Raw genomic sequence first — 57,671 nt, forward strand, 5'->3', positions numbered from 1 at the left:
GTGTCACTTTCGCTTTGGCAGCAGTGTCTTGCCCGATTGCAGGATGAGTTACCTGCCACAGAATTTAGTATGTGGATACGCCCCCTACAGGCGGAACTGAGTGACAATACTCTGGCGCTTTACGCCCCTAATCGTTTTGTACTGGACTGGGTCCGTGATAAGTACTTAAACAATATCAATGGCTTACTTAATGACTTTTGTGGTTCCGAGGTTCCTTTACTGCGTTTTGAAGTAGGGAGTAAACCGGCGGTAAGAACACACAGCCATCCAGTAACCGCCAGTGTTAGTGCACCTGTCGCTCCGGTTACCCGCAGCGCCCCTGTACGCCCGAGTTGGGACAGTTCGCCCGCTCAACCTGAACATTCTTACCGTTCGAATGTGAACCCGAAGCACACATTTGATAACTTCGTTGAAGGTAAATCCAACCAACTGGCTCGTGCTGCGGCACGTCAGGTTGCTGATAATCCGGGTGGCGCATATAACCCGTTATTCCTCTATGGCGGTACAGGTTTGGGTAAGACTCACCTGTTACATGCAGTAGGGAATGGCATCATGGCGCGTAAAGCCAATGCCAAAGTGGTTTACATGCATTCGGAGCGTTTTGTGCAGGACATGGTTAAGGCCTTGCAGAACAACGCAATAGAAGAATTTAAACGCTATTATCGTTCCGTTGATGCATTATTAATCGATGATATTCAGTTCTTTGCCAATAAAGAGCGTTCCCAGGAAGAGTTTTTCCACACCTTTAATGCCTTGTTGGAAGGTAATCAGCAGATCATTTTGACCTCAGATCGCTATCCAAAAGAGATCAATGGCGTCGAAGATCGTTTGAAATCGCGTTTTGGCTGGGGTTTAACGGTTGCCATTGAGCCGCCGGAACTAGAAACCCGAGTCGCGATCCTGATGAAGAAAGCGGATGAAAATGATATTCGCTTGCCCGGTGAGGTTGCGTTCTTTATTGCCAAGCGTCTGCGTTCCAATGTGCGTGAGCTGGAAGGGGCATTGAACCGTGTGATAGCTAATGCCAACTTTACCGGTCGGGCAATCACCATTGATTTCGTGCGCGAAGCTCTGCGTGACTTGCTGGCATTGCAGGAAAAGCTGGTTACCATCGATAATATTCAAAAGACTGTCGCAGAATATTATAAAATTAAGGTCGCTGACCTGCTCTCCAAACGGCGTTCTCGTTCGGTGGCCCGCCCGCGCCAAATGGCGATGGCGCTGGCAAAAGAGTTAACCAACCACAGCCTGCCTGAAATCGGCGATGCGTTTGGTGGCCGCGACCATACCACGGTGTTGCATGCTTGCCGCAAGATTGAGCAATTGCGTGAAGAAAGCCACGACATCAAAGAAGATTTCTCTAACTTAATCAGAACATTATCCTCCTAGCGCTATGAAATTTATCATTGAACGTGAGCATCTGCTAAAACCGCTGCAACAGGTCAGTAGCCCGCTGGGTGGACGTCCTACGTTGCCAATTTTAGGTAACTTGTTGTTGCAAGTGACCGAAGGCTCTTTGTTGCTGACGGGGACCGATCTGGAAATGGAGATGGTCGCGCGCGTGGCGCTGTCTAATCCCCATACCCAGGGAGCAACCACCGTACCGGCCCGGAAGTTTTTTGATATCTGGCGCGGTTTGCCAGAAGGGGCAGAAATCACGGTGGCGCTGGATGGTGATCGTCTACTGGTGCGCTCTGGCCGTAGCCGCTTCTCGCTGTCTACCCTGCCCGCGGCGGACTTCCCTAATCTGGATGATTGGCAGAGTGAGGTGGAGTTCACCTTACCGCAAGCCACACTGAAACGTCTGATTGAGTCCACTCAGTTCTCGATGGCTCATCAGGATGTGCGCTATTACTTGAACGGTATGCTGTTTGAGACTGAAGGTGAAGAGCTGCGCACTGTGGCGACCGATGGCCACCGTTTGGCGGTATGTTCCATGCCAATCGGGCAGACATTACCTTCACATTCGGTGATCGTGCCGCGTAAAGGTGTGATGGAGCTGGTCAGGTTATTGGATGGGGGTGATACACCACTGCGCCTGCAAATCGGCAGCAACAACATCCGCGCGCATGTGGGGGATTTTATTTTCACCTCTAAGCTGGTTGATGGCCGTTTCCCTGATTATCGCCGGGTATTGCCGAAGAACCCTGACAAAACGCTAGAAGCGGGTTGTGACTTGCTGAAACAGGCTTTTGCCCGTGCAGCAATTTTGTCAAATGAGAAGTTCCGCGGCGTTCGGCTCTATGTCAGTCACAATCAGCTCAAAATCACCGCCAATAACCCTGAACAGGAAGAGGCGGAAGAAATCCTCGATGTTAGCTACGAGGGAACGGAAATGGAGATCGGTTTCAACGTCAGCTATGTACTTGATGTGCTGAATGCACTGAAATGCGAAGATGTGCGCCTGTTATTGACCGATTCGGTCTCCAGTGTGCAGATTGAAGACGGTGCTAGTCAGGCTGCGGCCTATGTTGTCATGCCAATGCGTCTTTGAACTATAGCGGGCTATCTTACTTGCCAGCTTGGGATTGGGCAGTGCTCACCATCCTCACGTACATTAAGTACGCTCCGGTGGTTGTGCGCTGTCCGCACCCAATCTGTCTGCGACAATTACGCCCTCTTTCAGAGGTAATGCGATAACGCCCTTGATGGTTTGATGTTCAATAATGAAGACATTTGCAGCATGGCTCTGACACGGTTGTTAATTAAAGATTTTCGTAATATCGAATCGGCAGACTTGGCGCTGGCAGCGGGGTTTAATTTTTTAGTTGGCCCCAACGGTAGCGGTAAAACCAGTGTGTTAGAAGCGATTTATACCCTTGGCCATGGTAGGGCTTTTCGTAGTTTACAAGCAGGCAGAGTGATCCGTCACGACTGTGCCGAGTTTGTGTTACATGGCCGGGTTGATGTGAATGAACGTGAATCATCTATTGGGCTAAGTAAAAGCCGGCAGGGTGATAGCAAGGTGCGGATCGATGGCACTGACGGCCACAAAGTGGCCGAATTGGCGCAAATGCTGCCCATGCAATTGATCACCCCCGAGGGGTTCACTTTATTGAATGGCGGGCCAAAATTCCGGCGCGCTTTTTTAGACTGGGGTTGCTTTCATAATGAACCCGGTTTTTTTACGGCCTGGAGCAATCTAAAAAGATTACTTAAGCAGCGCAACGCCGCGCTGCGCCAGGTTAGTCGCTATGCGCAAATCCGGCCTTGGGATCAGGAAATTATCCCACTGGCTGAACGCATTAGTGAGTGGCGGGCGGCATACAGTGATGCAATTGCGGCAGATATTTCAGCCACATGCGCCCTGTTCCTGCCAGAGTTTGCCTTGAGTTTCTCTTTCCAGCGCGGCTGGGATAAAGAGAGTGACTATGGTGAGTTGCTGGAACGCCAGTTTGAGCGTGACCGCGCGCTAACTTATACCGCCATCGGGCCACATAAAGCGGATTTCCGCATTCGGGCCGAGGGTACGCCGGTAGAAGATTTGCTATCGCGTGGTCAGTTGAAGTTGCTGATGTGCGCACTGCGGTTAGCGCAGGGTGAGTTTCTCACCCGACAGAGCGGGCGGCGTTGCCTGTATCTGCTTGACGATTTTGCTTCCGAATTGGACACCGGCCGTCGTCGATTATTGGCCGAGCGTCTCAAGGCTACCCAGGCACAGGTTTTTGTCAGCGCAGTGAGTGCTGAGCAAGTTGCCGACATGGTAGGCGAAAAGGGCAAGATGTTCCGCGTGGAACATGGCAAAATAGAGGTTCAACCACAGGATTAAAAATGAGCGAGAAACGTTGATGTCGAATACTTATGACTCCTCAAGTATCAAGGTATTAAAAGGGCTGGATGCGGTTCGTAAGCGTCCGGGCATGTATATCGGTGATACTGATGACGGTACCGGTCTGCACCACATGGTATTCGAGGTTGTGGACAACGCTATCGACGAAGCCCTCGCTGGCCACTGTAAAGAAATTATAGTCACCATCCATTCGGATAACTCTGTTTCTGTGCAGGATGATGGCCGTGGTATCCCAACCGGTATGCACGAAGAGGAAGGGGTATCAGCCGCAGAGGTCATCATGACCGTGTTGCATGCTGGCGGTAAATTTGACGATAACTCTTACAAAGTTTCCGGCGGTTTGCACGGCGTGGGCGTGTCCGTTGTTAACGCCCTGTCTGAAAAGCTGGAACTGGTCATTCGCCGTGATGGCAAAGTTCACGAGCAAACCTACAAAATGGGCGTGCCTCAGGCACCGCTGAAAATGGTGGGTGAAACCGATCTGACCGGGACGACCGTGCGTTTCTGGCCAAGTTTCCAGACCTTCACCAATAACATCGAATTCCAGTATGAAATTCTGGCTAAACGCCTGCGCGAGCTGTCGTTCCTGAACTCCGGTGTATCAATCAAACTGAAAGACAAACGTAACGACAGAGAAGACCACTTCCATTATGAAGGGGGTATTCGGGCGTTTGTTGAGTATCTGAGCAAAAACAAAAACCCGATCCACCCGAAAGTGTTCTATTTCTCCACCATGAAAGATGATATCGGTGTGGAAGTGGCATTGCAGTGGAACGATGGTTTCCAAGAAAATATCTACTGCTTCACCAATAACATTCCGCAGCGCGATGGTGGTACTCACTTGGTGGGCTTCCGCACGGCGATGACCCGTACGCTGAACAGCTATATGGACAAAGAAGGCTACAGCAAGAAAGCGAAAATCAGCGCCACTGGTGATGATGCCCGTGAAGGCCTGATTGCTGTTGTTTCTGTTAAAGTGCCGGACCCTAAATTCTCCTCACAGACTAAAGATAAATTGGTTTCTTCTGAAGTGAAAACGGCGGTCGAAACGCTGATGAACGAGAAGTTGGTTGAGTATTTGCTGGAAAACCCAACCGACGCCAAAATCGTGGTTGGCAAAATTATTGACGCAGCCCGCGCACGCGAAGCCGCGCGTAAAGCGCGTGAAATGACACGCCGTAAAGGCGCGCTGGACCTGGCAGGTTTGCCAGGCAAACTGGCAGATTGTCAGGAACGAGATCCGGCGTTGTCCGAACTCTACTTAGTGGAAGGGGACTCTGCGGGCGGCTCTGCGAAACAAGGCCGTAACCGTAAGAACCAGGCCATTTTGCCGTTGAAAGGTAAAATCCTGAACGTTGAGAAAGCGCGCTTTGACAAAATGCTTTCTTCGCAGGAAGTCGCAACGCTGATTACTGCATTGGGTTGTGGTATTGGCCGGGATGAATATAACCCTGACAAACTGCGCTACCACAATATCATTATCATGACCGATGCCGACGTGGATGGTTCTCACATCCGCACGTTGCTATTGACCTTCTTCTACCGTCAGATGCCGGAAATTATTGAGCGTGGCCATGTGTTTATCGCTCAGCCGCCACTGTATAAAGTGAAAAAAGGCAAACAAGAGCAATACATCAAAGATGATGATGCGATGGAACAGTATCAGATGACACTGGCACTGGATGGCGCTGCATTGCACGTCAATCCTGAGGCACCACCGCTAGTGGGCGAGCATTTTGAGAAACTGGTTGCTGAGCATTATAGCGTTCAGAAGACCATTGCTCGTATGGAGCGCCGTTATCCGCGTGCTTTGCTGAATAACCTGATTTATCAGCCAACCTTGAAAGAAGAGGATTTGAGCGATAAAGCAGTGGTGACACAGTGGATTGATTCACTGGTGGTGTTACTGAATGAAAAAGAGCAGCACGGCAGCAGCTACAGTTCTGTGGTGCGCGAAAACCGTGAGCGTCAATTGTTCGAGCCAATATTGCGTATCCGTACCCACGGTGTAGATACCGATTATGATCTGGACTTTGATTTTGTCCACGGCGGTGAGTATCGCAAGATCTGCCTACTGGGCGAAAAACTGCGTGGCTTAATTGAAGAAGGCGCATTTGTTGAACGTGGCGAACGCCGAGTTCCGGTTTCAAGCTTTGAAGATGCGCTGGACTGGTTAGTGAAAGAGTCTCGCCGTGGCTTGGCAATTCAGCGCTATAAAGGCTTGGGTGAAATGAACCCAGAGCAGTTGTGGGAAACCACCATGGACCCAACCAGCCGCCGTATGCTGCGAGTGATGGTGAAAGATGCCGTTGCAGCGGATCAGTTATTCACCACCCTGATGGGTGATGCGGTTGAGCCTCGTCGTGCCTTTATCGAAGAGAATGCGTTACGCGCAGCCAATATCGATATTTAATCCGATAAGCGATTGATCGGATAGAAAAGCCCAGGGCAGTAAGCTGCCTCTGGGCTTTTTTTTGCCTATTTGCACCCCATTGAGAATTCATCGGGTTATGACATTCAAAATCAACTCAAGAGCAGCAAACCAGGTTTACGCTATGTCGGATGTGCCAATGGGGCGATGTCAGTTTTGCGTGAAGCTAGCGTGCTGTTTGCCGTGGTGATAGGTTGTGTATTTCTTGGCAAATCGCTGTCCATCAGAAAAGTGGTGGCGTGCACCGTAATTGCTATCGGTTCGATCCTCATTAGGTAACGGTTGGGGGGCATGGAATATCCCAATCAGGTTGCCGCAGGACAGCATAGGATAATCAGGAGAATGAAAGATGTCTTTGAATCCAACCATTGCGCTTATTGGTCCGGGCGCTATTGGCACCACCATCGCAGCAGTACTGCATGAGGTGGGACGTACACCGGTACTTTGCGGTCGAACTGCGCATTCGCAGCTAGAGCTACGCTATGACGGCGGCCAGATTATTGTACCCGGACCAGTGCAGATCCATCCCGCAGCGATTACCCGGCCGGTCGATCTGGTTTTTGTTGCTGTAAAATCGACTCAGGTTGACGCGGCAGCGCCATGGCTGGCGACTTTATGCAATGAGAATACCGTGGTGTGCGCACTGCAAAATGGTGTTGAGCAGATGAGCCAACTTGCGCCTTACGTATGTGGCGCCACCGTTCTGCCTTCAGTAGTGTGGTTCCCCGCACAGCGTGAACCGGATGCTTCTGTATGGCTGCGTGCTAAACCACGTCTTACCTTGCCGGATTCTCCGCCGGCGAATTTGGTGCTCACCGCGCTAAGTGGCACCCGTTGCTTAGTCGAGCTGGCGGCTGATTTCACCTCTATCGCCTGGCGCAAGCTGCTCCAGAACGCGGTGGCGGGGTTGATGGTACTGGCGAATCGCCGTGCTGGCATGTACACACGTCCCGACATCACCGAGTTGGCACTCGCTTATCTGCGGGAATGCCTCACCATCGCGCGAGCTGAAGGCGCAAAACTAAGTGATGACGTGCCGCAGGAGATTGTGGATGGCTTTCATCGCGCCCCGGCTGATTTAGGTACTTCGATCCTTGCCGACCGTCAGGCGAATCGTCCGCTGGAATGGGATATTCGTAACGGCGTGGTGCAGCGGTGCGGGCGTGCGCATAATATTCCAACACCGTTCAGTGATGTCATCGTTCCACTTCTTGCGGCAGGCAGCGACGGGCCTGGGTGATCATGCTAATTGAGGATAAAAAACGCATCATTCGTACATCCGGTTTACGCAAAGAAATCTGTCACCCCAATACAAGATATATGGCGGGAAATTGTGCTGATGCCAGTTGCAGTGCCAGTCCAAGTCGGGACTGTATATGCGTCGTTACCTGATTGATTTCTCGCGCGTACGCTTTTATTCCATTGGCTCTCATACCCCATTCACTAGCATTTGAGCGCTGAATCGCGTTAGCATGAGGCATTAGTTAAATAAATGTGAGGACCTATGGCTATTGAACTGATCGCTATCGATATGGACGGCACGTTACTGAATCCGCAGCACGAAATCACTCCACGGGTAAAGCAGGCTATTGATGCTGCCCGGGCTAAAGGGGTCTGTGTGGTATTGGCCACGGGTCGGCCCTATATTGGGGTCCAACGTTATTTACGTGAATTAAATATGCAAAACAGTGGTGATTATTGCATCAGCAATAACGGTGCATTAGTGCAAAAAGCCGCCACGGGTGAGTGTATTTTGCAGGAAACTATCAGTTTTGAGGATTACCTCTATTTCGAGGCTTTATCGCGCAAAATGGATGTTAGCTTCCAGGCTTTTGATTTTGATACCTTATATACCGCGAACAAAGACATCAGCAAATACACCCTACATGAAGTGTTATTGACCGGTATTCCATTGAAATATCGTGCAATCGAAGAGATGGATCCAACATTACGCTTTCCTAAAGTGATGATGATTGACGAGCCAGAAAAACTGGATCGTGCCTTAGCGATGATGCCAGCCGAAGCTTTTGAGCGTTTCACTATCATGAAGAGTGCACCGTTTTATCTGGAAATCCTGAGTAAGCGAGTGGATAAAGGGACTGGGGTGAAAATGCTGGCAGATCACTTAGGCATTGCGCAGGAAAATGTGATGGCTTTGGGTGATCAGGGTAATGATATTGCGATGGTTAACTATGCTGGTGTCGGTGTTGCAATGGGGAATGCTATCCCTGAATTGAAAGAGATAGCGCAGTTTGTCACGTGCACCAACAGTGAAGACGGTGTGGCGGTAGCGATAGAGAAATTTGTACTTTGATATTTAACTGATGCAGTAGCTCATTAATTTGCTGCTCGGATCAGGTTTCGGTTGATATTCAATTTGTTGCTATTGCCGACCGTTATGCCTCAACCGAGCAAGAGGGCTGGCCGGCCCTCCTGCACCTGCGGCTTGCGCGAAATATTGTGGCTTCGCCATACCCTCCGGCAGCTTACCGGCTAATCGAACCGGTGCTGACTCGCTCCCAGCTCGACAGCACCTTTCGCCGCGTCCATGCGGCTCATTCGGCCTGTAAACTTTGTCGGCAATATTCCTGATTGCGCTCAAGGTCAACAGAGAAAATCTAAAAGCCTACCCTCTCTTTTATCACCCTAGAATCCCTTTCACTATTTGCACATCCTGAATCCCTAATCCGGTTAAATCCGCCAGAGTGATCTGTTGGTCATTATCTCTAAAAGAGATACCTTGCGCTAAAACTGAACCCACCTCAGTTAAGGTGTGAGTTGCTAATAGCCCTTGCTGGAATGCCTGCGAAATCTCACCAAATTCTGAGCATTGCGCCCATGAGTCCAGCAATATTTTATCGGCTTTAGCTACCAGTTCAGGGGATAGCTCATGTTTACCTGCACTATCTGCACCGACCGCCGTAATATGGGTTCCTGGCTGAATATCCGCCGCTTGCAAGATAGGTTCTCTGCTCGGTGTGGTGGTGATAATCAACTGGCATTGACGGGCTAACTTTGCGGCATTCAGTGTAGTATTAACCTCGAAACCTTCATCTTCAGCATACTGCCGATACTCCTCTAATGCCGTTTCACTGCGACCCCAAACCCATAGCTGACGGCATGCCACCACACTTTTTAGGTACATCAGATGTAGCCGTGCCTGCATACCGGTACCGATGATACCAATAGCACTGATATGTTTTGGTGCGCAAAGCTCGGCGGCAATTCGCCCGGCCAGCGCAGTACGCAGCGCAGTTAGCCACCCCTCATCGAGCAAGATAGCTTGTGGCTCGCCAGTAAGGGCGGAAAAGGCCATCATCAGCCCTTGATTACTGGCCAATCCTTGCGCGGGATTATCATAGAAACCGCCGGAAACCTTTACCACAAACTGACTGTCACCTTGCAAATACCCACTTTTAATACAGCAATCACCGTTGGCTTGCCCAAACAGCAAATGTTGCACTGGGGGCATTTGCACTTGCTGCTGGCTATATGCAATAAAGCCCTCTTTGAGCAGCAAGGTGATGGCATCTGCATCGAACTTGTCAAGAATTTGTTGCTTACTCAAAATTAGCATTCGGCGATGGCTCCCAGATATTTTTCCAGTACGATATTTTTACCGCACAGTACCACTGCCACTTTCTTACCTTGCCAACGTGGTGCCAGTTTCAACGCTGCCGCTAATGCCACACCAGCAGCACCTTCAATCATCCAACGGTCTGTGTGGGCAATCAAGCGCATGGCATCTTTGATTTCCTGCTCACTCACCAGGACTTTCTGATCGATCAACTGTTGGCAAAGTGCGAAGGTGATGGCTCCGGGTTCAACACCTCCGGCGGTACCGTCAGACAGGGTTTCCTGCTCTGCCACTTCCTGAATTTGGCCATTTTGCAGGCAGGTATACATGCTGGTGGCATTCGCCGGCCAGCAACCAATCACCTGTGTTTTATCCGATAATTTCTTTAAAACTGTCGCAATACCAGAAATCAGGCCACCACCGCCAACGGCAATAAACACAGCATCAAGGTCTGGTTGCTGTTCCACCATCTCCATGCCACAGGTACCTTGCCCGGCAATCACTTGCGGGTCGTTATAAGGAGAGATATAGACTTTGCCCTGCTGCTCTGCGGCGATACTCGCAGCCAGTTCGGCATTCAAAGCATCTCCTGCTACCAGTTCAATATGGCCGCCCAGTGCGCGAATAACTTCCAGCTTGATAGCTGCCGCTTGCTCTGGCGCATATATGGTGGCTTTCACTCCTGCCAGTTTCCCCGCTAGCGCCATAGCTTGCCCGTGGTTACCGGTCGAGGCAGTAATAACGCCGTTCTGGCGCTGTTCATCGGTCAACAAACGCAACTTGTTACTGGCTCCACGAAATTTAAAAGAACCGGTATGTTGCAGATGCTCGCACTTAAGATAGATTTCGCAGCCACTGTGCTGCGATAGCAATGGGCTATATTCCAGCGGCGTCACTCTCACTTGTGGGCGTAATAGCTGATGAGCTTCTTTAATGGCATCGAATAATGTATTCATGACGGTTCCTTAAAATCCTTTAGCTGGTTTTTATATTTTTCAAATGGTTATAAACAGTCGCCCGACCAATGCCGAGGATTTTTGCCACGTAACCGGCTGCATTCTTACCGTTGAATGCGCCCTGTTGATAGAGGGTCTCAATGAGCATCCGGCGGCTAGCATTATTCAAAGCTGCTAGCGTGAGCTGCTGCTGCTGTAACCAATGATGGATATAAGTGTTGATGCGTTCCTGCCAATCATCCTGAAACAGCACATCCGGTTGTGGCTGTAGTTGTTGCCCTGACAGGAATAGCTCCAGTGCTGCTTTGGCACTTTCAAATACGGTGATATCCAGATTGATACATAACAATCCAATTGGCTGCCTATTGTCATCACGTAATACCGTGCTGATGGAACGCAGTTGACGGCCATCCCAATTACGCTTTTGGTAAGGCCCGATCACCTGTGAGTGCTGATCAAATCGCAACTCACTGAGATTGGAGTCTTCCCCTAATTCCCGCTGTGAATAGTTGTTGGCGATATAAACCAATTTTTGGCTGGTTAAGTCATGAATGACGACTTCTGCATAGGGAGAGAAAAGGGTGGCGATTGCATCGGCAATGGGCTGGTATCGATTAAGCATAGGTCATTTTATTTGGAATTAAAAATCCATATTAGACTTTTATTTCTAAATGCACAGGGGTTATGCCGTTTTTTTCATTCATTTTGTGATGGATTGCTTATTTTGCGATCCAAATTGTAGTACAAAAATAAAGTATAGCTCTACAATCTGTTTGTGTTGAATGACAAAGTTTGAAAATTGTGCGGCGTTGTGGGGACGGTTAATCAAGAGATGCGTAAAGTAAGGGAATCATTATTGGTTAACCTGAAATAACCGGAGCGAACATGACAAAAGAACAACTCAGTAAAACAGACCGCATTATTTTGGTTATTGGTCAGCAGATTGTTGAAGGCAAATATCCACCGGGCTCACCGTTGCCTGCCGAAGCGGAAATTTGTGAGGAATTTCAAACCTCTCGTAACATGATTCGTGAGGTTTTTCGGGCGCTGATGGCAAAGCGATTGATTGAAGTGAAACGCTTTCGTGGGGCGTTTGTCCGGCCACGTAATCAGTGGAATTATCTCGATACCGATGTACTGCAATGGGCGCTGGCCAGTGATTATGACCCACGGTTAATCAGTGCGATGAGCGAAGTGCGTAATCTGGTCGAGCCAACTATCGCCCGCTGGGCTGCCGAAAGGGCAACCTCGAAAGAGCTGGCGGTGATTGAAACGGCACTCAATGAAATGATCGCCAATCATCAAGATAGAGACGAATTTAACGAAGCGGATATCCGCTATCACGAGGCGGTATTGGCTTCGGTACACAATCCGGTATTACAGCAACTCAGTGTGGCAATCAGCTCTCTGCAACGGGCGGTGTTTGAACGAACCTACATGCCTGATGAAGAAAACATGCCGCGCACATTACAAGAGCATCAGGATCTTTATGACGCTATTCGCCATCAAGATGCTGATGCGGCAGAACGGGCTGCGTTAACCATGATAGCCAGCTCCGCTAAACGGCTAAAGGATATTACATGAGTGAGCAGAGTTATGGATAAAAGCTATATCGCCATTGATTGGGGATCGACCAATCTGCGTGCTTGGCTTTATTTACGTGGTGAATGTGTAGATATGTTGCGCTCAGAAGCTGGGGTCACTCGCTTTAATGGGCAAAGTGCGCAGCAGATATTTCAGCAGGTTATCGCGCCGTGGCGCGAGCAGCAGCAACAGTATGACTTGCCAGTGCTGATGGCGGGCATGATTGGCAGCAATGCGGGTTGGATTTCAGTGCCTTATCTTGCTTGCCCAACCCGTCTTACGCAGGTATCGCGTCAATTAACTTGTGTGGCGGAGGCTGAGCCAATTCGGGCATGGATTATCCCCGGTTTATGTGTTGATAAGCCAGATAACCGCAACGTGATGCGTGGTGAAGAAACCCAACTGATCGGTGCGTATAGCGAACGGCCTTCATCAGTCTATTTAATGCCGGGAACTCACAGTAAATGGGTGCAAATGCAGGGTGATCAGGTCATGGATTTCCGCACTCTGATGACAGGTGAATTGCACTATTTGCTGCTGAATAATTCATTGGTGGGGGCAGGGCTGGAGGCTCAATTACCGGACAATACTGCGTTTATCGATGGCCTGACGCAAAGCTTTAATGACAGCAATATCATGCGTTGTCTGTTTGAGACGCGTGCTGCCCATGTGTTGGGTCGATTGAAGCGAACATCGGTCGGCGACTGGCTTTCTGGCCTGCTGATTGGCAATGAAATCGTGCAGATGCAGCAGCAATATCCGCTCGCTGCTGGAGAGTGTATTACGGTGATTGGCAATCCTAAACTGGTTGAGCGCTATACCCAAGGGTTAGAGATGGCTGGGATGCTTTATCAGGTGTTGGATGGCGATCAGGCTTTTCAAGCGGGAATCAGGAGTATTGTAAATGAAATGGAATACTAACATGCCATTGATTGGCATTTTGCGCGGCATCACACCGGCGGAAGTTCATGACCATGTGGCCGCTCTGCTTGATGCAGGCTTTGATGCGGTTGAAATTCCGCTGAATTCCCCACAATGGGAAGTGAGTATCGCGCAAACGGTCGCGGAATTTGGTCATCGTGCATTAATTGGTGCGGGCACGGTACTGAAACCCGAGCAACTGGATGTGTTGCATAGCATGGGCAGCAAGCTGGTGGTCACGCCGAACACCCAACCGGCGGTGATCCGTCGGGCTGTTGAGTTAGGCATGACGGTTTGCGCTGGGTGTGCCACCGCATCTGAAGCTTTCACGGCGCTGGATGCAGGCGCGCAAGCCCTGAAAATTTTCCCCTCGGTCTCTTTTGGTCCCGACTATATCAAAGCATTAAAAGCCGTATTGCCCCCTGAGGTGCCGGTGTTTGCCGTTGGTGGGATTACACCTGAGAATTTGTCTATTTATTTGGCTGCGGGTTGTGCTGGTGCTGGTTTGGGCGGTGACCTTTACCGCGCAGGCCAATCGGTATCTCAGACCGCACAACAAGCGGCTGCGTTTATTAAAGCCTTTAAGGATGCTACAAAATGAAAATTACCAAGCTAACCACTTACCGTTTACCCCCACGCTGGATGTTTCTGAAAATCGAAACCGATGAAGGCATTATTGGTTGGGGTGAACCGGTAATTGAAGGGCGTGCTCGTAGCGTTGAAGCTGCGGTACATGAGTTATCGGAATATGTTATCGGGCAAGACCCGGCGCGTATCAACGATATTTGGCAGACATTATATCGCGGCAGTTTCTATCGCGGTGGTCCTATTCTGATGAGTGCTATTGCCGGCATCGATCAGGCGCTATGGGATATTAAAGGTAAAGCGTTGGGAGTTCCGGTTTACCAATTATTGGGTGGATTGGTTCGCGATAAAATTAAAGCTTACAGTTGGGTTGGCGGTGATCGTCCGTCTGATGTGATTAGCGGTATTAATAAACTTACTGAGATTGGTTTTGATACGTTTAAACTCAATGGATGTGAGGAAATGGGCCTGATTGATAATGCCCGTAAAGTTGATGCCGCAGTAGCGGTCGTAGCACAAATTCGTGAAGCCTTTGGTAACCGTATTGAATTTGGTTTAGATTTTCATGGTCGGGTTAATGCGCCAATGGCAAAAATCCTGATTAAAGAATTGGAACCTTATCGCCCATTGTTTATTGAAGAACCCGTATTAGCTGAACAGGCAGAATATTATCCCCGTCTGGCGGCACAAACCCATATTCCTATCGCAGCAGGCGAGCGGATGTTCTCCCGTTTTGAATTTAAACGGGTATTGGCCGATGGCGGGCTGGCAATTATTCAACCTGACTTATCTCATGCTGGTGGCCTGACTGAGTGCTTTAAAATTGCCGCTATGGCAGAGTCTTATGATGTGGCATTAGCACCACATTGCCCACTTGGGCCAATTGCATTGGCGTCTTGTTTGCACCTTGATTTTGTCGCCCGCAATGCAGTCTTGCAGGAGCAAAGCATGGGGATTCATTACAACCAAGGTGCTGAGTTGCTGGATTATGTGATTAATAAAGACGATTTCAAAATGACCGATGGTCATTTCTATCCACTGACAAAACCCGGCTTAGGGGTAGAAATCAATGAGGAATTAGTGATTGAACGCAGCAAGAATGCCCCTGATTGGAGAAATCCGGTTTGGCGCTATCCTGATGGTGCCGTCGCCGAATGGTAAGTTGCCCTCGTTCGATTAATTAATAAATTATCTAATACAATTATCAGGGAAATAATCCTAACAAAGATAAAGCGTATATCAGCCGTTAAAAAACTATTTTCTTCCGGTTAATAATTCGGGTGGAAAAATAGAAATTATATTAAATAACAATTTATTGCGACCCTACACGCAGGAGTTCCCTTGCGCCCAAAATACGGTAATGCGACAGTGTTATCAGCAATTTGGGCAGGGAGCTTCGGCGTATATTAATCCGATTATAATTGGGATCATTACCATGGAAATGACCTTAGCTACTGCCCCAAGCAAAAGGCGCTATCTGACACTATTTATGATATTTGTCACGGTTGTCATTTGTTATGTTGATAGAGCCAACCTTGCCGTTGCTTCAGCCCATATTCAGGAAGAATTTGGTATCACCAAAACCCAGATGGGTTATATTTTCTCCGCTTTTGCCTGGACCTATACCTTATGCCAGATCCCCGGAGGCTGGTTCCTCGATCGCGTTGGCTCCAAAATGACGTATTTCATTGCTATTTTGGGGTGGTCAGTCGCGACCTTATTACAGGGGTTTGCGAACGGGCTGGGCACCTTAATTGGTTTACGTGCGATTACCGGTTTATTTGAAGCGCCTGCTTTCCCAACCAATAACCGCATTGTCACCAGTTGGTTCCCAGAGCAGGAGCGAGCCTCGGCAGTTGGTTTTTATACCTCAGGTCAGTTTGTCGGCCTGGCATTTCTGACTCCATTACTTATTTGGGTACAGGAAGTCCTCAGTTGGCACTGGGTATTTATTATCACTGGGGGGATCGGCGTTATATGGGCATTGATATGGCACTTTGTTTATCAGCCACCACGTAAATCCAAAGGTATTAATCAGGCCGAACTGGATTACATTCAATCGGGTGGCGGTATTGTTGATGGTGATGCGGCGAGCGAGAAAAAAGCCCGAACCCCCATCACCGCTGCTGAGTGGAAACTGGTATTTAACCGCAAACTGGTTGGCGTCTATATTGGGCAGTTTGCCATAACCTCGACGCTGTGGTTCTTCCTGACTTGGTTCCCTAACTATCTGACCCAAGAGAAACATATCAGTGCGTTGACTGCCGGTTTTATGACCACCGTACCGTTTTTGGCGGCTTTCTTTGGTGTATTGCTCTCTGGGCTAGTGGCCGATCGCATGGTGCGCAAAGGCAAGTCCATTGGCTTTGCCCGTAAAACACCAATTATCTGCGGTTTATTGCTTTCTACCTGCATTATGGGGGCTAACTATACCAACGATCCGTTCTGGATTATGGTGTTAATGGGGTTGGCTTTCTTCGGTAACGGCTTCGCTTCTATTACCTGGTCACTGGTTTCATCATTGGCACCAGTGCGGTTGATTGGCCTGACGGGTGGCGTCTTTAACTTTGTCGGTGGGCTGGGGGGGATCACGGTTCCACTGGTGGTCGGTTATCTGGCACAGGATTATGGTTTTGCTCCTTCCCTGATTTATATCGCAGCAGTGGCATTTATGGGCGCACTCTCTTATATCTTCCTGGTCGGAGATGTAGAACGGGTGGGATAAACCCTGACTCTGCATGTCGCTGATAGTGGTGATATGCAGAGCATTTGACCAGAGACAGAGCACCGGGTGGTGATATAATTCGTATAAATGATTTAGCCTTCCGTATCACCGGAGCCAAGATGACCTGTCAGCAAGATGCCCCTTCACAAGAACAGCAACTCACCTTTGATCCTCGCGGTCATCAACTCACTAATATCAATGTCTGGACCCCTGATAGCCAATGGTTGGCCTATGATGTGCGGCCCAATGGTAGCACTTTTAGTGGCTTAACGATTGAGCGGGTTAATTGTATTACTGGTGATATTGAGGTGATTTATCGCGCTCAGCAGGGGGCGCATGTTGGTGTGGTGACGGTCAGCCCAGACTCACCCGCGCGTTATGTGTTTATCCACGGGCCAGAGCACCCGGATAGCCACTGGCACTATGATTTTCATCATCGGCGCGGTGTGATTGTGTCCGAACCGGATAGAGAGCTGGCGGTAACACTGGATGCGATGGATATCACCCCGCCCTATACCCGTGGGGCATTGCGTGGTGGTAGCCATGTCCATGTTTTCAGCCCAGACGGCAGCCGCCTTAGCTTCACCTATAACGACCATGTATTACATGAATTAGACCCGTTATTGGATTGTCGCAACGTGGGTATTGCACTGCCGCTGCATGGCGTGAATCCACCTAAACAGCATCCTCGTGAATATGATGGCAGCCATTTCTGTGTTTTGGTCAGTCACACCACGCCCATACCACAAGCGGGCAGCGACCAGATAAATCGGGCATACGAGGAGGGGTGGATTGGTACGCAGGGGTATCTTAAAACGGACGGTACCCGTCAGCGTTGGGCATTGGCCTTTATCGGCGACACCCTTTCAGCACAGGGCGAAAAAATCCCAGAAATCTTTATTGCTGATTTGCCCGAACATGACCGAGAGTATGCCCATGCCGGAACGATGCCACTTGAGGGGACGCAAAGCACGCTACCTGCGCCACCCGCAGGGGTGATTCAGCGGCGGCTAACTTACACCAGCGAGCGGCCTTTCCCTGGTCTTGCTACCAGCCCGCGTCATTGGTTGCGTTCATCGCCGGATGGCAGTGCCATTGCTTGTTTGATGAAAGATGATAGCGGTATCGTACAATTATGGCTGGTTTCCCCCAATGGTGACTCACTACGGCAACTGACATTCAGCGAGGGAGGGATTCAATCAGCATTTAGCTGGCATCCACAGGGCGGTAGTTTGGCTTTTGTCTGTGATAACAGTGTGATGCTCTGTGATAGCACCACCGGTCAACTGCGCCGTTTGACGGCTCGCAGTACGGTTGCGCCACTGGCGGATGCGGTGGTTTTTGCACCAGACGGTAATAAGGTGGCATTTATGCGGGAAATAGATGGGTGGGTGCAAATCTTTACTGTGAATGTAAGCTAGGCCCCTTAGCTAATACGGTCAGGGGCTGGAGAGGCCACGAGCTGTGATTACTGTATCGGTGCACTGACAGTTTGTGTCGGTTGCTGATTTTGTGTTTCCGATTGGCGGATACGCTCGCGCGGTGAGCTGGCCATTTTGTCTTCATTGTCTGAGCGCAGATAATCGTAGGGTAGGAGCAGGGTATCCATCACCGCAGAGAAGGGCAGATCTACTGCCAACAGGGGCCGTAGCGCCCAGCCGGTATTGTCATCTTTAAGCATCGCCACATTGGCTTCAGTGCCGGAGTAGTAGCCCTGACTGCTGCTGGTATGGGTCATAATGCTTGAGCAGCCACTAACGAACAGCAGAGAACAACCGGTAACAAAAGGGATAACTGTATTTCTCATTGTTGTACTCAGCTCTCATGATACCGTGATTAACTGACACGACACTATGTCAGGTTTTGTCGTAAATTGTTACACCCATTTACAGACACTTCCGATGGTCAAAGATTCAATCTTGTGGACTGATTTAACTTAAGTGTAAGTTATAACAGCTGATTTATCGAATATTAGTTTAATAAACATCCTATTGAGATTTTTCGTGTAAATTTTTTTTGATTTTACTCTTGAAAAAAACAAGACCGATACCATCTTATTATCAGGTCAGAGAGAATACGCCGATAGGGTATTCAGACCATTAGTCTGTCCATAGTGGAAGGCTTAATTAAAAATAGGATAACACCCTTGCTAATATATTTAGGAGGCAGTTTTTATGCGTAATTCCGAGCTTGCTCCATTGTACCGTTCAGCTATCGGTTTCGACCGGTTATTTAATCTATTAGAATCCGGCCAGAACCAAAGTAATGGCGGTTACCCTCCCTATAACGTCGAGTTGGTAGATGAAAACAACTACCGCATTGCTATTGCTGTGGCAGGCTTTGCAGAGCAGGAGTTGGAAATTGTTACTCAGGATAACATATTGATTATTCGAGGGTCTCATGCTGGTGAGCCTGTGGCTCGCACCTATTTATATCAAGGTATCGCTGAGCGTAACTTCGAGCGGAAATTCCAGTTGGCTGAGCACATTAAAATTAAAGGTGCCAACTTAGTGAATGGCTTACTGTATATCGATCTTGAGCGATTGGTACCAGAAAGTTTAAAACCGCGCCGTATTGAAATTAAGCAATCAGCTTAATATGTTTTTTCAATAATATGGCTAAGTCACATTATTAATAACTGAGCCAAGTCTGCCGTAATCGGGGACTGACCGGCTTTCTATTATCTCGCTTCTTAGAAGGAGTTATATTTATGCGTAATTATGATTTGTCACCTTTACTTCGTCAGTGGATTGGTTTTGATAAACTGGCCAGCTCAATGCAAGGCAGTCAGGATGCCCAAGGGTTCCCGCCATATAACATTGAGAAAACTGATGATAACCACTATCGCATCTCACTGGCATTAGCCGGATTTAAGCAGAGCGAACTGGATATCGAAGTAGAAGGCCCACGCCTGACGGTACGCGGTAAGCCCGCGCCAGTAGAAAAACAGGTTGAATACCTGCATCAAGGCTTGATACGTAAAGAGTTCTCATTGACCTTTACTCTGGCTGAGCATCTGAATGTAGATAATGCTCAGTTTGAAAATGGCCTGCTGCATATTGATCTGCTGCGCCAAGTGCCAGAAGCGCTGCAACCACAGCGTATTACCATCGGCAATGCTGCACCTGCGGAGCGTCAAGTATTAGATAGCCCGGCGGCAACCGAGCAAACTGAACAGCAGTAATTATGATGACCGGTACCTCTGTGTGAGGTGCCGGTATACCCTTCTTACTTAACGCCGCCGCTTTGTTAGCGGCGTTTTCTAACCGAGAGTTTCCCCGCTCTCCGGTGCATTTTGTGGTGTATCACACATTCAACCGTTCCCCCTTCTGACAGAATCCCTACTAATTATATGTCCGTCATTCTTCAAGCTGCATGTACGTTGGCTGCGTTCAATCACCCGAATCACTTACTCATGTAAGCTCATCGGGGTTCTCTCGCTTGCCGCCTTCCTGCAACTCGAATTATTTAGGATATAAGAATTTAAGGCTATGTATGACATTGGTGATATTTCACATGGCCGACCGGTTTTTAAACTTAGGCAAGGAAGTGATTTATGAGTGCTATCGCCCTTACCGTCAGTATGTTGGCGCTGGTCGCTGTATTGGGGTTATGGATCGGTAATTGGAAGGTCTATGGTGTTGGATTAGGTATTGGCGGGGTGCTGTTTGGCGGCATTATTGTGGGCCATTTTGCACAAACCTATGACGTTGTTCTTAATGGGGACATGCTGCACTTCATTCAGGAGTTTGGTCTGATTCTGTTTGTCTACACTATTGGTATTCAAGTCGGACCGGGGTTCTTCTCTTCACTGCGAGTATCGGGGTTACGACTTAACTGCTTTGCCATTCTGATGGTGATTGTCGGTGGGTTAGTGACTGCCATTATTCACAAACTGTTTGCCGTGCCGCTGCCGATTATTTTGGGGATATTTTCGGGGGCGGTGACTAATACACCGGCACTCGGGGCGGCACAGCAGATCCTTACTGATTTGGGGTCACCACCTCAATTGGTTAGCCAAATGGGGATGGGTTATGCCATGGCATACCCATTTGGGATTTGTGGCATTTTGCTGGTGATGTGGCTGATTCGTTTATTCTTTAAAATCAACGTCGATCGTGAGGCCAAAGAGTTTGATAGTAGCCACGGGCAGAATCGTGAATTGTTGCAAACCATGAACGTTGCGGTGCGCAACCCTAATCTGAATGGTTTGTCAGTACAGGATGTGCCGTTGCTCAATAGTGATGAGGTGGTCTGTTCCCGATTGAAACGTGGTGATTTGCTGATGGTACCGTTGCCCGCCACGGTGATTGAACTGGGGGACTATTTGCATTTGGTTGGTCAGCGTGAAGCTTTAGAAAAAGTGCGGCTGGTGGTGGGGGAAGAGGTGGACGTTACGCTTTCCACTGCGGGGACGGCGTTGCAAACCGCCAGGGTGGTAGTCACCAACGAAGCGGTGTTAGGTAAGAAAATCCGTGACCTCAATCTGAAGCAGAAGTATGACGTGGCTATTACGCGCCTTAATCGTGCGGGTATCGAACTGGTGGCCAGTAACAGTGCCAGTCTGCAATTCGGTGACATTCTTAATTTAGTGGGTCGCCCAGAAGCGATTGAGGCGGTATCCGCTGTCGTGGGTAACGCGCAACAGAAGTTGCAACAAGTGCAGATGTTACCGGTATTTATCGGTGTCGGTCTGGGGGTATTGCTGGGGTCGATACCGCTGTTCATTCCTGGGTTCCCGGCAGCATTACGGCTCGGGCTGGCGGGTGGGCCACTGGTGGTGGCGTTGATTCTTGGGCGTATTGGTAGCATCGGTAAGTTGTATTGGTTTATGCCACCGAGTGCCAACCTGGCTTTGCGTGAACTGGGGATTGTGCTGTTCTTGTCAGTGGTCGGGCTGAAGTCCGGCGGTGATTTTATTAATACGCTGGTTAATGGTGATGGGCTGGCATGGATTGGTTATGGCGCGATGATTACCGGCATCCCGTTGCTGACTGTGGGGATTCTGGCACGCATGTTAGCTAAGATGAACTATCTGACGCTGTGCGGCATGTTAGCCGGGTCAATGACCGATCCTCCGGCGTTGGCATTTGCTAATGGCCTGCACCCAACCAGCGGTGCGGCAGCGCTCTCTTATGCCACGGTTTACCCACTGGCGATGTTCTTACGAATAATGTCGCCGCAGATATTGGCCGTGCTGTTTTGGACATTGTAATGGATAGCCGATTATCCTGCGTATAGGGTGTTAATACAGTGAGAACAGGCAGATCGTAAAGACGCCGTCAATCCATCCCGGGAGGCTCGAGCCGCGCCATCCCTGGCGCGGACGCTTTACTCTTCTGCCTATCCTCACCGTATAAAGACTAAGGTGATATTTTCCAAAGGAATAGCAAGTTACGCAATTTGCTGCTTAATAATCACTTCGCTTCTTGAAATGCCAGCTCAATCTCTTCGGCCAGAATTGCGACACCCTTTTCGATCTGCTCAGGCGCGGGCACATAGTTCATCCGCATGCATTGATGGGTGTGCGGCCAGTCATGTTCCAGACCTGGGAAGAAATAGTGGCCCGGTACCATTAGCACGCCACGTTTTTTCAGGCGCTGATAAAGTAGTTCGGTGCTGATCGGCAGCTCTTTAAACCATAACCAGAGGAAAATGGCACCTTCGGGTTTGTGGATCAGGCAGCGTTCGGGCGGCAGGTATTTACGCAGGATAGCGATAGTTTGCTGCACCCGTTCAAAGTAAAATGGCCGGATCACCTCATTGGATAAGCGCAACAAATCACCACGCTCAATCATTTCGGCAGCGATCGCAGGCCCCATACTGCCGGGCGATAAGCTGATAATGCCATTCATATTGGTGATGGCCGAAATCACTTTCTCATCGGCAATCACAATACCGCAGCGGGAACCTGGTAAGCCCAGCTTCGACAGGCTCATGCACAGGATGATATTCGGATTCCACAATGGCGTAGCATCAGTAAAGATGATACCGGGGAAGGGCACACCATAGGCGTTATCAATCAATAGCGGAATATCACGTTGCTGAGCTATTGCATCAAGGCGAATCAGCTCTTCATCGGTAATCACATTACCGGTAGGATTGGTTGGCCGCGATACACATATCAGGCCAATATCATCGGTAATATTGAGGTGATCGAAATCGACGTGATATTTGAATTGGCCTTCTGGCAGCAGCTCAATATTCGGCTTGGCAGACACGAACAGGTCTTCATCCAAACCTGCATCGGCATAGCCTAGATACTCCGGTGCCAGTGGGAACAGCACTCGACGGCGGCTGCCATCAGCATAGCGACCAGCGAATAAATTAAATAAGTAGAAAAATGCGCTCTGACTGCCATTTGTCAGTGCAATATTCTGTGGCTCAATTTGCCAGCCCAACTCCTCGCGCAGCATTTTTGCCAGCGCTTTCAGCAGCAAGTCTTTGCCTTGTGGCCCGTCGTAATTACACAGCGCCTCAGTCAATTGCCCGCGCTCCAGCATCTCCTGACACAGTTGTTGGAAGTAGGCATCCATCTCTGGAATATGTGCCGGATTACCGCCGCCAAGCATGATAGAACCTGGGGTTCTAAGGCCGTCGTTGAGGTCATCCATCAGTCTGGTAATACCCGCGTAGCGGGTAAATTTATCGCCGAAAAGTGAAAACTTCATAAATGAAAATTTATTGTTATCCGTAAGTGAACAAGTACCATACGCGTAGATAAAAGTGGGTGCAATGCGGAAAGATTTCTTCCTGCCGATGGAAAGTGTCGGCAGGGAGTGTTTTTGCGGGATAATATTCTTATTTACTCTTTCTTGTCTCCGACCCAAACCACCAGCACATTATCCCCCTGATACTGGCGACTAAAAGCATAATAATCATCAGTTTGTTGGGATTGTTGTACTCCGGCACCAATCGCCGGATGGCGAGCGCGGAACTGACTGACTTTTTGCCAGTGTGTCAGCAGCGCACCTTTGGCACCGGTGAGTTCATTCCAGTTCATATCTGATCGGGTGCCCTGCAACGGATCTGAACCCGTTGGGCCGAATTGCCGCCCACTTTCATCGCCATAGAAGATTTGCACCGCACCTGGAGCCAGCAGCAGCAGTGAGCCCGCCCGTTGCTGTTTCAGTAATGACTGCTGGGCATCATCTTTGAAGAATAATCGGGTATCGTGTGATGACAGGTAACTCAATACATTGAAAGCTTGCAGTTTTTCAGCCATTTGCTGATAGGTGCTATCAATAGAAGAGAAGCACGCTAGCGCTTGTTTTGCTTGATCCTGAAAATCAAAGTTAATCATCGCATCGAAGCCGTTTTGGTAGTAATCGCTCTTCATCACACCGTGGCCCCATGCCTCTCCGGCCATCCAGAACGGTAAGTTATCCAGTGCTTGAGAGGGATGGGCCGCTTTCCATTCAGCCAATGCGGCAGTGGTTTGTTGTTTAAGCTGTTGCCATGCCGGCTTCTCCACATGCTTGGCAGTATCAACCCGAAAACCGTCGATACCGTAATCGCGTACCCATTGGCTTAACCAATGAGTTAGGTAATCACGCGGCGTGGCTCCAGCAATTTCCCGCGCTGCGGTATCACGTTTATGCCGATAAAACACCGGTAAGCCGCTGGGGTGAGTCGATTCTGTTTTGATGTCCGGTAAGAAAGCTAATGACATGGTTAGGTCGTCATAACCCGGTGAGTCGTAATCGCCAATATCGGTGCGGATCCACTGCTTACCCCACCAGTTGTCCCAACTGGCTTTATCACCGAAGTTGATGTAATCATTAAAACTATGCCAAGTTTGCCCTTTGCCGGGCGTCCAGTCGGTCCATTTTTTACCCAGTGTTTTTTCCAGTTGGTCGCCTGGCAAATAGAGTGCCCCGAACTGGTAACTTTGCATATCCGCTAAAGTGGCGTATCCCACATGATTCATCACCACATCAAATAGAACACGAATACCACGTTTATGGGCCTGTTCAACCAGTTTATGTAAATCCTGTTCGGTCCCCATATTGGCATCCAGACGGGTCCAATCCAGCCCGTAATAGCCATGATAGGCATAATGCGGGAAGTCGCCTTTAGTACCGCCCCCGACCCAACCGTGAATTTGCTCCAGTGGAGAACTTATCCACAGGGCATTAACGCCAAGCTGTTGCAGATAATCAAGTTTCTCGGTTAAGCCTGCCAGGTCGCCGCCGTGGAATGTACCAATTTCCTGCATACCATCGCCGTGACGGCCGTAGCTGTGGTCATTGGCGGGATTACCATTTTTAAAACGATCCGTCAGGACAAAATAAACAGTCGCATTTTGCCAGCTAAATGGCGCGGCTTGCAGGGTTTGGGCTGATTCCAATAGCAATAAACCACCACTCTCTGGGGCCGGTTGTAGAGTGATTTTCCCCAGCGAGACTGTTGCCGTTTGGCCGGAATAGAAATCCCGTATCGTTTCGCCTTCAGCAAAGGTTTTGCTCACATCTACAGTGACAGGCAAGCCATTCCAGCGCTGGCAACTGTGGGTCACGACTTTTGCCACTTCCGCCACAGGTTCTGTGAGGCTTAAAGTGAGTGTCGGCGTCCCGCTGCGGATATCAATGCGCGCCTGATACTGGCCATCACGGAACAATCGCCACTGGATATCGGCTTGATTCTGACAGGGTTGCAGCGAAAACGTCTGGTTCAACTTCACCGGCCCGGTGGGCTGCCAGCACTGTTTATTCTGATAAAACTTGAGCGGATATTCCCCTTTAGTCAGAGTGCTATTACTGACAAAAATACCACTGTCCTGCTCGGTGAATACCGGGAAATGCTGGAGTGACCAGTTAGCCATCGCTGCCGGTGAGAGTAGTAGCAGCAAGGATATTTTGAGATGTTTCATGGCACATCTTCCTATTTTGGGCGCGAGGTTTATTCGGATTGAGGCTGGTTTAGTGTGCCGTTTGGTGAGGAAATAGCCTCATCCCTGAGTGGATTTTATGGGGAGGAGACGTGCGGAGGAGTGGGAATTGGCCTGCTAGCAGGCCAATGGGCGTGGTTAGGCTTTCTGCAAAACCTGCGGATTCACGCAGTTTTCCGTCACGGTACCGGTTAGCGCGGCGATCAGGTTATCCACTGCACAGGCAGCCATGTTGTAACGGGTCTCGGTGGTGGCGGAACCAATATGTGGCACGGCAACGACATTGCGCAGTGAGAGTAAGGGCGAATCTATCGGTAGCGGCTCTTGTTCAAACACATCCAACCCAGCGCCATGAATCGTGCCATCTTGTAGCGCGGCAATCAGCGCTGGCTCATCGACAACCGGCCCACGGCCCGCATTAATCAGAATTGCGCTGGATTTCATTTTAGCCAGTTGGTCACGGCCAATCATATGGTAGGTCTGCTCGGTCATCGGCAGCGTAATACAGAGAAAATCAACTTCAGCCAATAAGGTATCGAGAGAACAGCGACGGGCATTAAAGCGTTTTTCGGCTTCTTCATGTGGGCGGCGGCTGGTATACAACACCGGCATACTGAAACCGAAATGTGCCCGCTGGGCCAGTGCCATCCCAATGCGGCCCATACCGAGAATACCGATAGTTTTGTGATGGATATCAACACCATACCAATCATCGCCAATGCTACCTTGCCATTCGCCGGCTTTCACCCGTTCAGCCAATTCAACCACTCGACGGGCGCAAGACAGCACCAAGGCCATCATGGTGTCGGCGACGGTTTCTGTCAGCACCGTTGGTGTGTGCATCAAGGCCACACCACGCTGGCTCAGGGCATCAACATCAAAGTTGTCATAACCGACAGAAATGGTTGAGGCAGCGCGCAAACGCGGTGCTAATTGTAGAAAGTCCTGATCGATTTTACCGCCGGAACCGATAAGCCCCTGTGCCTGTTGCAACGCAGACAATAGCTCTGGCTGATTATCAGGCGCTAAGCCATCAAAACTGTTTACGGTAAAATGTTGGGCTAAACGCTGATGCAGATCGCTGGGAATACTTTTGTACAGCACAATAGAAGGCTTCATCGCAAACTCCAATGACGTTACCCTTCATACTTGAAGTCGTAGGGGGTTAGCTTCATTCACTAATCCGAATCACTTGACTGTGTAAGTTCATCGGGGTTTGCATCACTTGATGCCTGCCCGCAACCTCAATTACTTTGGGTGGGTGAAATTTAAAGCCAGCATACCAGTGATCACTATTGTGGGATCAAGCGCTAATCACCTTCGTCATGTTACAACGCATGAAAACCAACCTGCGTTGGCAGGTCGGTGACGTCGAATTATTGTGCTTCGCTGCGGGCGGTATTTTTAGCCGTCAGGGTATGCGAACTGATGGCAGCGCAACGTAGTGCGGTAATAATCGCCAATGCGGGTGCGATGGCAAACAGAATAAACAGCCAATGGGCGGTATTTTCTGCCCCCGCTACTCCCCCTGGGGAATTAAGGCCAGAGAGGTTGGCTACCATGCCAGCCATCGCCGCACCGAGTGCGGTGGCAAACATCTGAACTGTGGTAATCGAGGCTCCGGCAATGTCTTTATCTTCTTCAGCAGCCACTTGCAGAATACGGGTCAGCAAATGTGGCCAGCCAAAACCGATACCAAAACCGACCAGTGTTAATGCAATAGCGATCGGCACCATATGTTGCCAACCACCGAGTGAACCGGCTGGCATCAAGATAGACAGTGCCACTAACCCCACTAGCACAATAATTGGGCCGCTGATAATCGCCCAGCGGACGCCTGATTTCTTCCAACCCGCGCTCATTACTTCAGAAAGGGTCCAGCCAGCCGCCATGGTGGCTGCAATATAACCTGAAATCAACGGTGACTGACCATGGAGGATTTGCAGGAAGTAAGGGACGAATATCTCACAGGTAATGCCGATCGCTAGCAGAGAAATGGTGATATAGAGTGCTGCCAGCGGTGAGTTAAGGCGCAATGCATCTTTTGGCAGTAGCCGAGAGGTGGCACGTGACTCGATGCGCAGTAACAACAGCAACAGTAAGATGGCAAACACCATACCCACCATGTTTATTAGGCCGCTACTGGCAATACTGCTGGCAGAAATAGTCAAAACAATCGCGGTTAATAACATCAATTGCGTGACGGGTAATGCCGACGCTGTCGTGGTATTGGATCGGCCCGCTGGCAGGATTCGCCAGGTAAAAATGGCATAAATAAGGGTGATGGGGAGTAGCGTCCAAAACGCAAAACGCCAGGCATTCATTTCAGCAAAGATGCCACCAATCGCAGGGCCAACCAGGGTAGCAACACCCCACATACCTGAAATCAGCGCCATTGCCCGCGGCCATAACGATTGTGGAAATACCAGATTAATCATGGCGTAAGAAAGGGCAAACAGGAAACCACCCCCTAAGCCTTGCACAGTGCGGCCCAGCAGCATCAGTGGCATATTCGGTGCCATGGCACATAACGCACTGCCGAGCATAAAGATTAGCGAGGCAAACAGGTATGCGCTACGTGGCCCGTAGCCACTGAGTAAGCGCGCAGAAAGGGCAGAGCCGAGGATCGAGGCGGTAACGAATAGCGTGGTATTCCAGGCGTACAAGCTCAGGCCGTCAATATCCAGCACCACGGACGGTAAAATGGTGGTGGCGATGTAGATATTGATGGCATGTAACACCACACCACCTGACAGGGCTATGGCAAAGGCCGCATTTTTACCGGAGAACAGGTCACTCCAACGGCTTGCATCATTTATTATCACGTTTCTATCCTGCCAGAAATCTGGTTGTTGAGTTGAGTTGATTTGGTGGTTACGATAAAATTAAACAAGTAAATTCTTGGAATAACTTAGGGCAGTTACTAATAATAAGTCAAGCATGCGCTTGGAAAATGTTATGCTGGCATTGATTGATCAAAAATAAAAAACCTAGCAATGATACCGGGGAAGATATGAATATCGACCATACCACCAGTCAGCCACAATCGGTGGCGAAACGCCTACTGATGCTGCTTAAAACTCGTGGTCCGATGCAAGCGAGTGATGCCGGGATGATTTTAGGCACGACAGGTGAAGCGGCCCGGCAGCAATTCGTCAAATTGGCTAAGGAGGGGTTGGTGGTCTCCGAGGCGCAAACGCGCGGTGTGGGTCGGCCGATTCAATTATGGCAGCTAACCGAGGTGGGTAACGCGCAGTTCCCTGATACGCACAGCGAACTGACGGTACAACTCTTAGGTTTAATCCGTTCTCAATTGGGTGACAGCGCCCTTGAGTTGCTGATTGATAGCCGCGAACAGGAAACCCGCACTCAATATTGTCAGGCGATGGTGGGGGCAAATAGTGTGACCGAGCGGGTTGAGCGGCTGGTGGCCATCCGCAGCCGTGAAGGTTATATGGCACAAATGCAGCAGGAGGCTGATGGGTCACTCTTGTTGATCGAAAATCACTGCCCGATCTGTGCCGCAGCGGCCAGTTGCCAGGGTTTTTGTCGGGCGGAGTTAGCCGTGTTCCAGCAGGTGTTAGGGGTACCGGTTGAGCGTGTTGAGCATATTCTATCCGGCTCGCGCCGTTGTACTTATCGCATTAGATTGGCGTCATTATGATGACCGATTGGCTGCTGCTGTAATGAAAATGCGGATAAAGCCTGAGGCACTATCCGCAGAGAAAGTATTAAGAATCACAGCGGGCTTAAGGTGATTTCAACCCGGCGGTTTTGTGCTTTACCGGCGGCGGTGCTGTTGCTTGCGACCGGATTGTCCGGGCCTGCACCACTGGTGCGAATACGATTAGCGGCCACGCCCTGCACGATGAGTGCGCTACCCACGCTGTCGGCGCGTTGTTGTGAAAGGGTCATGTTATGAGCTCTGGCACCGGAGCTGTCGGTATAACCCGTCACATTGACGGCGGTTTTATCATACTCTTTCAATACCATCGCCACGCCGGTTAAGGTGTTGGCACCCGCGGGTTTCAGATTGCTGCTGTCAGTATCAAATGTGACATTATTTGGCATATTCAACACGATATTATCGCCCTGACGGGTGACACTAACACCGGTACCGTTCATTTTTTCACGCAGTTTGGCTTCCTGCACATCCATGTAATAACCGGCACCACCACCCAACGCGGCACCTGCTGCTGCGCCAATTAACGCCCCTTTGCCCCGATCGTGTTTCGATGATGACAACATACCAATGCCGGCCCCTAATGCCGCACCAATACCGGCACCGTAACCGGATTTTCCGGCTTGAGACTCGCCAGTATAAGGATTGGTAGTACAAGCGGAAAGCGTAAGCGCCACAGCAACGGCGGCCACCGTGGCCAGAATGCGTTTTTTCATTGAATTTCCCTTAAATGGCACTCTATTTTGGCGAAAAGATAGATAACGTCGCCCAATAGCAGATTAAAAAATCAGTAACCAGCATTAAGTCCTGTTGCTGGTTTTTATCTGCCATCGTTATCCGGTAAAAAGGGGGGGAATACCATTGAGAAAACTCTCATAGTGCTGTGGCGTTAGTCTAAATGCTGTGTTTGTCGGCAGAAAAAGCACAGAAAAGCGCTTTACTCGCTGCCGGGTATTTCAGGAAACCGTAAAAGTGTTAACTATCAAAACTCATCATGCTGGAAGCTGAGTTTTGTGGCTACTCGCGCAGCGGGCTGACTCGGGGTGCGAAAACGTAAAACTTTTACCCCATGTTGTTGTAGATAACGTGCCAGCCCGTGCAGTGCGGCGCTACCGGCCCCGCGAACACTTCCTTCATCATCAGGCAGCAGCACATAGTTGGGATCAGTCACAAAAAATTCGATGTAGTAGTTCTCGTGACTATTTTCAAAAGTCTCATCTCTGCGGGCTGCCAGAATGTTGACAATATCTCCTTGCAGCCGTACCGCCACGTACACATAGTTATTTTCGGAAGAGATCAATTCGCTATACAGGACGAAGTTGTTTATCCGCCCGGCTTCGATAGTGCGGTTATGTTCCGACCAGGGTTCGCTAGTTATGTGGTAATAGATGGGCGCCTCGTTATAAATGTCTGACCATGCGCCTACCGCCGCTAAGGCATCATCCATAAAGGCGGCATCGATATCTGGCCGTATCGGAATGGTGGTATCAAAAATATCGACATCAAAATATAAATCGGGGTGGGTGACCCACTGATCATTCTTAAGCACTCGTACGGTAGGCGGATCGGTGGGGTAATGATAAGAGGCTAAAGAGAGTGAATAGGTGCCTAATGGCAAGCGCTGTGCACCAGAGGGAGGGGCAGTAGCGGTAGGGTTATGTAGCAAATAACGTGCGTAATTTAATCTCGTATAATCAAAAGCCTGAGATAGTTGGCGGATGGTTTCATCTATTCCGAATTGACGAACAACTAACTGGACCTCATTCACCAGGCGACTTTCTGCTGCCGGATCACTGGCCGCATAGCCCGTGGTATCATTAGTATGGATTTGCATTAATACCCGGCGTAGAACATCCAGAGTCCAGTCGCGCAGTGAATCACCGAATAACAGCGTGAAATCGGCTAATACTCTTGCTACCCACAGTTGGCAGTTTAAATTTACGTCTCGGGGATAGCGCTCGGCGAGGATATTATCTATCGAGGTTTTACAAAATTGCGCCGCGGCGGGGAGTGTAAGAGCCTGATTATGTAGTTGGGTGTCGAGCTTGGTTAATGTCAGTGTCGCGCTGTCACTATTTTCTGGGCGTTGTGGCTGTGGCTCAAGTAAGGGTGGCTTGGTGGTAATCACAACCGATTTATCTTTGTTATCATCAGAAAACCAATGTTTTACTTTACCCCACAGCGTATCGCCCTGATTGCAGCGGCTGTGAGTGACGTAATTATAAATCGCCAGCGCGGGAATAAAGGCACAGCCTAATGTTCCGGCGGTATCCCGTTCGCTTCTGTGGTGCACAGGCTGAATATCTTCAGTGCTGGCAACCATCACTATTTGGTCGATGATCAGTGGCTGGCTGGCATTGTTATTAATGGTTAACCTTGCATCAAACTGGGAATTATTGAATGGGAAGGTGCCAAGTTCAATGGTGGGCGATAAGGCAATTTGTTCGGTTCCACGACTTTCCATATAATCTATCGCAATCCTGTTACTGTTCAAATGGAATGTCAGGGATAAACGATTGGCATCTGGGTGGAGATGGAAAACCAATGGTTCGTCACCAACCTGGCCAAAAATGGAAAGTTCTCTGTTAGATAACCATATGACTGGGGCTTGTGGTAAACCCACCATAAAGTCACTGGTATTATTAATATCGAAACTTAATAAAACCTGTTTGTTAGGGTGATTTATATTGTTCCAGTATGAGGCGAAAATTTTGGATAAAGGAAATTTCATTCGCTTTAAAATGATACAACGTTCACTACAGACTTTAAGGGGAGAATTAGCAACTATAACGCTGCTGATTTGATTATCCATATCCAAAGTAGCTAAATCACGCTGCCCGATTGACTCGGCTAAATTAAAGTAAGGCATATTGTAACTATCATTTTTATAGATGGTGGCGAACATGCCATTTGGAATGGAGATTGAGGATATACTGTCATTTCTAATAACCTCATCATCTTGATCGATAAAATCGATTCCTTGCTTATGAGATAAGCACATCGATTCTCCCTGAAAATCATCTTCATTATATAAACAAACCTTTGTGTTGTTTATTTGAGGGATATATCTGTTATTAGGTGATAAATGATTATGCTTAATGCAGTCGCGGTCCATTTCATGAGACATGGTCATCGGCGATAATATTATTAATGAAAGCAACATAAATTTATTAGTTATGACTTTTAATTTCATGGTTTTACCTCTATTCGTTTTCTCCGAAAAGTGGAAGGGGGGGAATATCAAAACTCATCATGTTTGAAGCCTAGTTTCATTTTTACTCGGGCAGAGGGTTGTGAAATAACGGTAGAACGTAGTGTTTTCACCCCCTTTTCTTTCAGATAACGAGCCAATTCATACACTGCTGCGGTACCTGCCCCGCGAATATTTCCCTCTGCATCTGGCGTTAGCACATTGCGCGGTGCGCTCACCGAAACATCGATATAGAACTCATCGTTAGCGTTCCCCTTCGCGGCCCCCAGCACGCTAACAATCTCGCCCTCAAGCCGCACCACCACAAACAGATAGTCATTACTGGTGTTTTCCAACTCGAGCAACAGCGAGGTACTGGTGGTGCGTGCGGCACTGATGGTGCGATCAAGGTCAGTTAGAGGATTGTCTTGCTGGTCAGTTTCTAATGGTGTGAAAAGATAAGTATTAAACCAATGGTCCATCACTGTGTGCGCACGAGTAATCGTTGATCTATCTGTGGTGCTGGCATCAATGATCTCCACCTCAAAATGTAAGTCGGGTCTGGTCACCCATGCATTACGCTGACGAATGCGGACGGTAGGTGGCTCGGCGGGATAGTGATAAGACTCCAGCGAAAGTGAATATTCCCCTAACGGAAGACTTTGTGCAGCGGCAGGTGATTGTGTGGCGTTGGGATTATGTTCGACATAATTGGCATAATTTAATTGGGCATAGCGAAATGCGCGGGTGATCTGCCGGATGGTTTCAGCCAAGCCCAATTGTTGGATAATCGCACGGACACCACTGACCAGATGACCCTCAGTGGCCTGATCGTTACCTGCATAGCCCGTCGTATATTGTTCATCAATCCGCGTGACGACATCCTGTAGTTGCTCTGGTGTCCAGTCCCGCACAGAATGACCGAATAACAGGGTAAAATCTGCCAAGACTTTTGATACCCAATGAGGGCAGTTTTCATCTGGGCTGCGGGGATAGCGCGCGGCGAGGAGATTCTCTAGCGAGGTTTTACAAAATCTTGCGCTGGCCGGTAATGTCAGGGCTTGATGATGTAATTGCGTATGAACTTTACTTAATATAAATGCGAGCGGGCTGGCTTGGTTATTGTTGTTTTCGCGGCGGGAGGATTGTGGCTCAAGTAAAGGAGTGTTGCCGGTAATCAAGACTACCTTGTCTTGATTATCATCGGAAAACCAATGTGATATCTGACGCCATAATTTATCCGCCTGATCACAATGGCTATGGGTAACATAATTATAAATCGCCAATGCGGGGATGAAGGTGCAGCCTAGCGTGCCTGCGGCATCCCGTACCTTTCTACTGCATCCACTATATTCAATGTTATCCGTTACGGCAGTATCAACTTGATATTTATCTTCAGAATATAAACAAACTTCTCTGATTTTAATGCCATCGGCAATGGCTAATTGGGAGGATGTTATTAAGAAAATTAAGGCTAATTGGATATTTAGCAATGTCCCTATCATATTAAATCCCTCACTTAATTCCCACAGGAAAATAGGTTCAGGAATAGAGTAATGCAATTATGGATTTGAACCGGTTATTAAAATTTGTCAGATGCAGGGAGAGTTAAAGCAGGGATGAGTTAAATGGGCGCTGCCAATGCAGGGTCAGGATAGTGTTTTTGGTCTCTGCATTATAGGTTTTCCCTACTACGGTAAAACCTTGTTTACGATAGAAGTGATAGGCACGCTGATTTCGTTGGTAGACCTCTAGAGTTAGCGCGCAGTAGCACTGTTGAACGTAATCCATCAACGCTTGCCCAATCCCCTTACCGTGCAAGGATTGGGTGACGAACAGCGCGCCGACCAGTTGTTCTTCGAGAATACTAATAAAGCCTGCAATGGGGTTAGCATCACCGGTAGTTTCCGCTGACAAATATAGCCAAGTGCGTGCCGCCGGGAGATAGGTATTCCGTACCAACGGGGCGCTCTCGTGCCAGTATTGTTCGGCCACAAAAGGATGCGCAGCAATGGTACTGGTCAGCCACAATTGCATCAGGTCATCGAGATCGCTTGGTTGGTAAGGTCGAATCATTTTACGGCGTTATCCGGGTGACAAAAACAGCTTGCCAGATGGTCGTTCACTAAACCGCTGGCCTGCATAAATGCGTAGCAAATGGTGGAACCGATAAATTTAAAACCTTTTTTTTTCAATGCTTTTGACATTGCATCTGATACGGGTGTGGTTGCGGGTGACTCCGCCAGACACCACCAATGGTTAATTTTTGGCTCGCCATCAACAAAACTCCAGATAAAGCGCGAAAAATCCTCACCGTTGGCTTCCATGGCCAGATAAGCCTGTGCATTGGTGATAATGGCCTGAATCTTACCGCGATGACGGATAATACCGCTGTCCAGCACCAGTTTTTCTACATCGTCTGGCCCCATTTTCGCCACACGCACCGGATCAAAATTATGGAAGCACTTGCGGTAGTGTTCACGTTTTTTCAGCACGGTTATCCATGACAGTCCGGCTTGTTGCCCTTCGAGGCAGAGCATTTCGAACAGCGCCTGACTGTCGGTCCGTGGGATACCCCATTCAGTGTCGTGATAAGCGAGATAGAGAGGATCAGAGGTGACCCAACCGCAGCGTTGTAGACTCATAACTCGTCTTCCTTTTTATTATCTGACTTAGCAGAGGATGATCGCTGTTCATTAGCTGATTAGCAACCTATCGACGGACTCTTTACCTTTGTTGGCGCAGAGCAGAATAATCAGTTGGAATACAGTGAAAGGCTCATTTTATCGACAAATCCATCTTGATTGTTGCATCTTGCCGGATTCTGGCTGTATATCTTACGGTCAACGGGTATACTGACTCATTCCATTTTAATCCACTTGTATCGCGTGCGAATCCAACATGCAAAAGTTTGATACCAAGACCTTTCAGGGCCTGATCCTGACGTTACAGGACTATTGGGCGCGCCAAGGCTGCACCATTGTTCAACCACTGGACATGGAAGTCGGCGCGGGTACCTCCCACCCAATGACCTGCCTGCGTGCACTTGGCCCAGAGCCAATCGCTGCCGCTTATGTACAACCTTCACGCCGCCCGACCGATGGTCGCTACGGTGAGAACCCAAATCGCCTGCAACACTATTATCAGTTCCAGGTGATCATTAAGCCTTCACCAGACAACATTCAGGAGCTGTATTTAGGCTCGCTGAGAGAACTGGGTCTGGACCCGACTATCCACGATATCCGCTTTGTCGAAGACAACTGGGAGAACCCGACCTTGGGTGCCTGGGGTCTGGGCTGGGAAGTGTGGTTGAACGGGATGGAAGTGACGCAGTTCACTTACTTCCAGCAAGTGGGCGGTTTGGAATGTAAACCGGTCACTGGCGAGATAACCTATGGTCTGGAACGTTTAGCGATGTACATTCAGGGTGTAGACAGCGTTTATGACCTGATTTGGTGCGACGGCCCGCTGGGCAAAACCACTTATGGCGATATTTATCATCAGAATGAAGTGGAGCAATCCACCTATAACTTCGAATACGCCGATGTGGATTTCCTGTTCTCCTGCTTTGAGCAGTATGAGAAAGAAGCTCAGTCGCTGCTGGCACTGGAAAACCCGCTGCCGCTGCCCGCTTATGAGCGCATTCTGAAAGCTGGCCATACGTTTAACCTGCTGGACGCCCGTAAAGCCATCTCGGTGACCGAGCGCCAACGCTATATTCTGCGCATTCGTACGCTGACCAAAGCTGTCGCCGAGGCTTATTATGCTTCCCGCGAGGCGTTGGGCTTCCCTATGTGCAAAAAGAATCAGAACTAAGAGGCTGTCATGACTCAACAGACTTTCCTGGTGGAAATCGGCACGGAAGAGTTGCCGCCGAAGGCTCTTCGTTCTCTGGCCGAATCTTTTGCTGCCAACTTTACTGCTGAACTGGATAACGCCAACCTGCCTCATGGTGAGGTGGTTTGGTATGCTGCGCCGCGCCGTCTGGCGGTAAAAGTGGCCGATTTAAGCGCGGCTCAGGCGGATCGTGAAGTTGAAAAACGCGGCCCTGCCATTGCGCAAGCTTTTGATGCTGAAGGTAAACCGAGCAAAGCCGCCGAAGGCTGGGCACGGGGTTGTGGTATTACTGTCGATCAGGCTGAACGCCTGGTTACTGACAAAGGCGAATGGCTGCTGTACCGCGCCCATGTCAAAGGCCAATCAGCACAATTACTGCTGGCAGATATGGTGAATAGCGCGCTGAGTAAGCTGCCTATTCCAAAACTGATGCGCTGGGGTGATAAAGAAACCCAATTCGTTCGCCCGGTTCATACTGTAACCCTGCTGTTAGGCAGCGAATTGATTCCAGGCACTGTGTTAGGTATCGATTCAGACCGCATTATTCGTGGTCACCGCTTCATGGGTGAGGCTGAGTTCACTATTGATAACGCTGACCAATACCCGCAGATTTTGCTGGAGCGCGGTAAAGTCATCGCTGATTATGAATCACGTAAAGCTATAATCAAGCGTGATGCAGAACTGGCAGCGCAGAAGATTGGCGGTATTGCTGATCTGAGTGAAAGCTTGCTGGAAGAAGTGACATCACTGGTTGAATGGCCGGTGGTGCTAACCGCCAAGTTTGAAGAGAAATTCCTAGCAGTACCTGCGGAAGCACTGGTCTACACCATGAAAGGTGACCAGAAGTACTTCCCGGTTTACGATGCTGCCGGTAGCCTACTGCCAAACTTCATTTTTGTTGCCAATATCGAATCTAAAGATCCTCAACAGATTATTTCCGGTAACGAGAAAGTGGTTCGTCCGCGCTTGGCTGATGCGGAGTTTTTCTTTAAGACTGACCGTAAAAAACGTCTGGAAGACAATTTGCCGCGTCTGGAAACCGTGCTGTTCCAACAGCAATTGGGGACGTTGCGTGACAAGACCGACCGTATTCAAGCATTGGCGGGCTGGGTTGCCGCACAGATTGGCGCGGACGTTAACCATGCTACCCGTGCAGGTCTGCTGTCCAAATGTGACCTGATGACCAACATGGTGTTTGAATTCACCGATACTCAAGGTGTGATGGGGATGCACTATGCCCGTCACGATGGTGAAGCTGAAGATGTTGCTGTAGCGCTGAATGAGCAATACCAGCCACGGTTTGCCGGTGATGATTTGCCATCTAACCCAGTTGCTTGTGCATTAGCGATTGCCGATAAGATGGACACATTGGCCGGTATTTTCGGCATTGGTCAACATCCGAAAGGTGATAAAGACCCGTTTGCGCTACGCCGTGCGGCGTTGGGAGTACTGCGCATTATCGTCGAGAAGAACTTGCCACTTGATCTGCAAACGCTGACTGAAGAGGCGGTGCGCCTGTATGGCAGCAAGCTGACCAATGGCAACGTGGTCGATGAAGTGATTGAGTTCATGCTGGGCCGTTTCCGTGCCTGGTATCAGGATGAAGGTCACAGCGTTGACACTATTCAGGCGGTACTGGCTCGTCGTCCAACCAAACCGGCTGATTTTGATGCGCGGGTGAAGGCGGTGACCTATTTCCGTACCCTGGATGCCGCAGCGACATTGGCTGCTGCTAACAAGCGTGTATCGAATATTCTGGCGAAATCCACTGATACCCTGAATGACCATGTGCATGCCTCGGTGTTAAAAGAGCCGGCAGAGCTGAAACTGGCAACACATTTAGTGGTGTTGCGTGACAAACTGGAGCCAGTCTTTGCTGCGGGTCACTATCAGGAAGCGCTGGTGGAACTGGCAGCTCTGCGAGAAACGGTCGATGAGTTCTTCGACAGTGTTATGGTTATGGCAGAGGACGATGCAGTGCGGATCAACCGTCTGACATTGCTGAGTAAATTACGCGAGCTATTCTTGCAGGTTGCTGATATTTCGTTATTACAGTAATTCTGTACTTGGCTGGTCACAGGGGAGCGTATATCGCTCCCCTTAGCTATTCTTATTACTCACGTTAGATGATAAGAATGGGATTTTGTGAAAATAAGTACTTACTACAGGAGTAGTTTCACATGACTTTTGCACTGAATACAGCCCGATATTCACGTTGGTTAGCGCCATTACTGGCGTTACTGGTGGTGTTCCAATTGACCGCCTGCGGGGATAAAGAGCCAGAACAACGTAAGGCTTTTATTGATTATCTGCAAAATACAGTGATGCGTAGCGGGATGAAACTGCCAACACTGAGCGAAGATCAAAAACAGAAATTTGGCCCTTATGTCAGTGATTATGCGATTTTAGTCACTTTTTCACAGCAGCTTACCAAATCTGTTGATGCCAGCTTGAACCCGGCGATTGCTCAAATCAATGAGATTCGCGTGGCGCAGGATTATCTCGCCAAGCGTGATGCATTACAGCAGTCCGCAGGTGCATTGAACTTGTTAGTGCAACAGATTCGTACGGCAAAAACACAAGCCGATAGTGCGGTTGCTGCATTGAAACAGCCTGATGATTTGAAAGTGGTATTTAATAAAGCTTTCGATAATATTGTGACTCAGCCAGCCAATGTGTTGATCCCAGCAGTGCCGGTGATTTCTGCTTTTGTGCAGGATCTGGCACAAGTTGGTGATTTCTTGCAGCAGCAGGGAACGCAGGTCACTTTCAATAATGGCGGCGTTCAATTCCAGACCCCACAGCAAGCAGCGCTATATAACACGATGATGGCTAATTTAGTCGCCAAGTATCCGGCGATGATGACGGCACAGAAGAGTGTTGCGAGTGTCATGCAGTGATGGTTTTGGTTGATTTGATTTGATTTGATTTGATTTGGTGATCGGTTCGGTTGTTAGGACTGATCGAGTTATTCTTTCGGTTAGTATTTGATAAGTGAATAAGTTCGGTTGTTAAAGTAACTGAATTTACTTAACCTGCGATGAACCAACCGGCAAAGGGGCCATAAGCGTGGCCCCTTGTGCAATCCCGCGCTTGCGCGAAATATTGCCCTGCGGGTAAACCGTCCGCGTCTTTCGGGCTGACGAGCCAGCGCGATTCGCTCCTGCTCAAGCGCGCTTTTCGCGGGCGTCCATGCCCGCTCACTCTACCCTCACTCCTTGCCGGCAATATTCCTGATTGCGCTCAACGTCAAAACCATCGCTTTAGGTTTTGATTTTCTCTTTTGACTTTAAAAGCACATTTGAGCGAGGGAACCTGCGCAGCAGGCAAGCGATACGTGCGCAAGCGCGGATTGTTAAGGCCCACGCTTATGGGCCTTAACTCGGTTGAGGCGACTGAGCTAAAATGACCTCTGAGCGTTTATCAACCGAAACCTGATCCGAACCTAAGCACTAAACCCATATCAACCGAAACCCGCGCCAATAATGTGCCCCCTTCCCCCTGTTATTTTATTACACATTTCTACCGAGAGTTGAGTCTGAGAGGTTATTAGCAGGGTGAATGTCTCATCTCCTCTCTACGAGCAAAAATAACTTGTGATTAACATCACATTTTCAAAACAAACTAACCCACACAAAATGTGATTTATATCACTCTTATCGAGCTTTTTAGCTTAAAAATTCGTCGTCGTGGTTTTCTTACAGTCATTTAGTGTGATCTGCGTCAACAAACACACCCCTATAATAGGGGGTCTGGTGTGACTTATGTCACATAAATGCAGTGAGCTACGCGTGAATAAAGGAGCATGCTAGAGTTTGTTTTGCATACAGCGTGTTTGTATTCGATAGCACCGGCGGGTTTTGCAGAACTGCCTCAACAAAACAATTATATCGCGCTCTTATTGTTAGCGCGTACCAATAGGGGTGTTTTATGTTTTCACCAGACGCAAAGGTCAGAATTCAAAATTTTGGCCGATTCCTCAGTAACATGGTTATGCCCAATATCGGGGCGTTTATTGCCTGGGGTATTATCACCGCACTGTTTATTCCAACCGGCTGGCTGCCAAATGAAACACTAGCCAAACTGGTTGGCCCAATGATCACCTACCTGTTACCACTGCTGATCGGTTTTACCGGTGGCCGTTTGGTGGGGGGTGATCGCGGTGGTGTGGTAGGTGCTATCACCACCATGGGTGTTATCGTTGGTGCGGATATGCCAATGTTCCTCGGTGCGATGATTGTGGGTCCACTGGGTGGCTGGGCAATCAAACACTTTGACCGTTGGGTTGAAGGTAAAATCAAAAGCGGCTTTGAGATGCTGGTTAACAACTTCTCAGCCGGTATCATCGGTATGCTGTTGGCGATTTTGGCCTTTATGGCGATCGGCCCATTTGTAGAAGTGTTGTCTAAAGCACTGGCTGCTGGTGTGCATATCATGGTGCAGCTTAACCTGCTGCCATTAACGTCTATCTTCGTCGAACCAGCTAAAATCCTGTTCCTGAATAACGCGATTAACCACGGTATCTTCTCACCTCTGGGTATCCAGCAGGCGACTGAAACCGGTAAGTCTATCTTCTTCCTGATCGAAGCAAACCCAGGCCCAGGTATGGGTGTGTTGATGGCTTACATGTTCTTCGGTAGAGGCAACGCTAAGCAATCTGCTGGCGGCGCGGCTATCATCCATTTCTTCGGTGGTATCCACGAAATCTATTTCCCATACGTGCTGATGAACCCGCGCTTATTGCTGGCGGTTATTCTGGGCGGTATGACCGGCGTGTTCACTCTGACTGTGCTGAACGGCGGTCTGGTATCACCTGCGTCTCCTGGTTCTATCCTGGCAGTATTGGCGATGACACCTAAAGGTGCTTATTTTGCCAACATTGCTGCAGTTGCTGCTGCGTTTGCCGTCTCCTTCGTGGTATCCGCTATCTTGCTGAAAACCTCTAAAGTCAAAGACGACGAGGAAGACAGCCTGGAAGATGCAACTCGCCGTATACAAGATATGAAAGCGCAATCTAAAGGCGCACAAGCGGCGAATGCTGCCGCTGCCGCAGGCGACCTGACCACAGTACGTAAAATCATCGTAGCTTGTGATGCTGGTATGGGTTCTAGTGCGATGGGGGCCGGTGTGCTGCGTAAGAAAGTACAAGATGCGGGCTTGAGACATATCTCGGTGACTAACTGTGCTATCAACAACTTACCAGAAGATGTGGACTTGGTTATCACCCACCGTGATTTGACTGAGCGAGCCATGCGCCATGCGCCACAGGCACAACATATCTCGTTGACCAACTTCCTTGATAGCCAGTTGTACACCAACCTGACAGCACGTTTGGTGGAGGCGGCTAACACGACAGCAAGCACTCAGAAAGTGATTGAAACGCTGGACGATAGCTTTGAAGCCTCTGAAGCCAACTTGTTCAAGCTGGGCGCGGAGAATATTTTCCTCAATCAACACGCAGCCACCAAAGAGCAAGCTATTCGCTTCGCTGGTGAGCAGTTGGTGAAGGGCGGTTATGTTGAGCCGGAATATGTTGAAGCGATGTTGGAACGTGAAAAACTGACCTCCACCTATCTGGGCGAATCTATCGCGGTACCACACGGTACCATTGAAGCGAAAGACCGTGTGTTGAAAACCGGTGTAGTATTCTGCCAATACCCTGACGGCGTGCGCTTTGGTGACGAAGAAGATGAAGTGGCGCGTTTGGTGATTGGTATCGCGGCCCGTAATAATGAGCATATTCATGTTATTACCAGCCTGACGAATGCGCTGGATGATGAGTCGGTGATTGAGCGCTTAAGTAAAACTACCAGCGTGCAGGAAGTATTGGACTTATTGGGTGGCAAAAAGTAACCCAGCAATAACTGAATAGGGCCGTTGGGAGAAACGGCCCTTCTACAGCAAAAGGTAACGAATATGAAAGCATTACATTTTGGCGCAGGTAATATTGGCCGGGGCTTCATTGGTAAACTTCTTGCTGATGCCGGTGCGCAACTGACCTTCGCAGATGTTAACCAGCCGCTGCTGGACGAACTGAATAAACGTAAAAGTTATCAGGTCAATGTGGTTGGTGAGCAGGCGCGGGTTGAAGAAGTCAAAAACGTGAGTGCAGTAAACAGTAGTAGCCCAGACGTGGTGGCGCTGATTGCTGATGCCGATATTGTCACCACCGCTGTTGGACCGCAGATTCTGGCACGTATTGCCGGCACCGTGGCACAAGGCTTAGTCGCTCGTCATCAACAAGGTAATACTCGTCCGCTGAATATTATCGCCTGTGAGAATATGGTGCGCGGTACCAGCCAGTTAAAACAGCATGTCTTCGCTGCGTTACCGGAAAGTGAACAAGCGTGGGTTGAGCAACATGTCGGTTTCGTAGATTCCGCGGTAGACCGTATTGTGCCGCCATCAGAAGCGGGCAGTACAGATATTCTGGCAGTGACGGTAGAGACCTTCAGTGAGTGGATTGTTGATGGTACCCAGTTCAAAGGGCCGCCACCGGAAATCGCAGGTATGGAGTTGACCGACAACCTAATGGCGTTTGTGGAGCGTAAACTCTTCACCCTGAACACCGGTCATGCGATAACGGCCTATCTGGGGCAACTGGCCGGCCATCAAACCATCCGTGATGCCATTCTGGACCCAGCAGTACGCCAGACAGTGAAAGGCGCGATGGAAGAGAGCGGTGCAGTGCTGATTAAACGCTATGCTTTTGATCCACAAAAACATGCCGCTTATATCAATAAAATCATCTCCCGTTTTGAGAACCCTTACCTGCATGACGATGTTGAACGTGTTGGCCGTCAGCCACTGCGTAAACTGAGTGCCGGTGATCGATTGATCAAACCGCTATTGGGTACACTTGAGTATCAACTGCCACACACCAATCTGGTAACCGGTATTGCGGCGGCCATGAGTTATCGCAGTGAGCAAGACTCACAAGCTCAGGAGTTGGTTGAATTACTGGCGAAATTGGGGCCGAAAGCTGCTTTGGCGCAAATTTCAGGCTTACCCGCTGATGGCGAGGTTGTCGAACAGGCGGTGAGTGTGTATAACGCCATGCAGGACAAGCTGACGCACTAATTTTGTGATGAACAAAATGAGTTTGCGTTAGGTGATATACCCTAAATAATTCGAGTTGCGGGAAGGCGACAAGCGAGATACAAATCGGTCGGGAACCGATTTGTACAGCATTTATGCTAGCCCGTAGGGTGAGCCTCCAGGATGAGGCTCATTAATCCCGATGAGCTTACGCAGTCAAGTGATTCGGGTTATTGAACGTAGCCAACGCACATGCGGCTTGAAGTATGACGGGGATAAATACCGTGTCAGATTGCGCGGTATTTATCTTTTCGTAGCCCGATATTCTGAAACCACCTCAGTGACAAGCGATGATTGAAAAAACACAGGCATTTGAGAATCGGGTACTTGAGCATCTGAACGCAGGCAAGACCGTTCGGAGTTTCCTGATGGCTGCTGTCGAATTATTGGCAGAAGCGCTGAATATTCTCGTGGTGCAGGTTTTTCGTAAAGATGACTATGCGGTGAAATATGCCGTGGAGCCATTGCTGGTTGGCGATGGGCCGCTTGGTGAGCTATCTGTGCGACTAAAGTTGGTTTATGCCTTGGGTGTGATCACCCGTCATGAATACGAAGATGCTGAGCTATTGATGGCGCTTCGTGAGGAGTTAAACCATGATGGCACCGAGTATCGCTTTACTGATGACGAAATCCTCGGGCCATTTGGTGAATTACATTGTGTGGCTGAATTGCCGCCAGTGCCCACTTTCCTGCGCCCGGATGAAGCAGACGCGTCGCTGATTGCCATGCAACGCCAGCGTTATCAGCAAATGGTGCGTTCCACCATGGTGCTCTCGATTACAGAATTGCTCTCCCGCATCAGCTTAAAACAGGTTTCCAAGCTGTCACCACTCGGCCATGCCTGAGTTACGGCAACACACTGAGCCATTCGTCAACTAACAGCCACAATGCTGTTATTGCCATCAAGCCCCCCATCACTCCATTGAATAATCGTAGTTTCCAGTTAACCCGTAACGCATGGCGTAACTGATCCCCCATCACCGCCCAAACGGCCACACAAGGCAGATTTAACAGAGCAAAACCACTAACAATCAGTAGGGTATGGCTCAGCGTAGCACCTTCACGTGGTGTAAATAAGATGGCGACATTCATAGCCATCAGCCAAGCCTTTGGATTAATGGCCTGGAATAAAGCCCCCTGGATAAACCCCATTGGTTGCTGGCCATCTCTTGACTTCGGGCTACCGGAATTAAAAATTTTCCACGATAACCAGAATAAATATGCACATCCCAGCGTCACCAGTGGCAAGCGAATTACCCCCAGCCAACTGAGAATTAATGCCAACAATGTGGTCATTAATGCGCATTGCAACGCGCAGCCAAAGGTAATCCCCAACATCATTGGGAAGGTACGACGTAAGCCAAAATTGACACCAGATGCAGCTAATAACAGGTTATTTGGGCCTGGAGTGATCGACATAACGGTAACGTAACTGATGAAAGCACTGTCTAGCATGGGATATCCTCCCCTTTCGTACTTGAAGCTGCACGGGTGAGTAAGCTTGTTGCCTACCTGCAACTCCAATTACTGTGGGTATTATATTATTGATGTTATCGAGAGATTCAGCATAAACAGCAATCCGCTATGGCGTCAGAAGCAGAAGTTATCTATTGTTGTGGGTACAATTTGTATAAGATTTAACTGTACCCATTGAACCTGCGGAGAACTGTCACCATGCCCGTTGTTATGAATGAAATTCGCTACTTGCAAGTGGCTGACAATCTGGCGCAGGCCATTAAGAAAGGCAGTTTGCTGGCGGGTAGCCGCCTGCCATCAGTGCGCGGTTACGCCAAAAACCATCAGGTGAGTATCAATACGGTGGTGGCAGCTTACCGTACGCTGGAGGATCGAGGCTTGATTGAAGCGCGTCCGCAGTCAGGGTTTTATGTTTGTAGTCCGTCAACGGCGGTGGTGCCAACAGCGACAGTCGGCAAACCGGTAAATGAGGTGCTGGATTTAATTGATACGGTATTTGCCGCACAACAAAACCCTCGCTTTACCAATATCTCGCTCGCCTGTCCACAAACGGCGGATTTTTACCCCAGCGCCAAGTTGGGCCGCATCATGGCATCACTATTGCGTCGTGAGCCGCAGTTAATCAGTCAGTACGCGTTGCCACCAGGATGCCAGCGCCTGCGTCAGCAAATCGCCCGCCGCGCCATGACCCTAGGGATGCTGGCTAATCCGGCAGATATCACTATTACGCATGGTTGTATGGAGGCGTTGCAGTTAGCGTTGCGGGTCACCACCAAACCGGGTGATTGTGTCGGGCTGGAATCGCCAACCTATTTCTATCTGATGCCATTACTTGCCAGCCTTGGCCTGAAAGCCGTGGAGATTCCAACCGATCCACAGCAAGGTTTATCGTTGGATGTGTTGGAGTTACTGCTTCAGGAGGGGCGGTTGAATGCATTGATCGCTATGCCAACGGTGCAGAATCCGTTAGGTTTTACGATGCCACTGGCGGCGAAAAAGCGCCTGGCACAGTTGATGAACGATCATCAGGTGCCGCTGATAGAAGATGGCTTATATGCAGAAATACAATTCGGTTCTACTTTGTCCCCAGCGGTAAAAGCCTTTGACCGCGACGGTTGGGTGCTGTTCTGTTCCAGCTTCACCAAAACACTGGCCCCAGACTTCCGTATCGGCTGGATTGATGGTGGCCGCTTCGCTGAGGCATTACATAAGCTCAAAGCGGTGTCGTCGATGGCGGAACCGGCGTTATTATCAGAAACACTGGCACTGTTTCTGGAGTCTGGCGGTTACGACCACCACCTGCGCGGGCTACGGCGCCGTTATGCGCAACAAGTACAACAGGCGCAGCAACTCATTGCACAGTACTTCCCTCGTGGGACCAAAGTGACCCAACCAGCAGGGGGTTTTGTTTTCTGGGTCGAGTTCCCTGCCTGTGTCGATACCGTGGCGCTATTTCATCAATTGCTACAAGAACAGATATGCCTGACCCCCGGTACGCTTTACTCGCCGAGTGGCCGCTATCGTAATGCTTTTCGCCTCTCGTGCTGTTATCCGTTCAACCACCACTATACCCAAGCTTTGGTCAGGCTCGGGGAGGTTGCTTGTGAAATTAGCAGCCTACCGGCCGGCATGCAGTGGCAACCAATACAGGAGGCTGCTGCTGAAAAGCACGCATCCTGATACACTCTCTATCTTGATGCACAATCAGTGCTATCCTATCCCCAACTTTAGCGAAATATCGTGCCCATCAGTGGCATGTACGGGCCAATACTATGAAAGAACATGCAGAAATCAAACGTCTAAGCGATATGCTGGATGCGTTGAACCACAAAGACCCTACCGTGATCCAACAGGGTAATATGGATTTGATCGCGCAGCATATGAAAGAAAAAGAGAAACTGGCGGCTGAAATTCAGCGCCTGAAAGAAGTGCGGGTTAAAAACCTGAGTGCTGAAGCACAAAAGCTAGCTCAACTGCCGTTCAGCCGTGCTATTACTAAAAAAGAGCAGGCGGATATGGGCACGCTGAAGAAAGCGGTACGCGGTATTGTGGTGGTACACCCAATGACGGCATTAGGCCGTGAGATGGGCTTGAAAGAAGTGACCGGCTACGCGAAAAAAGCGTTCTAATTGCGACTTTCGAAATAACCGGGTGTGTGGCATGGCCGCTACCCGGTTTGTTGTGGGTTTTCATCTCTCTTGACATATGCTAAGCATATGCTAGTGTCTTTAGTGACACGATTATCAGGAGTAAAAATATGAGAACAGTCTCTATTTTCAAAAATGGCCAAAATCGGGCAATACGTTTACCAAAAGATATGGACTTTGCGGGTGTCACCGAACTGGAAATACTCAAAGATGGCGATAATATCATTTTAAGACCTATCCGCCCTACATGGGTATCATTCATGGATGAAGATAAAGCGGATAACGATTTTCTTACGGAAAGACAAGACGTTATCGAAGAGGGACGCTTCGAATTATGATGAAAAGAATATATATGCTCGATACGAATATTTGCTCTTTTATTATGCGGGAACGCCCTGCTGAATTAATTATAAAATTACAACAGTGTATTGAGCATCAGAATAAAATAGTCGTTTCAGCCATTACATACTCAGAAATGCGGTTTGGTGCAATTGGTAAGAAAGCATCACCGAAACATAACTATTTAGTAGATGAATTTGTGAAACGATTAGATGCTATCTTGTCGTGGGATGCAGCGGCTGTAGATGCTACCACTAATATTAAAGTTGAGCTGGCAAAGCAGGGTACGCCAATTGGCGGAAATGATGCAGCAATAGCCGGACACGCAATTTCGGCTGGAGCAATATTAGTGACTAATAACATTAGAGAGTTTGAAAGAGTTAAAAAGCTGCGAATTGAGGATTGGAGTAAATAATCATCATTTCTAATAAAATTTACAAATACAACCCAATCATATATTCAAGGTGGTGATTAAAATTACCTATTTAATTACTGCTCTTTCATATAACTTGCCGTCCTTGGCAAGATCGTGTGTTGTATTATTTGATAATTAATACATCAAGAACCTAATAACCGCCGATTGAAATCCTCGATCTTTCCTTGCGAAAGACGCGTTAGCATAGTTTTACTCCAACTGGTGGATAATCCTGATACAGCCAGCAAGCGGTGATACTGTTCTTTATCGAAAGGCATATGCCAGGCGATGGCAATCGCTTCTGCCACCGAGATATCACTGGTGCGCGCCAACAGCTCTAATGCATGGCCCTCACTAACAATACCGGTGGAAATTACGCGATACAGCCAGCCGCAATAACCGGTCTGCTGCATCAGTGCCGACATCTCCTCGATAGCGAAATGGAAGTTGAGCTTGTAACAAGGTGAACGCGGTTGAGTCACCTGAATGATTGCCCCTCCCCAGCGGTAGATATCCCCCATATAGACATTTTGTTCCGTCATGCCGAGGGTTGAGATATTTTCGCCATAGGCTGGTGCTGCGAAAATATCTTCCTGTGCAGGGAATCGCTCTATCCAGTGGGAGTAGTGTTCTCGTGGATAATGGCATAAGGCGCGGTCCGGCCCACCGTGAAAGCGGGTCTCGGCTTGTTCATCCCCTTCCAATCCCAGCGTCGTGAGCATGATGCCACCCTGAACCTGACGTTTACCAATCGCGCTCGGGGAACTGCCGTTATAAGGCTCGATTTTACCGATATAAACCTGAGGATACTTCATCTGCTCTCCTTGTCTGCGTTGGGAAGGGAGAATCAGAATACCCTGCCTGACCGCAGGGTTCCAAGGTAAAAGAGGTTATCGATAGGATTGAGCGAAACGACGAGATAGGCAGGAGTAACCGCATTGGCTACTCCTGCCGGGTAACGCGGTTTAGCGGATAATCAGAAGGTTTCCCAATTATCGTGCTGAGTGGTGCGACTGCTTTCTGTGCCAGAGCGAGGTGTTGGGGTACTTTTAGGTGCCACGGATGCACCGACGTTTTTCTGTGCCGATTCTGCCTCTGCATCGGATAGGCGGAACACGGCGACGGCCTGTGCCAGTAAAATGGCTTGTTCAGCCAGTGAGTCGGCGGCGGCGGCAGACTCTTCCACCAGGGCCGCATTCTGCTGAGTGGTGCTGTCCATTTCAGAGATAGCCTGGCTAACCTGCGTGATACCACGGCTCTGCTCATCGGATGCTGAGGCAATTTCCGCCATAATATCGCGCACATGGGTCACTGAGCGGACAATATTCTCCATCGTTTGCCCGGCATTTTGCACCAACGTGGTTCCGGCATTTACCTGAGTCACTGACTCGCCAATCAAGCCTTCAATTTCTTTCGCCGCTTGTGCACTGCGTTGTGCCAAATTGCGAACTTCGCTGGCGACAACGGCAAAACCACGGCCTTGCTCGCCGGCGCGGGCGGCTTCAACCGCAGCATTCAAGGCCAAGATATTGGTCTGGAAAGCAATACTGTTAATGACTGAAGTAATCTCAGAGATACGTTTGGAGCTACCGGAGATATCGTTCATGGTGCGCACCACATCGTTAACCAGCTTACCGCCCTGTTGTGCGGTTTGTGATGCCTCGGTTGCCAGTTGATTAGCATGGTGGGCATTATCGGCATTCTGCTTAACCGTGGCATTCAACTGCTCCATGCTGGCAGCGGTTTCCTCTACAGCCGCAGCCTGCTGTTCGGTGCGGGAAGATAAATCGGTATTACCGGCAGCAATTTCGCCGGAGGCATGAGACACCTGACTGACACCAATGCGGATCTCATCAATCATGGCGCGCAGGTTTTCATTCATCCGGGCGACGGCATTCATCAACAGGCCCAACTCATCGGTACGGTTTGATGTTGTCGCCGCAGTTAAATCACCGGTAGCAATGCGCTCTGCCATCGCCAGTGTGGTGCGCAGTGGTACCGTGATCTGGCGGGTCATGCGCCATGAAATCAATAGACCAAACAGCAGTGCGGCAATGGCAGCAATAGTTAACTGCAATTGCGCATTATTGATTTCTGCGTGGGTCCCTTGCAGCTCTTGGGTGAACAGATGGGTGGCCAGTTTATTCAATTCGTTGGCATTCGACTCCATCACTTTACCGGTCTCCAGCTCTTGCTGATAAGCCGGTAAATAGGCCAGTACGTTATCTTTATAGGTACTCAGGCTGGAGATAACCGGAGCCAGCAGCTTTTGCTGTTCGGCCGATAGCACCGGCATAAAAGCATTTGCGGCACTATTAGCGATATTGATTGAGGTAATCAGCGAGGACTCTGCATCCTGGTTGCGATCCAGCAATAAGCCGCGTGCGTTGTAGCGTACGGTCATCAACTTCTGGTTCATCTCTGCTAGCAGGATTTGGGTATTGGTATCTGCCCCTTCATTAAGTAGGCTTTGTTGCAGCTCGTTGAGGTTCTTCTGGGTTTCAGAAATATTCCAGCTTTTGCGCACATCATCTTTATGGGCTACGGCATTGACGAAGTTACTCTGCTGCTGCAGATACTCCTCTACCACATCGGAAATACTGCTAATGGTTTTGCGGTTATCTGCCGACCAACTAAGACTTTCGCTCTGGGTCAGAAGATTTTTTATATTATTGATATGTTGAGAATTTTCTTTGATGTATTGCAGAGAGTAGGTACGTTCATATAATGCGCGATTATATTTTGCCTGATTGGATTCATCGTTAACTTTGTAACTCAGGTCAACTTTATAAGCATGATCTTCAATCACGGAGAAATGATAAGCGGTGGTACCGGCGATGATCCCGACCAGCAACAACATCAGGAAAAAGCTTAATCCCAGCTTTTTACCGACTTTCATATTTTCAAAGCTGCCAAAAACGTTGCTAAATACTGCCATGTTCTTCTCCGTTATGCGGTGTCTCTGATGCAAATCAATCAGCGTAGGTGAGTTTGGGGAGGTCTAGTTATTAGAAGATTTTGGGGAGTTGGTGGTATGTGGGGTAGCCTTGGCAAGAGTACTTATCCCAAACGATATACCCGTCATACTTCAAGTTGCATGTGCGTTGGCTGCCTTCCTGCAACTCGAATTATTTAGGGTATAGTTCATGAGCTTTATATCCATGAATACCAACGCCCTTCTTGGACAATCTATCGGCAGAAATTGGCTAAACTTTAGCAATAAAAATGCCAGCAAGATGACCTTGCTGGCATGTATCCTTCGGACTTGAAGCTACAGGGTTGTTAGCTGCAACTCCACGTTCTTTGGATATGCAACATACGGTTTATGCGGCTTATTTGGCTTGAGTGAAACGCGCTGCTGCTTCGTCCCAGTTAACCACGTTCCAGAATGCTTTGATGTAGTCTGGGCGGCGGTTTTGGAATTTCAGATAGTAAGCGTGTTCCCACACATCCAGGCCAATAATTGGGAAGCCTGATGCGCCAGAAACTGCTTCGCCCATCAGTGGGCTATCTTGGTTAGCAGTAGATACAACCGCCAGCTTGCCGTCGTCTTTCAGAACCAGCCAAGCCCAGCCAGAACCGAAACGGGTTGCCGCAGCAGCTTCAAATTTCTCTTTGAAGCTATCTACGCTGCCGAAATCGCGCTCAATAGCGGCTTTCAGATCACCCTTCAGGGTTGTGTCCAGTTTCAGCCCTTTCCAGAACAGGCTGTGGTTAGCGTGGCCGCCGGCGTTGTTACGCATAAAAGTGCGTTTTTCAGCAGGAACTTTGTCCAGATCTTTGATCAGGTCTTCAACGCTGAATTTAGCCAGCTCAGGGAAGCTCTCCAACACCGTGTTTGCATTGTTAACATAGGTCTGGTGGTGTTTGGTGTGATGGATTTCCATCGTCTGCTTATCGAAGTGGGGTTCCAGGGCGTCATAAGCATAAGGCAGGGATGGCAGTGAGTAACTCATAATCATCGTCTCCGTAGTGTAGGGCGGCGCAAAAAAAGTAAGCGCCGCGTAAGCATTCGGATCATTATAGTTAATTAAATGATATTGAAAATGATTATCAATGCCGTACTAATTGTATGGTCTTTCTATTCGCTAATCCGCTGCGGATGGGTGTAAACCGTTGCTCTACCGGGTTTACTGAAGCCAACCAGCGTCAGATTACAGCGCTCGGCAACTTCAACCGCTAAGGTTGTTGCAGCAGAAACAGCAAATAAAATCTCTGCACCGCACATTGCGGTTTTCTGCACCATCTCATAGCTAGCACGGCTGGAAACCAGCACAGCACCTTGCTGCCACGGCTGTTTGGCCCGTATCCCCAGCAGCTTATCCAGTGCGACATGGCGGCCCACATCTTCACAACCACCCAACAATTCACCTTTCGGATTAATCCAGGCCGCAGCATGAGTGCAACCCGTCAACTGACCCACAGTTTGTACCTGCTTGAGTTGTGCCAGTGCGTTATCGAGTTGATTCAAATTAAAGGTCTGAGTGAAAGGCAGAGGGGTGATGGGGCGAAAAATATCATCAAGCTGTTCAATACCACAGACCCCACATCCGGTGCGGCCGGCCATAGCCCGGCGGCGCTCTTTTAAACCGGCAAAGCGACGGCTGGATAACTCAATGTTAACTTCTATGCCATTACAGCCTGGTGTCACATCAATGGCGTAGATATCTTGTGGGGCGCTAATAATGCCTTCTGACAACGAAAAACCTAGCGCGAATGCTGCCAGATCTTTCGGGGTTGCCATCATCACCACATGGGAAATGCCGTTGTAGACCAGCGCTACCGGCACTTCCTCCGCCAGCCAATCCAATTGCGGCTCGGCCATTTGATGGCGCTGTAGCACGTTAAGTTGTTTTGCACCGCAGATTCCGGTGGAGAGGTCAATTGTTGAAGGTTTGATCTGGCTCACTATGCGGCCCTGAAAGTTATAACCCATAATCACAATGTGGTAACATTCACATTAAGAATGGTATGGGTATAATTCTATTTCCAGAAGAATGTATCCCACACCGATAAAGGTGATATCGCGTAAGCGATTTTAGCGCTTCCGGTTTCGTTGAGGGAAGTGTGAACTGAAATAATGTGACAATGAACGAAGGAGAGACCCATGCAGGTCAGCAGAAGGCAGTTCTTTAAGATCTGCGCTGGCGGTATGGCAGGAACCACGGTCGCGGCACTCGGCTTTACGCCGTCAGTGGCGCTGGCGGAAACGCGCAATTACAAATTGCTGCGCGCCCGTGAGACGCGGAATACCTGTACATATTGCTCCGTTGGTTGCGGGCTTTTGATGTATAGCCTCGGTGACGGCGCAAAAAACGCCAAAGAGAGTATTTTCCATATCGAAGGGGACCCGGACCATCCGGTAAACCGTGGCGCGCTGTGCCCGAAAGGTGCAGGGCTGGTGGATTTTATCCATAGCGAAAGCCGCCTGAAATATCCTGAATACCGTGCTCCGGGTTCAGATAAATGGCAGCGAATCACTTGGAATGATGCATTTGACCGCATTGCCAAGCTGATGAAAGAAGACCGGGACGCTAACTTCATTAAGACCAACGACGCCGGTGTTACCGTCAACCGTTGGCTGAGTACCGGTATGCTGTGTGCCTCGGCATCCAGTAACGAAACGGGTTATCTGACCCAGAAATTTAGTCGCGCTCTCGGCATGCTTGCCGTAGACAACCAAGCACGTGTCTGACACGGACCAACGGTAGCAAGTCTTGCTCCAACATTTGGTCGCGGTGCGATGACCAACCACTGGGTTGACATCAAGAACGCAGACTTAATTATCGTCATGGGCGGTAATGCGGCAGAAGCGCATCCGGTGGGGTTCCGCTGGGCGATGGAAGCCAAAATCCACAACAATGCTAAGTTGCTGGTGATAGACCCACGCTTTACTCGTACTGCATCGGTGGCGGACTTCTATACGCCAATCCGCTCCGGTAGCGATATCGCGTTCCTATCCGGCGTGTTGTTGTATCTGATGACCAACAACAAAATTAACCGCGAATACGTCGAAGCTTATACCAACGCCAGCTTGCTGGTGCGGGAAGACTTTACCTTTGATGACGGCCTGTTCAGTGGCTATGACGCCGAAAATCGCAAATACGACAAAACCACCTGGAATTACCAGTTGGATGAAAACGGCTTTGCCAAACGCGATGTCACGCTGCAAGACCCGCGCTGTGTGTGGAACTTGCTGAAAGAACACGTCAGCCGTTACACGCCAGAGGTGGTCTCCAATATTTGCGGTACGCCAAAAGAAGATTTCTTGCAGGTTTGCGAATATCTCGCCGAAACCAGTGTGTCCAATAAAACCGCCACATTCCTGTATGCGCTGGGCTGGACACAACACTCGGTTGGCGCGCAGAACATCCGTACCATGGCGATGATCCAGTTGTTACTGGGCAATATGGGCATGGCGGGGGGCGGTATTAACGCCTTGCGCGGTCACTCTAATATTCAGGGTTTAACTGACCTGGGTTTGCTGTCACAAAGCTTGCCGGGCTACCTGAATCTGCCGTCAGAAAAACAGCCGGATATTGACACTTATCTGAAGGCCAACACGCCGAAAACCCTGTTGCCGGGCCAGGTTAACTACTGGAGCAATTACCCGAAATTCTTCGTCAGTTTGATGAAAAGTTTCTACGGTGATAAAGCCCAGAAAGAGAACGGCTGGGGCTACGACTGGTTGCCGAAGTGGGATAAAGGCTATGACGTATTACAATATTTCGAGATGATGTCGCAGGGTAAAGTGAATGGCTATATTTGCCAGGGCTTTAACCCGGTCGCGTCGTTCCCGAACAAAAACAAAGTAGTAGCATCACTGTCGAAACTGAAATTCCTGGTAACTATTGACCCGCTCAATACTGAAACCGCGAATTTCTGGCAAAACCACGGTGAATTTAACGATGTCAGTCCATCGAAAATTCAAACCGAGGTGTTCCGCTTGCCATCCAGTTGTTTTGCTGAAGAAAACGGTTCAATTGTTAACTCCAGCCGCTGGCTGCAATGGCACTGGAAAGGTGCTGATTCACCGGGCGAAGCATTGAACGATGGTGCCATTTTGGCAGGTATCTTTAGTCGTCTGCGTGACATGTACCATCGGGACGGTGGTGCAGTGCCAGAACAGGTGCTCAATATGACCTGGGATTATCTGACGCCAGACAATCCAGAGCCAGAAGAAGTGGCACAGGAAAGCAATGGTAAAGCACTGGCTGATATCACCGATGCTGACGGCAAAGTGCTGGTCAAAAAAGGCGAGCAGCTCAGTACCTTCGCTCATCTGCGTGATGATGGTACTACCGCCAGTGGATGCTGGATCTTTGCCGGTAGTTGGACACCGGCCGGTAACCAGATGGCACGCCGTGATAACGCTGACCCATCCGGCCTTGGCAATACACTGGGCTGGGCGTGGGCATGGCCGCTTAACCGCCGCATTCTATACAACCGTGCCTCTGCTGACCCACAAGGTAAACCGTGGGATCCGAAACGCCAGTTGCTGGAGTGGGATGGCACCAAATGGGGTGGCGTTGATATCCCAGATTACAGTGCCGCGGCACCGGGTAGCGATGTCGGGCCGTTTATCATGCAGCCAGAGGGCATGGGCCGCCTGTTTGCCATCGACAAAATGGCAGAAGGACCGTTCCCGGAACATTATGAGCCATTTGAAACGCCGTTGGGCACCAACCCGCTGCACCCGAATGTGATATCCAACCCGGCCGCGCGCGTGTTTAAAGACGATTTGGCCGCAATGGGTTCTCATGAGCAGTTCCCGTATGTCGGTACCACTTATCGTCTGACCGAGCATTTCCACTACTGGACTAAGCATGTGCTGCTCAATGCTATCGCACAGCCAGAACAGTTTGTGGAAATTGGCGAAAAACTGGCAGCGAAAAAGGGCATTAAGCAGGGCGATACCGTGAAAGTCAGTTCCAACCGTGGCTATATCAAAGCCAAGGCGGTGGTGACCAAACGTATTCGTACGCTGAATGTTCATGGGCAGGAAGTTGACACTATTGGTATCCCGATCCACTGGGGATACGAAGGGGTGGCGAAAAAAGGCTTCCTGGCCAATACCCTGACACCGTTTGTCGGTGATGCCAATACGCAAACGCCAGAGTTCAAGGCGTTTCTGGTCAACGTGGAAAAGGTGTAACGGAGAGAACCTATGTCACTGCAAACCCAAGACATTATACGGCGCTCCGGCACCAACTCCCTTACGCCGCCGCCACAGGATCGTAACCACCAGCAAGAGGTGGCCAAGCTTATCGACGTCACCACCTGTATCGGTTGTAAAGCCTGTCAGGTGGCGTGTTCGGAGTGGAATGATATCCGTGATGAAGTCGGTCATAACGTCGGGGTGTACGATAACCCCGCAGATCTGACCGCTAAATCATGGACGGTGATGCGTTTTTCTGAAGTTGAAGATGAAGAGAGCGGCAAGCTGGAGTGGCTGATCCGTAAGGATGGCTGCATGCATTGTGCTGACCCCGGCTGCCTGAAGGCATGTCCGTCGGAAGGGGCAATCATTCAGTATGCCAATGGTATCGTCGATTTCCAGTCAGAACACTGTATCGGCTGTGGTTACTGCATCGCCGGTTGCCCGTTCGATGTGCCGCGCATGAACAAAGATGACAACCGGGTGTATAAATGTACCTTGTGCGTCGATCGCGTTGGTGTTGGCCAGGAACCTGCCTGTGTGAAAACCTGCCCGACCGGAGCGATTCACTTTGGCACCAAAGAGTCGATGAAAGAAGTCGCTGCGGGCCGGGTTGCTGAGTTGAAAACTCGTGGCTTTGATAACGCAGGGTTATATGACCCCGCTGGCGTGGGGGGCACCCATGTGATGTATGTACTGCATCATGCGGATAAACCGCAGCTCTATCATGGTCTGCCGGAGAACCCGACCATCAGTCCGACAGTCACCTTCTGGAAGGGGATCTGGAAACCACTGGCAGCGGTGGGCTTCGCTGCAACCTTTGCGGCCAGTATCTTCCATTATGTGGGTGTCGGCCCGAACCGGGTTGAAGAAGAGGAGGACGAAGACGATAAGCCGGATTCAACATCTGCTGACACGTCATTGCCGCCACCGGAGCAGACCACCGCTGAGCACTCAGACGACGGGGAGACGCCCAAATGAAAAAAGAAAAACGCATCCAGCGCTACAGCGCGCCGGAGCGCATCAACCACTGGATAGTGGCCTTCTGCTTTATACTGGCCGCTATCAGTGGTTTGGGGTTCTTCTTCCCGTCATTTAACTGGCTGATGAATATTTTTGGTACGCCGCAGTTGGCACGCATCCTTCACCCCTTTGCCGGGGTGATTATGTTCGCCGCCTTCCTGATCATGTTTTTCCGTTACTGGAAACATAATCTGATCAATAAGGAAGACCTGGAATGGGCTAAAAATATCCATAAAATCGCCATGAATGAGGAAGTCGGCGACACGGGGCGCTATAATTTCGGTCAGAAGTGCGTATTCTGGGCTGCTATTATCAGTCTGGTGTTGTTGTTGGCCAGTGGTGTTGTTATCTGGCGGCCTTATTTTGCGCCTTCCTTCCCGATCCCGCTGATTCGCCTGGCACTGCTGGTGCATTCGCTGGCGGCGGTCGGGTTAATTATCGTGATTATGGTGCACGTTTATGCTGCCCTGTGGGTTAAGGGCACCATTACCGCGATGGTAGAAGGCTGGGTACCGGCGGCGTGGGCGAAAAAGCACCATCCGCGCTGGTACCGTGAGGTTAACGCCAAAAGTCAGCGTCAGAAAAAACAGGAAGAGAAACCCTGATGAGTATTCGCATTGTCCCTAAAGATCAACTAGGAAAACAAAGCGAAAAAGGCACAACGGCGGGGAATATCCCGCCGTTACTTTTCGCGAATTTAAAAAGCCTGTATACCCGGCGCACTGAACGTTTACAGCAACTTGCGCTGGATAACCCGTTGTCCGATTATCTGGATTTTGCGGCTAAAATTACCCAAGCGCAGCAAAAAGCGCTGCATGACCATCCGCTGGTGTTGGATATGCAGGCT

General features: G+C 49.4%; 48 protein-coding genes (1 of these 48 running past the window's edge). 30 read left to right on the forward strand and 18 right to left on the reverse strand.

Features of this window, described 5'->3' with window-relative positions; translation table 11 throughout:
- From dnaA to yidA, 6 genes are all read left to right on the forward strand, one after another.
- Positions 1 to 1,389: chromosomal replication initiator protein DnaA (gene dnaA, locus Q2T72_RS00005; RefSeq protein ID WP_372568425.1), on the forward strand; the 1,389-nt coding region annotated here is incomplete at its 5' end.
- 4 nt (positions 1,390 to 1,393) lie between these two features.
- Positions 1,394 to 2,494: a DNA polymerase III subunit beta gene (gene dnaN / locus Q2T72_RS00010; protein ID WP_005186756.1), complete on the forward strand. Its 1,101-nt coding sequence runs from the start codon at positions 1,394 to 1,396 to the stop codon at positions 2,492 to 2,494.
- 189 nt (positions 2,495 to 2,683) lie between these two features.
- Positions 2,684 to 3,769: a DNA replication/repair protein RecF gene (gene recF / locus Q2T72_RS00015; RefSeq protein ID WP_372560198.1), complete on the forward strand. Its 1,086-nt coding sequence runs from the start codon at positions 2,684 to 2,686 to the stop codon at positions 3,767 to 3,769.
- 19 nt (positions 3,770 to 3,788) lie between these two features.
- Entirely contained in the window at positions 3,789 to 6,203 is a 2,415-nt protein-coding gene (gene gyrB / locus Q2T72_RS00020; RefSeq protein ID WP_083161534.1) for a DNA topoisomerase (ATP-hydrolyzing) subunit B, read from the forward strand.
- 367 nt (positions 6,204 to 6,570) lie between these two features.
- Complete coding sequence (locus tag Q2T72_RS00025) at positions 6,571 to 7,461, forward strand: oxidoreductase (RefSeq protein WP_372568427.1); 891 nt, start codon at positions 6,571 to 6,573, stop codon at positions 7,459 to 7,461.
- Positions 7,462 to 7,725: 264 nt separating this feature from the next.
- Positions 7,726 to 8,535 carry a sugar-phosphatase gene (gene yidA, locus Q2T72_RS00030; protein WP_083161529.1) on the forward strand — a complete coding sequence of 270 codons (810 nt, stop codon included), beginning with the start codon at positions 7,726 to 7,728 and terminating at the stop codon, positions 8,533 to 8,535.
- Between the two features lie 327 nt (positions 8,536 to 8,862).
- Here yidA and Q2T72_RS00035 read toward each other — a convergent pair whose 3' ends face one another.
- Genes Q2T72_RS00035 through Q2T72_RS00045 form a run of 3 tightly spaced genes read right to left on the reverse strand, consistent with a single transcriptional unit; the run spans position 8,863 to position 11,376 of the window.
- The gene (locus tag Q2T72_RS00035; protein WP_372568428.1) at positions 8,863 to 9,798 is read right to left on the reverse strand and encodes an ornithine cyclodeaminase family protein; all 936 of its coding nucleotides are present in this window, start codon (positions 9,796 to 9,798) and stop codon (positions 8,863 to 8,865) included.
- The gene (locus tag Q2T72_RS00040; RefSeq protein ID WP_372568430.1) at positions 9,792 to 10,754 is read right to left on the reverse strand and encodes a threonine/serine dehydratase; all 963 of its coding nucleotides are present in this window, start codon (positions 10,752 to 10,754) and stop codon (positions 9,792 to 9,794) included. The genes Q2T72_RS00035 and Q2T72_RS00040 overlap by 7 nt, the downstream gene beginning before the upstream one ends.
- A 19-nt stretch (positions 10,755 to 10,773) precedes the next feature.
- On the reverse strand, positions 10,774 to 11,376 hold the full coding sequence (locus Q2T72_RS00045; RefSeq protein WP_083161522.1) for a transcriptional regulator: 603 nt from the start codon (positions 11,374 to 11,376) through the stop codon (positions 10,774 to 10,776).
- A 263-nt stretch (positions 11,377 to 11,639) separates the two neighbouring features.
- Between Q2T72_RS00045 and dgoR the strand changes: the two genes are divergently transcribed.
- The 6 genes from dgoR (at position 11,640) to Q2T72_RS00075 (ending at position 17,990) form a co-directional block, all read left to right on the forward strand.
- Positions 11,640 to 12,338: a D-galactonate utilization transcriptional regulator DgoR gene (gene dgoR, locus Q2T72_RS00050; protein ID WP_083161520.1), complete on the forward strand. Its 699-nt coding sequence runs from the start codon at positions 11,640 to 11,642 to the stop codon at positions 12,336 to 12,338.
- 12 nt (positions 12,339 to 12,350) lie between these two features.
- Positions 12,351 to 13,259: a 2-dehydro-3-deoxygalactonokinase gene (locus Q2T72_RS00055; protein WP_083161518.1), complete on the forward strand. Its 909-nt coding sequence runs from the start codon at positions 12,351 to 12,353 to the stop codon at positions 13,257 to 13,259.
- Positions 13,243 to 13,860 (forward strand): 2-dehydro-3-deoxy-6-phosphogalactonate aldolase, encoded by a 618-nt coding sequence (locus tag Q2T72_RS00060; protein ID WP_050087293.1) that lies wholly within the window; start codon positions 13,243 to 13,245, stop codon positions 13,858 to 13,860. The genes Q2T72_RS00055 and Q2T72_RS00060 overlap by 17 nt, the downstream gene beginning before the upstream one ends.
- The gene (gene dgoD / locus Q2T72_RS00065; protein ID WP_083161516.1) at positions 13,857 to 15,005 is read left to right on the forward strand and encodes a galactonate dehydratase; all 1,149 of its coding nucleotides are present in this window, start codon (positions 13,857 to 13,859) and stop codon (positions 15,003 to 15,005) included. Before Q2T72_RS00060 ends, dgoD begins: the two co-directional genes overlap by 4 nt.
- A 274-nt stretch (positions 15,006 to 15,279) precedes the next feature.
- Positions 15,280 to 16,569, forward strand: a complete 1,290-nt coding sequence (locus tag Q2T72_RS00070; protein ID WP_102970574.1) for an MFS transporter — start codon at positions 15,280 to 15,282, stop codon at positions 16,567 to 16,569.
- A 119-nt stretch (positions 16,570 to 16,688) separates the two neighbouring features.
- The gene (locus Q2T72_RS00075) at positions 16,689 to 17,990 is read left to right on the forward strand and encodes a DUF3748 domain-containing protein (protein ID WP_372568432.1); all 1,302 of its coding nucleotides are present in this window, start codon (positions 16,689 to 16,691) and stop codon (positions 17,988 to 17,990) included.
- Between the two features lie 47 nt (positions 17,991 to 18,037).
- Here the strand turns inward: Q2T72_RS00075 and Q2T72_RS00080 are convergent, their stop codons facing one another.
- Positions 18,038 to 18,376, reverse strand: coding sequence for a YceK/YidQ family lipoprotein (locus Q2T72_RS00080; RefSeq protein WP_083161512.1), 339 nt, complete (start codon positions 18,374 to 18,376; stop codon positions 18,038 to 18,040).
- A 367-nt stretch (positions 18,377 to 18,743) separates the two neighbouring features.
- Between Q2T72_RS00080 and ibpA the strand changes: the two genes are divergently transcribed.
- From ibpA to Q2T72_RS00095, 3 genes are all read left to right on the forward strand, one after another.
- Complete coding sequence (ibpA, locus tag Q2T72_RS00085) at positions 18,744 to 19,166, forward strand: small heat shock chaperone IbpA (protein WP_372568433.1); 423 nt, start codon at positions 18,744 to 18,746, stop codon at positions 19,164 to 19,166.
- A 113-nt stretch (positions 19,167 to 19,279) separates the two neighbouring features.
- Positions 19,280 to 19,753 (forward strand): small heat shock chaperone IbpB, encoded by a 474-nt coding sequence (gene ibpB / locus Q2T72_RS00090; protein WP_083161508.1) that lies wholly within the window; start codon positions 19,280 to 19,282, stop codon positions 19,751 to 19,753.
- 372 nt (positions 19,754 to 20,125) lie between these two features.
- On the forward strand, positions 20,126 to 21,784 hold the full coding sequence (locus tag Q2T72_RS00095; protein WP_083161504.1) for a putative transporter: 1,659 nt from the start codon (positions 20,126 to 20,128) through the stop codon (positions 21,782 to 21,784).
- Positions 21,785 to 21,986: 202 nt separating this feature from the next.
- Here Q2T72_RS00095 and Q2T72_RS00100 read toward each other — a convergent pair whose 3' ends face one another.
- The 4 genes from Q2T72_RS00100 to Q2T72_RS00115 all read right to left on the reverse strand — a co-directional run bounded on the left by Q2T72_RS00100 (position 21,987) and on the right by Q2T72_RS00115 (position 28,278).
- Entirely contained in the window at positions 21,987 to 23,240 is a 1,254-nt protein-coding gene (locus Q2T72_RS00100; RefSeq protein WP_083161502.1) for a valine--pyruvate transaminase, read from the reverse strand.
- 134 nt (positions 23,241 to 23,374) lie between these two features.
- A complete protein-coding gene (locus Q2T72_RS00105; protein ID WP_372568434.1) occupies positions 23,375 to 25,441 on the reverse strand; it encodes an alpha-amylase in 2,067 nt (688 codons plus the stop codon).
- A 156-nt stretch (positions 25,442 to 25,597) separates the two neighbouring features.
- Entirely contained in the window at positions 25,598 to 26,578 is a 981-nt protein-coding gene (ghrB, locus tag Q2T72_RS00110) for a glyoxylate/hydroxypyruvate reductase GhrB (RefSeq protein ID WP_083161498.1), read from the reverse strand.
- Positions 26,579 to 26,835: 257 nt separating this feature from the next.
- Positions 26,836 to 28,278, reverse strand: a complete 1,443-nt coding sequence (locus tag Q2T72_RS00115; RefSeq protein WP_193784851.1) for an MFS transporter — start codon at positions 28,276 to 28,278, stop codon at positions 26,836 to 26,838.
- A 194-nt stretch (positions 28,279 to 28,472) separates the two neighbouring features.
- On the opposite strand from Q2T72_RS00115, the gene Q2T72_RS00120 reads away from it, so the two are divergent.
- Positions 28,473 to 29,123 carry a helix-turn-helix transcriptional regulator gene (locus Q2T72_RS00120; protein ID WP_372568435.1) on the forward strand — a complete coding sequence of 217 codons (651 nt, stop codon included), beginning with the start codon at positions 28,473 to 28,475 and terminating at the stop codon, positions 29,121 to 29,123.
- 74 nt (positions 29,124 to 29,197) lie between these two features.
- Here Q2T72_RS00120 and Q2T72_RS00125 read toward each other — a convergent pair whose 3' ends face one another.
- The 5 genes from Q2T72_RS00125 to Q2T72_RS00145 form a co-directional block, all read right to left on the reverse strand.
- A complete protein-coding gene (locus tag Q2T72_RS00125) occupies positions 29,198 to 29,857 on the reverse strand; it encodes an OmpA family lipoprotein (protein ID WP_083161492.1) in 660 nt (219 codons plus the stop codon).
- A gap of 266 nt (positions 29,858 to 30,123) precedes the next feature.
- Positions 30,124 to 32,142: an exotoxin A binding domain-containing protein gene (locus tag Q2T72_RS00130; protein WP_372568436.1), complete on the reverse strand. Its 2,019-nt coding sequence runs from the start codon at positions 32,140 to 32,142 to the stop codon at positions 30,124 to 30,126.
- Positions 32,143 to 32,381: 239 nt separating this feature from the next.
- Positions 32,382 to 33,836 (reverse strand): GNAT family N-acetyltransferase, encoded by a 1,455-nt coding sequence (locus Q2T72_RS00135; protein ID WP_372568437.1) that lies wholly within the window; start codon positions 33,834 to 33,836, stop codon positions 32,382 to 32,384.
- A 103-nt stretch (positions 33,837 to 33,939) separates the two neighbouring features.
- Positions 33,940 to 34,407, reverse strand: coding sequence for an N-acetyltransferase (locus tag Q2T72_RS00140; protein ID WP_083161486.1), 468 nt, complete (start codon positions 34,405 to 34,407; stop codon positions 33,940 to 33,942).
- Positions 34,404 to 34,976 (reverse strand): DNA-3-methyladenine glycosylase I, encoded by a 573-nt coding sequence (locus Q2T72_RS00145; RefSeq protein WP_083161484.1) that lies wholly within the window; start codon positions 34,974 to 34,976, stop codon positions 34,404 to 34,406. The genes Q2T72_RS00140 and Q2T72_RS00145 overlap by 4 nt, the downstream gene beginning before the upstream one ends.
- A 256-nt stretch (positions 34,977 to 35,232) precedes the next feature.
- On the opposite strand from Q2T72_RS00145, the gene glyQ reads away from it, so the two are divergent.
- The 6 genes from glyQ (at position 35,233) to Q2T72_RS00175 (ending at position 44,111) form a co-directional block, all read left to right on the forward strand.
- A complete protein-coding gene (gene glyQ / locus Q2T72_RS00150) occupies positions 35,233 to 36,147 on the forward strand; it encodes a glycine--tRNA ligase subunit alpha (RefSeq protein ID WP_005186828.1) in 915 nt (304 codons plus the stop codon).
- Between the two features lie 9 nt (positions 36,148 to 36,156).
- Entirely contained in the window at positions 36,157 to 38,226 is a 2,070-nt protein-coding gene (gene glyS / locus Q2T72_RS00155) for a glycine--tRNA ligase subunit beta (RefSeq protein ID WP_372568439.1), read from the forward strand.
- Between the two features lie 122 nt (positions 38,227 to 38,348).
- Positions 38,349 to 39,068, forward strand: coding sequence for a DUF3053 domain-containing protein (locus tag Q2T72_RS00160; RefSeq protein WP_372568440.1), 720 nt, complete (start codon positions 38,349 to 38,351; stop codon positions 39,066 to 39,068).
- Positions 39,069 to 40,098: 1,030 nt separating this feature from the next.
- The gene (locus Q2T72_RS00165; RefSeq protein ID WP_083161477.1) at positions 40,099 to 42,021 is read left to right on the forward strand and encodes a PTS mannitol transporter subunit IICBA; all 1,923 of its coding nucleotides are present in this window, start codon (positions 40,099 to 40,101) and stop codon (positions 42,019 to 42,021) included.
- A gap of 63 nt (positions 42,022 to 42,084) precedes the next feature.
- Positions 42,085 to 43,248, forward strand: coding sequence for a mannitol-1-phosphate 5-dehydrogenase (locus Q2T72_RS00170; RefSeq protein ID WP_083161475.1), 1,164 nt, complete (start codon positions 42,085 to 42,087; stop codon positions 43,246 to 43,248).
- A gap of 308 nt (positions 43,249 to 43,556) precedes the next feature.
- Positions 43,557 to 44,111, forward strand: coding sequence for an MltR family transcriptional regulator (locus Q2T72_RS00175; RefSeq protein ID WP_005186837.1), 555 nt, complete (start codon positions 43,557 to 43,559; stop codon positions 44,109 to 44,111).
- A 1-nt stretch (position 44,112) separates the two neighbouring features.
- Here Q2T72_RS00175 and Q2T72_RS00180 read toward each other — a convergent pair whose 3' ends face one another.
- A complete protein-coding gene (locus Q2T72_RS00180) occupies positions 44,113 to 44,721 on the reverse strand; it encodes a LysE family translocator (RefSeq protein ID WP_083161473.1) in 609 nt (202 codons plus the stop codon).
- A 219-nt stretch (positions 44,722 to 44,940) separates the two neighbouring features.
- Here Q2T72_RS00180 and Q2T72_RS00185 point away from each other — a divergent pair, with 219 nt between their 5' ends.
- The 4 genes from Q2T72_RS00185 (at position 44,941) to Q2T72_RS00200 (ending at position 47,643) form a co-directional block, all read left to right on the forward strand.
- Positions 44,941 to 46,422 carry a PLP-dependent aminotransferase family protein gene (locus Q2T72_RS00185; protein ID WP_372568441.1) on the forward strand — a complete coding sequence of 494 codons (1,482 nt, stop codon included), beginning with the start codon at positions 44,941 to 44,943 and terminating at the stop codon, positions 46,420 to 46,422.
- 92 nt (positions 46,423 to 46,514) lie between these two features.
- On the forward strand, positions 46,515 to 46,871 hold the full coding sequence (locus Q2T72_RS00190) for a YibL family ribosome-associated protein (RefSeq protein ID WP_075337794.1): 357 nt from the start codon (positions 46,515 to 46,517) through the stop codon (positions 46,869 to 46,871).
- 128 nt (positions 46,872 to 46,999) lie between these two features.
- Entirely contained in the window at positions 47,000 to 47,227 is a 228-nt protein-coding gene (vapB, locus tag Q2T72_RS00195) for a type II toxin-antitoxin system VapB family antitoxin (RefSeq protein WP_050086923.1), read from the forward strand.
- Positions 47,224 to 47,643, forward strand: a complete 420-nt coding sequence (locus Q2T72_RS00200) for a type II toxin-antitoxin system VapC family toxin (RefSeq protein WP_050086921.1) — start codon at positions 47,224 to 47,226, stop codon at positions 47,641 to 47,643. The genes vapB and Q2T72_RS00200 overlap by 4 nt, the downstream gene beginning before the upstream one ends.
- 143 nt (positions 47,644 to 47,786) lie before the next feature.
- Here the strand turns inward: Q2T72_RS00200 and yiiM are convergent, their stop codons facing one another.
- The 4 genes from yiiM to fdhD form a co-directional block, all read right to left on the reverse strand.
- Positions 47,787 to 48,458: a 6-hydroxyaminopurine reductase gene (yiiM, locus tag Q2T72_RS00205; RefSeq protein ID WP_083161469.1), complete on the reverse strand. Its 672-nt coding sequence runs from the start codon at positions 48,456 to 48,458 to the stop codon at positions 47,787 to 47,789.
- Between the two features lie 161 nt (positions 48,459 to 48,619).
- Entirely contained in the window at positions 48,620 to 50,581 is a 1,962-nt protein-coding gene (locus Q2T72_RS00210) for a methyl-accepting chemotaxis protein (RefSeq protein ID WP_083161467.1), read from the reverse strand.
- 394 nt (positions 50,582 to 50,975) lie between these two features.
- The gene (gene sodA, locus Q2T72_RS00215; protein ID WP_050311298.1) at positions 50,976 to 51,599 is read right to left on the reverse strand and encodes a superoxide dismutase [Mn]; all 624 of its coding nucleotides are present in this window, start codon (positions 51,597 to 51,599) and stop codon (positions 50,976 to 50,978) included.
- 125 nt (positions 51,600 to 51,724) lie between these two features.
- Positions 51,725 to 52,579, reverse strand: coding sequence for a formate dehydrogenase accessory sulfurtransferase FdhD (fdhD, locus tag Q2T72_RS00220; RefSeq protein ID WP_050311297.1), 855 nt, complete (start codon positions 52,577 to 52,579; stop codon positions 51,725 to 51,727).
- A 171-nt stretch (positions 52,580 to 52,750) separates the two neighbouring features.
- Between fdhD and fdnG the strand changes: the two genes are divergently transcribed.
- The 4 genes in view from fdnG to fdhE are tightly spaced (at most 12 nt apart) and all read left to right on the forward strand, a layout consistent with a single transcriptional unit that may run on beyond the window.
- A complete protein-coding gene (gene fdnG / locus Q2T72_RS00225) occupies positions 52,751 to 55,798 on the forward strand; it encodes a formate dehydrogenase-N subunit alpha (protein WP_102970500.1) in 3,048 nt (1,015 codons plus the stop codon).
- A 12-nt stretch (positions 55,799 to 55,810) separates the two neighbouring features.
- Entirely contained in the window at positions 55,811 to 56,782 is a 972-nt protein-coding gene (gene fdxH, locus Q2T72_RS00230; RefSeq protein ID WP_372568442.1) for a formate dehydrogenase subunit beta, read from the forward strand.
- Positions 56,779 to 57,429 carry a formate dehydrogenase cytochrome b556 subunit gene (fdoI, locus tag Q2T72_RS00235; RefSeq protein WP_083161461.1) on the forward strand — a complete coding sequence of 217 codons (651 nt, stop codon included), beginning with the start codon at positions 56,779 to 56,781 and terminating at the stop codon, positions 57,427 to 57,429. The genes fdxH and fdoI overlap by 4 nt, the downstream gene beginning before the upstream one ends.
- Positions 57,429 to 57,671 carry the start of a formate dehydrogenase accessory protein FdhE gene (gene fdhE / locus Q2T72_RS00240; RefSeq protein WP_083161459.1) on the forward strand. The gene runs 687 nt beyond the window's last position, so the window shows 243 of its 930 coding nt (coding positions 1–243); the start codon lies at positions 57,429 to 57,431; its stop codon lies off the right edge, out of view. The genes fdoI and fdhE overlap by 1 nt, the downstream gene beginning before the upstream one ends.

Source organism: Yersinia sp. 2466 StPb PI (assembly GCF_041538325.1).
Lineage (GTDB): Bacteria > Pseudomonadota > Gammaproteobacteria > Enterobacterales > Enterobacteriaceae > Yersinia > Yersinia enterocolitica_E.

What these genes read in the sequence shown, in the direction of transcription:
- Q2T72_RS00075 (WP_372568432.1), top strand. Translation starts at nt 16,689, where the DNA reads ATGACCTGTCAGCAAGATGCCCCTTCACAAGAACAGCAACTCACCTTT.
- Q2T72_RS00055 (WP_083161518.1), top strand. Translation starts at nt 12,351, where the DNA reads ATGGATAAAAGCTATATCGCCATTGATTGGGGATCGACCAATCTGCGT.
- Q2T72_RS00035 (WP_372568428.1), bottom strand. Translation starts at nt 9,798, where the DNA reads ATGCTAATTTTGAGTAAGCAACAAATTCTTGACAAGTTCGATGCAGAT.
- Q2T72_RS00140 (WP_083161486.1), bottom strand. Translation starts at nt 34,407, where the DNA reads ATGATTCGACCTTACCAACCAAGCGATCTCGATGACCTGATGCAATTG.
- Q2T72_RS00210 (WP_083161467.1), bottom strand. Translation starts at nt 50,581, where the DNA reads ATGGCAGTATTTAGCAACGTTTTTGGCAGCTTTGAAAATATGAAAGTC.
- Q2T72_RS00130 (WP_372568436.1), bottom strand. Translation starts at nt 32,142, where the DNA reads ATGTGCTTATCTCATAAGCAAGGAATCGATTTTATCGATCAAGATGAT.
- Q2T72_RS00120 (WP_372568435.1), top strand. Translation starts at nt 28,473, where the DNA reads ATGAATATCGACCATACCACCAGTCAGCCACAATCGGTGGCGAAACGC.
- Q2T72_RS00145 (WP_083161484.1), bottom strand. Translation starts at nt 34,976, where the DNA reads ATGAGTCTACAACGCTGCGGTTGGGTCACCTCTGATCCTCTCTATCTC.
- glyQ (WP_005186828.1), top strand. Translation starts at nt 35,233, where the DNA reads ATGCAAAAGTTTGATACCAAGACCTTTCAGGGCCTGATCCTGACGTTA.
- yidA (WP_083161529.1), top strand. Translation starts at nt 7,726, where the DNA reads ATGGCTATTGAACTGATCGCTATCGATATGGACGGCACGTTACTGAAT.
- dgoD (WP_083161516.1), top strand. Translation starts at nt 13,857, where the DNA reads ATGAAAATTACCAAGCTAACCACTTACCGTTTACCCCCACGCTGGATG.
- Q2T72_RS00040 (WP_372568430.1), bottom strand. Translation starts at nt 10,754, where the DNA reads ATGAATACATTATTCGATGCCATTAAAGAAGCTCATCAGCTATTACGC.
- Q2T72_RS00060 (WP_050087293.1), top strand. Translation starts at nt 13,243, where the DNA reads ATGAAATGGAATACTAACATGCCATTGATTGGCATTTTGCGCGGCATC.
- Q2T72_RS00100 (WP_083161502.1), bottom strand. Translation starts at nt 23,240, where the DNA reads ATGAAGTTTTCACTTTTCGGCGATAAATTTACCCGCTACGCGGGTATT.
- Q2T72_RS00070 (WP_102970574.1), top strand. Translation starts at nt 15,280, where the DNA reads ATGGAAATGACCTTAGCTACTGCCCCAAGCAAAAGGCGCTATCTGACA.
- ibpA (WP_372568433.1), top strand. Translation starts at nt 18,744, where the DNA reads ATGCGTAATTCCGAGCTTGCTCCATTGTACCGTTCAGCTATCGGTTTC.
- Q2T72_RS00200 (WP_050086921.1), top strand. Translation starts at nt 47,224, where the DNA reads ATGATGAAAAGAATATATATGCTCGATACGAATATTTGCTCTTTTATT.
- recF (WP_372560198.1), top strand. Translation starts at nt 2,684, where the DNA reads ATGGCTCTGACACGGTTGTTAATTAAAGATTTTCGTAATATCGAATCG.
- fdhD (WP_050311297.1), bottom strand. Translation starts at nt 52,579, where the DNA reads ATGGGTTATAACTTTCAGGGCCGCATAGTGAGCCAGATCAAACCTTCA.
- Q2T72_RS00190 (WP_075337794.1), top strand. Translation starts at nt 46,515, where the DNA reads ATGAAAGAACATGCAGAAATCAAACGTCTAAGCGATATGCTGGATGCG.
- vapB (WP_050086923.1), top strand. Translation starts at nt 47,000, where the DNA reads ATGAGAACAGTCTCTATTTTCAAAAATGGCCAAAATCGGGCAATACGT.
- fdoI (WP_083161461.1), top strand. Translation starts at nt 56,779, where the DNA reads ATGAAAAAAGAAAAACGCATCCAGCGCTACAGCGCGCCGGAGCGCATC.
- gyrB (WP_083161534.1), top strand. Translation starts at nt 3,789, where the DNA reads ATGTCGAATACTTATGACTCCTCAAGTATCAAGGTATTAAAAGGGCTG.
- fdxH (WP_372568442.1), top strand. Translation starts at nt 55,811, where the DNA reads ATGTCACTGCAAACCCAAGACATTATACGGCGCTCCGGCACCAACTCC.
- yiiM (WP_083161469.1), bottom strand. Translation starts at nt 48,458, where the DNA reads ATGAAGTATCCTCAGGTTTATATCGGTAAAATCGAGCCTTATAACGGC.
- Q2T72_RS00175 (WP_005186837.1), top strand. Translation starts at nt 43,557, where the DNA reads ATGATTGAAAAAACACAGGCATTTGAGAATCGGGTACTTGAGCATCTG.
- Q2T72_RS00165 (WP_083161477.1), top strand. Translation starts at nt 40,099, where the DNA reads ATGTTTTCACCAGACGCAAAGGTCAGAATTCAAAATTTTGGCCGATTC.
- Q2T72_RS00080 (WP_083161512.1), bottom strand. Translation starts at nt 18,376, where the DNA reads ATGAGAAATACAGTTATCCCTTTTGTTACCGGTTGTTCTCTGCTGTTC.
- dnaN (WP_005186756.1), top strand. Translation starts at nt 1,394, where the DNA reads ATGAAATTTATCATTGAACGTGAGCATCTGCTAAAACCGCTGCAACAG.
- Q2T72_RS00125 (WP_083161492.1), bottom strand. Translation starts at nt 29,857, where the DNA reads ATGAAAAAACGCATTCTGGCCACGGTGGCCGCCGTTGCTGTGGCGCTT.
- Q2T72_RS00095 (WP_083161504.1), top strand. Translation starts at nt 20,126, where the DNA reads ATGAGTGCTATCGCCCTTACCGTCAGTATGTTGGCGCTGGTCGCTGTA.
- Q2T72_RS00180 (WP_083161473.1), bottom strand. Translation starts at nt 44,721, where the DNA reads ATGCTAGACAGTGCTTTCATCAGTTACGTTACCGTTATGTCGATCACT.
- Q2T72_RS00135 (WP_372568437.1), bottom strand. Translation starts at nt 33,836, where the DNA reads ATGATAGGGACATTGCTAAATATCCAATTAGCCTTAATTTTCTTAATA.
- Q2T72_RS00105 (WP_372568434.1), bottom strand. Translation starts at nt 25,441, where the DNA reads ATGAAACATCTCAAAATATCCTTGCTGCTACTACTCTCACCGGCAGCG.
- Q2T72_RS00160 (WP_372568440.1), top strand. Translation starts at nt 38,349, where the DNA reads ATGACTTTTGCACTGAATACAGCCCGATATTCACGTTGGTTAGCGCCA.
- Q2T72_RS00170 (WP_083161475.1), top strand. Translation starts at nt 42,085, where the DNA reads ATGAAAGCATTACATTTTGGCGCAGGTAATATTGGCCGGGGCTTCATT.
- Q2T72_RS00025 (WP_372568427.1), top strand. Translation starts at nt 6,571, where the DNA reads ATGTCTTTGAATCCAACCATTGCGCTTATTGGTCCGGGCGCTATTGGC.
- dgoR (WP_083161520.1), top strand. Translation starts at nt 11,640, where the DNA reads ATGACAAAAGAACAACTCAGTAAAACAGACCGCATTATTTTGGTTATT.
- Q2T72_RS00185 (WP_372568441.1), top strand. Translation starts at nt 44,941, where the DNA reads ATGCCCGTTGTTATGAATGAAATTCGCTACTTGCAAGTGGCTGACAAT.
- glyS (WP_372568439.1), top strand. Translation starts at nt 36,157, where the DNA reads ATGACTCAACAGACTTTCCTGGTGGAAATCGGCACGGAAGAGTTGCCG.
- Q2T72_RS00045 (WP_083161522.1), bottom strand. Translation starts at nt 11,376, where the DNA reads ATGCTTAATCGATACCAGCCCATTGCCGATGCAATCGCCACCCTTTTC.
- ghrB (WP_083161498.1), bottom strand. Translation starts at nt 26,578, where the DNA reads ATGAAGCCTTCTATTGTGCTGTACAAAAGTATTCCCAGCGATCTGCAT.
- ibpB (WP_083161508.1), top strand. Translation starts at nt 19,280, where the DNA reads ATGCGTAATTATGATTTGTCACCTTTACTTCGTCAGTGGATTGGTTTT.
- sodA (WP_050311298.1), bottom strand. Translation starts at nt 51,599, where the DNA reads ATGAGTTACTCACTGCCATCCCTGCCTTATGCTTATGACGCCCTGGAA.